The sequence below is a fragment of the Salmonella sp. SJTUF15581 genome (assembly GCF_043356775.1).
Classification (GTDB): Bacteria; Pseudomonadota; Gammaproteobacteria; order Enterobacterales; family Enterobacteriaceae; genus Salmonella; species Salmonella enterica.
Map to the genome: position 1 here is coordinate 171253 of NZ_JBEUJY010000002.1, position 57671 is coordinate 228923.

Annotated in this window: 46 protein-coding genes and 2 CRISPR repeat arrays (2 of these 48 only partly in view); of the genes, 16 read left to right on the forward strand and 30 right to left on the reverse strand. The window is 52.4% G+C overall.

All coding sequences use genetic code 11. The annotated features are described in order from the left end of the window. Positions 1–139: the 5' end (the start) of a sulfate adenylyltransferase subunit CysD gene (cysD, locus tag ABVN36_RS04360; RefSeq protein ID WP_000372384.1), read on the reverse strand. Its footprint begins 770 nt before the window's first position; the window shows 139 of its 909 coding nt (coding positions 1–139); it begins with the start codon at positions 137–139; the stop codon falls past the left edge of the window. 250 nt (positions 140–389) lie between these two features. On the opposite strand from cysD, the gene ABVN36_RS04365 reads away from it, so the two are divergent. Next, positions 390–1436, forward strand: a complete 1047-nt coding sequence (locus tag ABVN36_RS04365) for an aminopeptidase (RefSeq protein ID WP_000490481.1) — start codon at positions 390–392, stop codon at positions 1434–1436. Positions 1437–1450: 14 nt separating this feature from the next. Next, a CRISPR array of direct repeats spans positions 1451–3370; the repeat unit is 29 nt; unit sequence CGGTTTATCCCCGCTGGCGCGGGGAACAC. 96 nt (positions 3371–3466) lie between these two features. Here ABVN36_RS04365 and cas2e read toward each other — a convergent pair. From cas2e to ABVN36_RS04405, 8 genes are all read right to left on the reverse strand, one after another. Next, complete coding sequence (gene cas2e / locus ABVN36_RS04370; RefSeq protein WP_001518648.1) at positions 3467–3760, reverse strand: type I-E CRISPR-associated endoribonuclease Cas2e; 294 nt, start codon at positions 3758–3760, stop codon at positions 3467–3469. After that, entirely contained in the window at positions 3760–4680 is a 921-nt protein-coding gene (cas1e, locus tag ABVN36_RS04375; RefSeq protein ID WP_023137838.1) for a type I-E CRISPR-associated endonuclease Cas1e, read from the reverse strand. The genes cas2e and cas1e overlap by 1 nt, the downstream gene beginning before the upstream one ends. Further along, complete coding sequence (gene cas6e / locus ABVN36_RS04380) at positions 4677–5327, reverse strand: type I-E CRISPR-associated protein Cas6/Cse3/CasE (RefSeq protein ID WP_000281478.1); 651 nt, start codon at positions 5325–5327, stop codon at positions 4677–4679. Before cas6e ends, cas1e begins: the two co-directional genes overlap by 4 nt. Then, a complete protein-coding gene (gene cas5e, locus ABVN36_RS04385) occupies positions 5309–6055 on the reverse strand; it encodes a type I-E CRISPR-associated protein Cas5/CasD (RefSeq protein WP_023137837.1) in 747 nt (248 codons plus the stop codon). The genes cas6e and cas5e overlap by 19 nt, the downstream gene beginning before the upstream one ends. Before the next feature lie 10 nt (positions 6056–6065). After that, positions 6066–7124 carry a type I-E CRISPR-associated protein Cas7/Cse4/CasC gene (cas7e, locus tag ABVN36_RS04390; protein ID WP_023137836.1) on the reverse strand — a complete coding sequence of 353 codons (1059 nt, stop codon included), beginning with the start codon at positions 7122–7124 and terminating at the stop codon, positions 6066–6068. Positions 7125–7137: 13 nt separating this feature from the next. After that, entirely contained in the window at positions 7138–7698 is a 561-nt protein-coding gene (gene casB, locus ABVN36_RS04395) for a type I-E CRISPR-associated protein Cse2/CasB (protein ID WP_023137835.1), read from the reverse strand. Beyond that, positions 7695–9251: a type I-E CRISPR-associated protein Cse1/CasA gene (gene casA / locus ABVN36_RS04400; RefSeq protein ID WP_023137834.1), complete on the reverse strand. Its 1557-nt coding sequence runs from the start codon at positions 9249–9251 to the stop codon at positions 7695–7697. The genes casB and casA overlap by 4 nt, the downstream gene beginning before the upstream one ends. Positions 9252–9744: 493 nt before the next feature. After that, entirely contained in the window at positions 9745–12405 is a 2661-nt protein-coding gene (locus ABVN36_RS04405; RefSeq protein ID WP_023137833.1) for a CRISPR-associated helicase/endonuclease Cas3, read from the reverse strand. Positions 12406–12848: 443 nt separating this feature from the next. Here ABVN36_RS04405 and sopD point away from each other — a divergent pair, with 443 nt between their 5' ends. Next, the gene (gene sopD / locus ABVN36_RS04410) at positions 12849–13802 is read left to right on the forward strand and encodes an SPI-1 type III secretion system effector SopD (protein ID WP_075321918.1); all 954 of its coding nucleotides are present in this window, start codon (positions 12849–12851) and stop codon (positions 13800–13802) included. Between the two features lie 87 nt (positions 13803–13889). Here the strand turns inward: sopD and cysH are convergent, their stop codons facing one another. The 3 genes from cysH to cysJ all read right to left on the reverse strand — a co-directional run bounded on the left by cysH (position 13890) and on the right by cysJ (position 18210). Continuing rightward, on the reverse strand, positions 13890–14624 hold the full coding sequence (gene cysH, locus ABVN36_RS04415) for a phosphoadenosine phosphosulfate reductase (RefSeq protein WP_001645986.1): 735 nt from the start codon (positions 14622–14624) through the stop codon (positions 13890–13892). A gap of 74 nt (positions 14625–14698) precedes the next feature. Further along, positions 14699–16411, reverse strand: a complete 1713-nt coding sequence (gene cysI / locus ABVN36_RS04420) for an assimilatory sulfite reductase (NADPH) hemoprotein subunit (RefSeq protein ID WP_023137831.1) — start codon at positions 16409–16411, stop codon at positions 14699–14701. Further along, positions 16411–18210: an NADPH-dependent assimilatory sulfite reductase flavoprotein subunit gene (gene cysJ / locus ABVN36_RS04425; RefSeq protein WP_050901207.1), complete on the reverse strand. Its 1800-nt coding sequence runs from the start codon at positions 18208–18210 to the stop codon at positions 16411–16413. Before cysJ ends, cysI begins: the two co-directional genes overlap by 1 nt. A gap of 423 nt (positions 18211–18633) precedes the next feature. Here cysJ and queD point away from each other — a divergent pair, with 423 nt between their 5' ends. Next, the gene (gene queD, locus ABVN36_RS04430; protein WP_000108313.1) at positions 18634–18996 is read left to right on the forward strand and encodes a 6-carboxytetrahydropterin synthase QueD; all 363 of its coding nucleotides are present in this window, start codon (positions 18634–18636) and stop codon (positions 18994–18996) included. 89 nt (positions 18997–19085) lie between these two features. Here queD and ABVN36_RS04435 read toward each other — a convergent pair whose 3' ends face one another. From ABVN36_RS04435 to mazG, 5 genes are all read right to left on the reverse strand, one after another. Further along, complete coding sequence (locus ABVN36_RS04435; protein WP_001208007.1) at positions 19086–19883, reverse strand: MBL fold metallo-hydrolase; 798 nt, start codon at positions 19881–19883, stop codon at positions 19086–19088. A gap of 97 nt (positions 19884–19980) precedes the next feature. After that, a CRISPR array of direct repeats spans positions 19981–21412; the repeat unit is 29 nt; unit sequence CGGTTTATCCCCGCTGGCGCGGGGAACAC. Positions 21413–21708: 296 nt separating this feature from the next. Then, positions 21709–22380 carry a 7-carboxy-7-deazaguanine synthase QueE gene (gene queE / locus ABVN36_RS04440; RefSeq protein WP_001199961.1) on the reverse strand — a complete coding sequence of 224 codons (672 nt, stop codon included), beginning with the start codon at positions 22378–22380 and terminating at the stop codon, positions 21709–21711. 135 nt (positions 22381–22515) lie between these two features. Further along, positions 22516–23814 carry a phosphopyruvate hydratase gene (gene eno / locus ABVN36_RS04445; protein ID WP_000036734.1) on the reverse strand — a complete coding sequence of 433 codons (1299 nt, stop codon included), beginning with the start codon at positions 23812–23814 and terminating at the stop codon, positions 22516–22518. An 82-nt stretch (positions 23815–23896) separates the two neighbouring features. Further along, on the reverse strand, positions 23897–25534 hold the full coding sequence (pyrG, locus tag ABVN36_RS04450; RefSeq protein WP_000210863.1) for a glutamine hydrolyzing CTP synthase: 1638 nt from the start codon (positions 25532–25534) through the stop codon (positions 23897–23899). Positions 25535–25761: 227 nt separating this feature from the next. Beyond that, positions 25762–26562: a nucleoside triphosphate pyrophosphohydrolase gene (mazG, locus tag ABVN36_RS04455; protein WP_000210451.1), complete on the reverse strand. Its 801-nt coding sequence runs from the start codon at positions 26560–26562 to the stop codon at positions 25762–25764. A gap of 605 nt (positions 26563–27167) precedes the next feature. Here mazG and ABVN36_RS04460 point away from each other — a divergent pair. From ABVN36_RS04460 to ABVN36_RS04490, 7 genes are all read left to right on the forward strand, one after another. Further along, a complete protein-coding gene (locus ABVN36_RS04460; RefSeq protein WP_000842512.1) occupies positions 27168–27755 on the forward strand; it encodes a fimbrial protein in 588 nt (195 codons plus the stop codon). 82 nt (positions 27756–27837) lie between these two features. Further along, entirely contained in the window at positions 27838–30534 is a 2697-nt protein-coding gene (locus tag ABVN36_RS04465; protein ID WP_071591283.1) for a fimbrial biogenesis outer membrane usher protein, read from the forward strand. Between the two features lie 12 nt (positions 30535–30546). Next, entirely contained in the window at positions 30547–31320 is a 774-nt protein-coding gene (locus ABVN36_RS04470) for a fimbria/pilus periplasmic chaperone (RefSeq protein ID WP_001044459.1), read from the forward strand. Between the two features lie 19 nt (positions 31321–31339). Further along, positions 31340–31846 carry a fimbrial protein gene (locus ABVN36_RS04475; RefSeq protein ID WP_000178264.1) on the forward strand — a complete coding sequence of 169 codons (507 nt, stop codon included), beginning with the start codon at positions 31340–31342 and terminating at the stop codon, positions 31844–31846. A gap of 14 nt (positions 31847–31860) precedes the next feature. Beyond that, positions 31861–32331, forward strand: a complete 471-nt coding sequence (locus ABVN36_RS04480; protein WP_000832396.1) for a fimbrial protein — start codon at positions 31861–31863, stop codon at positions 32329–32331. Continuing rightward, positions 32328–32864 (forward strand): fimbrial protein, encoded by a 537-nt coding sequence (locus ABVN36_RS04485; RefSeq protein WP_023138788.1) that lies wholly within the window; start codon positions 32328–32330, stop codon positions 32862–32864. Before ABVN36_RS04480 ends, ABVN36_RS04485 begins: the two co-directional genes overlap by 4 nt. A 129-nt stretch (positions 32865–32993) precedes the next feature. Beyond that, on the forward strand, positions 32994–33986 hold the full coding sequence (locus tag ABVN36_RS04490) for a hypothetical protein (RefSeq protein WP_139760046.1): 993 nt from the start codon (positions 32994–32996) through the stop codon (positions 33984–33986). 446 nt (positions 33987–34432) lie between these two features. Here the strand turns inward: ABVN36_RS04490 and ABVN36_RS04495 are convergent, their stop codons facing one another. The 4 genes from ABVN36_RS04495 to rlmD all read right to left on the reverse strand — a co-directional run bounded on the left by ABVN36_RS04495 (position 34433) and on the right by rlmD (position 38716). Beyond that, positions 34433–34729 carry a type II toxin-antitoxin system RelE/ParE family toxin gene (locus ABVN36_RS04495; protein WP_015633101.1) on the reverse strand — a complete coding sequence of 99 codons (297 nt, stop codon included), beginning with the start codon at positions 34727–34729 and terminating at the stop codon, positions 34433–34435. After that, positions 34695–35051 carry a type II toxin-antitoxin system ParD family antitoxin gene (locus tag ABVN36_RS04500; RefSeq protein ID WP_000480218.1) on the reverse strand — a complete coding sequence of 119 codons (357 nt, stop codon included), beginning with the start codon at positions 35049–35051 and terminating at the stop codon, positions 34695–34697. The genes ABVN36_RS04495 and ABVN36_RS04500 overlap by 35 nt, the downstream gene beginning before the upstream one ends. Before the next feature lie 83 nt (positions 35052–35134). Then, positions 35135–37369, reverse strand: a complete 2235-nt coding sequence (gene relA, locus ABVN36_RS04505; protein ID WP_000226841.1) for a GTP diphosphokinase — start codon at positions 37367–37369, stop codon at positions 35135–35137. A gap of 51 nt (positions 37370–37420) precedes the next feature. Then, positions 37421–38716: a 23S rRNA (uracil(1939)-C(5))-methyltransferase RlmD gene (gene rlmD / locus ABVN36_RS04510; protein WP_000046849.1), complete on the reverse strand. Its 1296-nt coding sequence runs from the start codon at positions 38714–38716 to the stop codon at positions 37421–37423. A gap of 57 nt (positions 38717–38773) precedes the next feature. Here rlmD and barA point away from each other — a divergent pair, with 57 nt between their 5' ends. Then, a complete protein-coding gene (barA, locus tag ABVN36_RS04515) occupies positions 38774–41530 on the forward strand; it encodes a two-component sensor histidine kinase BarA (protein ID WP_023138787.1) in 2757 nt (918 codons plus the stop codon). Between the two features lie 43 nt (positions 41531–41573). Here barA and ABVN36_RS04520 read toward each other — a convergent pair whose 3' ends face one another. From ABVN36_RS04520 to syd, 8 genes are all read right to left on the reverse strand, one after another. Continuing rightward, positions 41574–42716, reverse strand: a complete 1143-nt coding sequence (locus ABVN36_RS04520) for a glycerate kinase (RefSeq protein ID WP_000706486.1) — start codon at positions 42714–42716, stop codon at positions 41574–41576. A gap of 77 nt (positions 42717–42793) precedes the next feature. After that, complete coding sequence (gene gudD / locus ABVN36_RS04525; RefSeq protein WP_000107113.1) at positions 42794–44134, reverse strand: glucarate dehydratase; 1341 nt, start codon at positions 44132–44134, stop codon at positions 42794–42796. 20 nt (positions 44135–44154) lie between these two features. After that, positions 44155–45495 (reverse strand): enolase C-terminal domain-like protein, encoded by a 1341-nt coding sequence (locus tag ABVN36_RS04530; protein WP_000211806.1) that lies wholly within the window; start codon positions 45493–45495, stop codon positions 44155–44157. Further along, a complete protein-coding gene (gene gudP, locus ABVN36_RS04535) occupies positions 45492–46850 on the reverse strand; it encodes a galactarate/glucarate/glycerate transporter GudP (protein WP_000097015.1) in 1359 nt (452 codons plus the stop codon). Before gudP ends, ABVN36_RS04530 begins: the two co-directional genes overlap by 4 nt. 481 nt (positions 46851–47331) lie before the next feature. Beyond that, complete coding sequence (locus tag ABVN36_RS04540) at positions 47332–47781, reverse strand: flavodoxin (protein ID WP_000807735.1); 450 nt, start codon at positions 47779–47781, stop codon at positions 47332–47334. An 18-nt stretch (positions 47782–47799) separates the two neighbouring features. Continuing rightward, entirely contained in the window at positions 47800–48582 is a 783-nt protein-coding gene (truC, locus tag ABVN36_RS04545; RefSeq protein ID WP_000890028.1) for a tRNA pseudouridine(65) synthase TruC, read from the reverse strand. Further along, complete coding sequence (locus ABVN36_RS04550) at positions 48582–48911, reverse strand: YqcC family protein (protein ID WP_001527916.1); 330 nt, start codon at positions 48909–48911, stop codon at positions 48582–48584. The genes truC and ABVN36_RS04550 overlap by 1 nt, the downstream gene beginning before the upstream one ends. 609 nt (positions 48912–49520) lie before the next feature. Beyond that, the gene (gene syd / locus ABVN36_RS04555) at positions 49521–50066 is read right to left on the reverse strand and encodes a SecY-interacting protein (RefSeq protein WP_000343990.1); all 546 of its coding nucleotides are present in this window, start codon (positions 50064–50066) and stop codon (positions 49521–49523) included. A 68-nt stretch (positions 50067–50134) separates the two neighbouring features. Between syd and queF the strand changes: the two genes are divergently transcribed. The 5 genes from queF (at position 50135) to xni (ending at position 56666) form a co-directional block, all read left to right on the forward strand. Further along, positions 50135–50983 (forward strand): NADPH-dependent 7-cyano-7-deazaguanine reductase QueF, encoded by an 849-nt coding sequence (queF, locus tag ABVN36_RS04560; RefSeq protein ID WP_000100463.1) that lies wholly within the window; start codon positions 50135–50137, stop codon positions 50981–50983. A gap of 112 nt (positions 50984–51095) precedes the next feature. Continuing rightward, a complete protein-coding gene (gene ppnN, locus ABVN36_RS04565) occupies positions 51096–52460 on the forward strand; it encodes a nucleotide 5'-monophosphate nucleosidase PpnN (protein WP_000627973.1) in 1365 nt (454 codons plus the stop codon). 564 nt (positions 52461–53024) lie between these two features. Then, the gene (gene sdaC, locus ABVN36_RS04570) at positions 53025–54314 is read left to right on the forward strand and encodes an HAAAP family serine/threonine permease SdaC (protein ID WP_000450462.1); all 1290 of its coding nucleotides are present in this window, start codon (positions 53025–53027) and stop codon (positions 54312–54314) included. Between the two features lie 58 nt (positions 54315–54372). Continuing rightward, positions 54373–55740, forward strand: a complete 1368-nt coding sequence (gene sdaB, locus ABVN36_RS04575) for an L-serine ammonia-lyase II (protein ID WP_000626384.1) — start codon at positions 54373–54375, stop codon at positions 55738–55740. Between the two features lie 170 nt (positions 55741–55910). Beyond that, on the forward strand, positions 55911–56666 hold the full coding sequence (gene xni, locus ABVN36_RS04580; RefSeq protein WP_001536725.1) for a flap endonuclease Xni: 756 nt from the start codon (positions 55911–55913) through the stop codon (positions 56664–56666). Between the two features lie 91 nt (positions 56667–56757). Here the strand turns inward: xni and fucO are convergent, their stop codons facing one another. Next, positions 56758–57671, reverse strand: the 3' portion of a protein-coding gene (fucO, locus tag ABVN36_RS04585; RefSeq protein WP_023138786.1) for a lactaldehyde reductase. The gene runs 235 nt beyond the window's last position; the window shows 914 of its 1149 coding nt (coding positions 236–1149); its start codon lies off the right edge, out of view; the stop codon is at positions 56758–56760.

Below are 57671 nucleotides of genomic sequence, written 5' to 3' on the forward strand. Positions count from 1 at the left end.
CCAGATGCAGCATGACGCTGGAGTCTTTACCAATAGAGTACAGCATGACCGGATTAGCGAATTCCGCTGCCACTTCACGGATAATGTGGATACTTTCCGCCTCCAGTTGCCGCAGGTGGGTGAGTCGTTTTTGATCCATAACCGTTCCTTTGCAATACCGTTTTTTGCTAAACATTTCGATTACACGACTATAGGGAGCGCAGGAGAGTGAATGAAATGACGAATTGGAATGAGTAGTTCCTCAAAGGAATAACGCGGCCCAAAAACCAATATCAAAAAATGCTTAACGTACCGGATTGCCAGCATTTAGGAGCAAATGAAATTGTATTAACACGATCGCGGTTTCATACTAGCCACGTAAAATTTTGTTCTGTATTTAAGGACTCATTATGTTTTCCGCAACGCGCCGCTTTGCCGTCATTCTGGCGCTCGGCGTAGGCTTTATCCTTCCTGCACAAGCAGCATCACCAGGGCCTGGTGAAATAGCGAATACTCAGGCACGACATATCGCCACCTTTTTTCCCGGGAGAATGACGGGCTCCCCCGCCGAGATGTTGTCTGCCGATTATTTACGCCAACAATTTACCCAGATGGGATACCAAAGCGATATTCGAACGTTTAATAGCCGATTTATTTATACCACGAAGGATAATCGCAAAAACTGGCATAACGTGACGGGCAGTACGGTCATCGCCGCCCATGAAGGGCGCGTGCCGCAACAGATCATCATTATGGCGCATCTGGATACGTACGCTCCGCAGAGCGACGCTGATGTCGATGCCAATCTGGGCGGTTTAACGTTACAGGGAATGGATGATAATGCCGCGGGATTAGGCGTTATGCTGGAACTGGCGGCGCGTCTGAAAGATATACCGACCCATTACGGGATTCGTTTTATCGCCACCAGCGGGGAAGAAGAGGGAAAGCTAGGCGCGGAAAATTTACTCAAACGAATGAGTGACGCTGAGAAGAAAAATACGCTGCTGGTGATTAATCTCGATAACCTGATTGTTGGCGACAAGCTCTATTTTAATAGCGGGAAAAATACGCCTGAAGCGGTGCGTACACTGACCCGCGATCGGGCATTAGCGATTGCGCGCCGTTATGGTATCGCCGCCAACACCAATCCGGGACGCAATCCATCCTACCCCAAAGGAACGGGTTGCTGTAATGATGCGGAGGTTTTCGATAAAGCGGGAATATCGGTGCTTTCTGTTGAGGCGACGAACTGGAACCTGGGTAAAAAAGACGGATACCAGCAACGTGTGAAAAATGCATCCTTCCCGAACGGCAATAGCTGGCACGACGTACGGCTTGATAATCAACAGCATATTGACAAGGCGCTGCCAGGGCGGATTGAGCGCCGTAGCCGCGATGTAGTGCGGATAATGCTGCCGTTGGTAAAAGAGCTGGCGAAGGCGGAAAAAACGTCCTGATATGCTGGTGAAACGTGTTTATCCCCGCTGACGCGGGGAACATTTTTCAGCCCTTGCCGACTGCGGAACGCCCCTCGGTTTATCCCCGCTGGCGCGGGGAACACTGGCGCCAGAAATATTCATGATCATCGGGATTCGGTTTATCCCCGCTGGCGCGGGGAACACTTCATATTCCAGAAAATGCCTGGGTGATGATCCGGTTTATCCCCGCTGGCGCGGGGAACACGGTCTGACCGATGACGATTTCAAGATAAGCGACGGTTTATCCCCGCTGGCGCGGGGAACACCCCCGCAATACGCATCAAATGTTCGATATCGACGGTTTATCCCCGCTGGCGCGGGGAACACGGATATGAAATTCAGACGTCAGGAACGCTATTCGGTTTATCCCCGCTGGCGCGGGGAACACTGGCGGCTATCTGCTACGCGGGCGTGGCCGCACGGTTTATCCCCGCTGGCGCGGGGAACACTATGACCTGAAATAGCTCCTCCGGATCTCCGCCGGTTTATCCCCGCTGGCGCGGGGAACACTCAACAGAAAATACGTTATTTGTCTGGTCTGTCGGTTTATCCCCGCTGGCGCGGGGAACACTCTATTAACCGGGACTCAGGGAACGTTGCGCCAGGTTTATCCCCGCTGGCGCGGGGAACACTTACGACCGAACCACACCGATAAAAAAAACGACGGTTTATCCCCGCTGGCGCGGGGAACACCAGCTCCAGATCGCGGGCACCGCTGGCGAACTCGGTTTATCCCCGCTGGCGCGGGGAACACCGCGACTGGTGGGCGTTCGCGGAGAAATTCGGCGGTTTATCCCCGCTGGCGCGGGGAACACGGGGCTATATGGAGCTAAACAGGATGTGGATTCGGTTTATCCCCGCTGGCGCGGGGAACACCTCGGACTGACTCATTTTGGAGAGTATTTTTTCGGTTTATCCCCGCTGGCGCGGGGAACACTTGTACGATTTCGGCCAGTCGTCATAAAATCCCGGTTTATCCCCGCTGGCGCGGGGAACACGAACCGAGCGGCCCGAATAGCTCGGTGGCGCGCGGTTTATCCCCGCTGGCGCGGGGAACACAATAGAATGCTACCTAGCAAAAGACGTTTATTCGGTTTATCCCCGCTGGCGCGGGGAACACACTCAAAGGCCCGAAAGGCGAACCTGCGCCAGCGGTTTATCCCCGCTGGCGCGGGGAACACCGACGCAGATCACCAATCAGGCGGATATCAGCCGGTTTATCCCCGCTGGCGCGGGGAACACGTTGTGACGAGTTCGTCGTCTTTTTTTTCGCTCGGTTTATCCCCGCTGGCGCGGGGAACACTAGGGAACCTGGCTAAAGTGTCTGAAGGCTACCGGTTTATCCCCGCTGGCGCGGGGAACACCTCCGCTAGAAACGCGCCGCTTTCGTGGCATACGGTTTATCCCCGCTGGCGCGGGGAACACTTTAAAACTGGCTCCCATTTTTTCCATCCCACCGGTTTATCCCCGCTGGCGCGGGGAACACAAGCACCGCGACAACACGCTGTCGATGAAGCGCGGTTTATCCCCGCTGGCGCGGGGAACACGTATATCAGCGCAATAGTGTGAGTTAATTGCGCGGTTTATCCCCGCTGGCGCGGGGAACACCTCTGGATGTGTCAACAAATCGTTGATGCGGGCGGTTTATCCCCGCTGGCGCGGGGAACACTTGTTCTTCTCTCACCCACATACAAGCATCTACGGTTTATCCCCGCTGGCGCGGGGAACACGACACACTCTCAGGAGTGGAAAGTCGTCGAATTGGTTTATCCCCGCTGGCGCGGGGAACACACCCAATCAGATCCGGTCTCAGTGTCCAGGAACGGTTTATCCCCGCTGGCGCGGGGAACACATTATTCCCAGCGTTTGGGTGTTTAAATCATCCGGTTTATCCCCGCTGGCGCGGGGAACACACTAAAACTATATATTTGTTCTAAAAGCCCTTTTTTACTACCTAACAAACTACCAACGGTAAGATAACAATTCCTTATTATTAAAGAACATTCAACTTATTGATTTTCAACAGGAAGAAAAGAAACTAATCTAAGTCCATCCAAATCTACCGGAATACGTCTGTTTTCACCCCAGGTCTGGAACTCAAAACCAGACTCAGTATTTGTTGCCCAAGCCATTACTACGTTTCCGACTCCGCCAAGCTGTGTGATCTGTTGCCAAATCATTTCCCGAATACGCTTCGAGGTATCGCCAACATAAACACCTGCACGAACCTCGAGTAACCAGACGGCAAGACGTCCCCGCAGGCGCGGCGGTACGTTTTCCGTGACTACAACCACCATACTCATCAACCATGCCCCCGATGGCCGCTATCACCCAATGATTCAGGTTCCGGTATTGCTGGCGGCAGCATATCCGGCGCAGGCTGAGGTGGTTTAATTTCACCGGCAGCGAGCACCTCTTCGATCGGCGGGATCAATTTTCCGGTCAGCTTCGAACTGCGAAAAATATCCCGGCAGGCCAGGCGCACTTCTTTATCAGGTTCCGCCGGGTGACGAGCGGCGATCTCAAATGCTTTGGGCACCACCGATTCAAATTTGATGATATCGGCAATGTCATAAACAAAAGAAAGCGGCTTACCGCTATGGATAAAACCGATAGCCGGCGCATATCCCGCCGCCAGGATAGCCGCTTCTGAAATCCCGTACAGGCACGATGTCGCCGCGCTAATACATCGGTTGACGACATCCCCCTTCTCCCAGTCTTTCGGATCATAGTTACGACCATGCCATTTCACGCCATACTGCTTCGCCAGTAATGCATAGGTCGCCCGCACACGGGATCCTTCAATACCGCGCAGTTGCTCAACGGAACGACGGGCGGGAGGCGGCTCACGAAAACGCAGCTCATACATTTTGCGGACTACTTTAAGCCGCAGGTCATCATCTAACGCCAGCTTTGCCTGATAAAGCAACTTATCGGCTCGTGCGCCTCCGGGTTGTCCGGAGGAATAGACCCGCACTCCCGCCTCGCCCACCCATACCAACAGGGTGCCGACCGTTGATGCCAAATGCACTGCCGCATGGGAAACCCGCGTTCCCGGTTCCAGCATGATACAAGCGACCGAACCGACGGGAATATGCGTGCGGACTCCCGTTTTATCGATCAGCACGAATGCCCCATCCAGCACGTCAATTTGACCGTACTGGAGGAAGATCATCGAGGTTCGATCTTTTAACGGGATCGGGTTGAGCGGTACGAACGTCACGCGTCGTCTCCGGGTTTGATCATCATCATTCCGCAGCCAAACGCCCGGCTTTTACCGTACCCCTGCGCCAGACGTTGCAGGAAAAGCACGGGATCGTTAAGCACCAGCACGCCGGTATAGTCCACGCTGCTAAACTGAATCATCTGCCGGGATTTCTCTCGACGTATCTGCTGCTGCCGATAAGCATCAACGCTCGTTTCGCGCAGGGTGAAGCCATTTTGCTCCCCCTGGCGCGCCAACCACGTCAGCGCCGCCTGCTGCTGATAAGACCAAATATCCTGGCTATCACCCTGCGTTTTACGCTGGCGTTTCGCCTCCATCAGCAAATCGTGACGCTTGCCGTTTTTGCAAACCGTCGGATTGGCGCGCAAGTTAAACCGCAGCGTCTGTCCCGCGCTCAGCATTGGCGCAAATGGGCGAGTCTGCACGTCAAAAATCGCGCTGGCGGCAGGCTGTTCCTGTGAGAGAACAAAAAAGCGAAACGCGCCCTGTAACTCTTCGCGGCGATAAAGAAACTGCCGTTCCTTGCCGCCGGGAAAGAGATCCCATAACCACTGGTGCATCACGTACTCGCCGCGCTCCACCAGATGCAAGAGCTGTGCCGGCGAAAGCTCGCTGGTGTGCAGCGTTATTCTTGAGAGATACACGCGTCCTCCTTGCGGAGCCACGGCCCCTGATTCACGCTACGTTCACCGAACAGCCATTGCTGGCGGCTCAACGGCATGTCGCGACGACGTAAAATTTTGTTCGCCGTTAAGCCATCGTGTTCACCTTCCCACCAGCATTCATTCTGTAATCCGGGGAGAGTCAGTTTCAGCGTATTGAATTTATCCTGATACCAACGATATGCTTCACGCAGGACATCCGCCGCACTCCCTTCCAGCAGTTGCGGCGCAAGCGGCAACGCCAGAGGGTGACTTTTGCGCCCCAGATACAGCGGGAACACAGGATGTTGTAACGCCGCCTGAAGCTGCGCCAACGTGTAAGGCGCGTCCGGCGTCGCGCTGACAGCGATCATCCACCAGGCGTCGGTGTAGTAGTCGCGTCGGGAAATCAGCGCGCTCAGTAACTCAGGAGCCTGCAACTCTTCACGGCGGCTGAAGTAACGTGCCTTACGTACCTCTTTCGGCATCTGCACCGTGTGATAATCCCGCGCCCAGCGCGGGTTGCCGCTGGCGCACAGCAAAAATTGGTAATGACGATTGAAGGCGTTTAGCCGTTCCTCCTCATCGCGGCGAATACCCAGCGCCGCAGCTAATAACCCCAACAGCGCAGAACGCGAAGGAAGTTCATGGCTGTGGCGCACTTCGCCTGGCGCATCCACGCCCCAAGAGGCCATCGGCCCATGAAGCTGAAAAACCAGATATTGGCTCATAAGCCGCCCCTTACGCGCAGATGAAGTCAAGCACGTCTTTCATGCTTCCCTGCTGATTCATAACGTTAAAGTCTTTGAACGCCGTCTCCTGTACATAGACCGCATTCATATTTTCACGCAGCGCGGTAATACGCTTAACCGCAACGTTCAATTGGTCTGTACCGTTGATCGGTTCATAAAACGCGGCCGCCAGTGAACGTGGTTGGTCGGTGCCTTTTTCGGCCAGCGCCCACGAGGCATAGGCACGGCTGGCAAAGCTGTTCTGTTTGCCGGTCGGCGACACTTTCAGCGCCGCTTCAGTAAAGGCGCGCAGCGTTTTGTTTGCCAGTTCTTCATTGCCGTTCAGGTTTTTCACCAGCAGATCTTTGTCGATGCAGATATAGGTGTAAAACAGCGCGGAGCCAAAGCCGGCTTCGCCGAGATGGCCTGCGCCTGCATCTTCTGCCGATGCCTGGCGTAGGTCATCCACAGCGGTAAAGAAATCGTCTTCGATGATCGTTTCGCTGACGCCGAAGGCGTGGGCGACCTGGCAGGCGGCTTCCACGTTAAAATCAGTTTTCTTCGCTAACATCCGGCCAAACATGGCAATATCGACGGCCATGCGATCGTGACGTAACAGTTCCGCTTCCTCTTCTGTTGCCGGACGTTTTTCTTCTGCCAGACGGCGCGCCAGCGCTTTCACGGCCTCAAACTCAGCAGGGCTGATATGCACCAGTTGCTCGGTTTCAGCATTCGTCAAATCTTCTTTGGGTTTCTTATCCTCTTTTACCTTGCCAAAGCAGTTGGCGATGTTCTTGACGTACTCAACCGCTTTTTTGGCGTCAATGCCGCTATCAACGAGGATTTGCGCCGCCTCACGAGCAATGCGACCAGTACGAATACCAATATGGCCAGCTAATGCCTGTTCAAATAACTCAGATGTACGCCAGGCGCGTTTCAGGCTCTGAGAGGAGATACGCAGACGTGTTGCTCCGCCAAGCACCACGGTTTTTGGCGCACCGGTATCATCACGGTTCAGGTTAGCGGCGGGGTAAGCGGTCAGTAAATGGAGCTGAATAAACGTTGTCATAAAGATATCCCTGTTAATCTTGTTCGTTATCGGTATCGCCATCGCCGGCCTGGTAGTATTCCAGCGCCCAGCGGATACGGAGAAATTCGGTTGGCCGCTGCTGACGGCGATGGTGGCTCAGCAAGTCGTCTTGTTCCTGACACCAGCGGAAAATATCGTCCGCCAGAGAAATTAGATTTACCGAACCATCAAGCAACTGCACTGCACGACGCAACTGGCGTAATAGCTCGTCGGGTGTTTTCACCGCAGACAGGCGGGAGAAGCGTAGTTTTGACATTACCGGATTGTCACCACTCTTCTTCTGTCCAAGCTGCGTAGCAAAACTCTGTCGCTCATCAATAAATTTGATATGCGCAGCCAGCACCGCAGTAATTGCCAATGCAGTAACATGCCAGGCTGCCTTGTTTTTCCACAACGAATGCGTCTGCATTAACAGCAAATGAAATCCCTCAGACAAGCAGGCCTCATTCACCGTTTTACTGCGCCGCAAGCTGGCCCGTGCACCCCGCTTCTCCTGTAAATCCTCATGCCATTTGCGCAGCGTGGCTTTGTGATCCTCTTGCACAATACTCATTCAGCAGCCTCCTGCTTCTTTGCTTTGGCGGCTTTCGCGCTTTGCTTTTCCGCCGATGAAGTAAAATATTTTTTGCGCGCCTTCATGATGCGCTCCAGATCGCTGCTCTCGTAGGGGTTGGTAAAGACGTGATCATCGAAGTAACAACGGGTAAACAGCCAAAGTTCTCTTTGCCATTTATTCAGCCTTTCGTCCGGCTTCTGACCGTTTTCCAGATCGTGGATCAGATTGAGAAAGCGCCCCTGCGTCAGGTTCCAGAAATCAATATCGATAAAACTGAAATCACCCCGCGCATCCTTCGCATTAGTGAACCACGCTTCTTTTAGCGCACCGCGTAGCAGGCTGAGGAGGCGGGTAGCAGTTTGTGTTGCTTTACGTAAATCAGGAATCAGACCTTCCGTCATCAGCAACGGAAAGTGATGCTCATACCAGCAGCGAATTTTCATATTGTCGAAATCCGCGCCAAAGCCCCAGATCCCCGCTTTGACATCCCTGAGGCGACGTGCGTTAAACACGTTAACAACCAGCGCCGGATATTCTTTATTCGCTTCCGTCTGGTTGTTCTGACTTAACCCCAGCCAGTCGCGCCAGATAAGGCCGCCAGGCTGCGGTTTAACGGAAAAGAAGGCGTTTTGATCTTTTACCGGGGCGCGATAAGGCGTCAGCGGGTGCCGCCAGCCATCGTAGTTAACGCCGTAGTTCTTGACGGTCATAAAGCCAAGAAGCTCATCACTTTCAGCGCCGCAAATATCGCAGCAACCTGACTGTAAGGTGGCAAAATCCAGGCGGATACGACGCGGCATCCCCCAGTACGCCTGGAGTTTATTGACCTGCTCCGGCGTGGTAACGGCATTCGCCTGCTCGCTGGTCCGCGTCGCGGCAAGCCACGGGAAAACGGCCGCATCACACTGGTCTGATAAAGGCAGATCCGCAACATCCTGCGGCATTACGTTGAGCCACAGCTTGCGCCAGAGCGGCGTTTGCCGTTCGCCCTGATATTCCTGCAATTCAACCAGCGTGGTCAGCGGCCCACCGCCGCGCAGCCCGGTACGATAGCCTTTGCCGCCCGCAGGCGCGTTAAGCTGCAACGAGAACAGCGCCAGCGCCGCGCAGTGTGGACAAAAACGTTCCGTTACGCCGCGTTTGATAAAATGGTCTTTATTGAACTTCGTGGTTTGCGCGCCAGGTATTTCCGGCAACAATGAGGCGATCGACACTTTTTCGCCGGTTAACGGTTCAAAATCCTGCATAAAAGACGGCGTTTCCGCGCCAAACTGAAAAGCGTGTTCTAACGGTGCTAATGCCTTATGGAGCGCATCGGCATGCAATCCATCAAACCAGATATCCTCCCAGTTTTTGTATCTTTTCGGCGCGATACTGCATTGCAGCAATCCCAACAGAAACTGCCAGGCCGCTCCCTGCAAATCTGCTCGCGTTGCGGCAATATCCACCACGTTTTCATCCGCCAGATCGACGGGGGCCAACTTACCCGTGGAGCCGTCTTTGAAACGGACGGGGAGCCAGGGCGTTGTCAGTAAATTTATCGGAAACATACTTTTCCTTACCTGATGCGCCGATCCATGGCGCAAAAGTGTTCCCTGTAATGTTAGCGAACTGACAGTTGAAAGCTAACTGACAGCTTCTTACCCAGACGAATCATCAACCGACAGCACAATTGTTTGTATCGGTTTGTTTTTTCTTCCATGGGAGATCCCTTACTATTGATAACAGCTAAGCCCAGGAAGTAGTATCAAGCTGCGAGACATGATTAGGCTTCAGGGCGTTTCTTCTTATGGAAAGGCTCTGGAGCTTTAATCCACATGAATTAAGAGTGATAGTACACCTCTCACCAAAAAAACAAAAGGTAATAAAGGCCGATATAAAAATTAGCAGTACCTGAAGACATCATAAACAGCAAAATCTGTTAAACTGCTAAGGTTCCCCTCAATGGGGTTCAACCAGTAATTAAGGCCGATATCGGTGTTATGCTATGGTGTTCCCCGCGCCAGCGGGGATAAGCCCCGGCGCCCTTCGGCGCCGGGCAATCTACTCCATTTTCCCGGTCAATCCCTCATTCGCTGAGTAACCGCATGCTGCTGAGTCCGTTACCACGATCACGATGGCAAAATCCTTATTCTGATGTTGTTCAACGCACCACTGTTGAAACGATTCGCCTTTTAACCGTTCAAACTCGTCTTTATGTTTATCCCACCAGCTCTGACGTACCCGCAGCACACTCATCTCCCAGGCGTGTTCACCGCTGGCATAAGGGGTTACGACGCCATCCACGATTTTCGCCAGCCACAGCGTGACAGACTCTTCCGCCAACCGCGTTGACATTTTCTCCGGTAAAGAATCGCTAATTTCAGCACAGTAGCCCGGCGCAAAGTTAAGCAGCATCTGGCCGGCAAATGCCCGGTCGCAATAAAATTTGCCTTCCTGCAATTGCTCGGTTTTTGCAAATCCAACCGGCATGTTGACATGCTCGCCGTAGACCGACTCAATCAACAATCGGGCAGATTGCGGCATCCGAATCGTCCCCTGCTCACGTAATATGCGCTGCGTCAGCCACATGCGCCCATGATCGGGATAGACATAGGCGCTGTTACGCATGGCGCTGGATAACCAGTTCTCTCTCGGCGCGTCATCCCACTCCGGAGCAAGAATGCGCAGCACTGGCGTCTCTCGCTCATCCTGCCCAGTCTTTTTCACCAGACCGTTACGATCGCGAATATGACGCTGTAGTCGACCGGCCCGCTGAATTAATAAATCCACCGGCGCTAAATCAGAGATCATCTCATCGCAGTCAATATCCAGACTTTGTTCGATGACCTGCGTGGCGATAATGACCTTACCGGCACGTTGCGCACCGCTCTGTTTGCCAAAGAGATTCAGCGTCTGCGACTCAATCCGCTGACGATCGTGAAAAGCAAAGCGACTATGGAAGAGTAAAAGGTTTTCCGTGGCGACGACCTTACTCAGTTGAAGCTGGCGATAGATACGAATCGCATCATCAACGGAGTTACGTATCCAGGCGATACAGTTTCCTTTTTCCACTGCTTCACCTATACGTTCAAGACACGACTCTTCACTATGTAGCCAGCCAATATCTACGCTACGCTCAACCTCTTTGCGTGTATCAACCCGCTGAGAAATCAGCTCTGTTTGTGTGACCTGAGTCAGCCAGGGATAATCGTCATGGCCTAGCAACGGCGCCTGCACACTACGCCTCACGCCACGGGAAAATGCCGCCACCAGCTTATCTCGCTGCTGCTGCGATAGCGTCGCAGATAACAGAATAGTGGCGTTGCCATTACTGGCCTGCCGTTCGATCAAACCTTCAAGTATTCGGGACATCCATGCATCACAGGCATGGATCTCATCAGCCAGTAAAATCTTGTTGCTAAGACCCAGTAACCGCAGGTTGTTATGTTTAAATGGCATTACCGCCATCATCGCCTGATCCAACGTGCCTACGCCAACCTCCGCCAACAACGCTTTTTTATTGCTGTCGGCAAACCAGGCGGCGCATCCCTGACTATAAGGCTGCGCTTCATCGGGTTCTTCCGTACCAGAAAGAGTGACCGACCATATTGACTGATTGAAACGATCCATTAAACGACGCGCGCTATGCGCCAGAATAAGGCTGGGACGGGAGTCCGGCTGATACAGCGCCAGCCAGGTGTTCGCCATACGTTCAAACATCGCGTTGGCTGTCGCCATTGTCGGTAGTCCAAAATAGAGTCCCTGCGCTTTACCTGCCGCCATCAGTCGATGAGCTAATATGAGCGCCGCCTCTGTTTTTCCGGCCCCGGTGACATCTTCAAGAATAAAGAGTTGGGCGCCATCCACGTTGATATCCAGCTCAAGCGCCTTTTGTTGTAACGGTGTGGGATGCTGAATAAAAGGGAAAAGCGTTTCTATGCCCGTAAAGGCAGACACATTCGCCGCTGAGGGAAATAGCGTGATGGCAGTTTGTGCTTTAGCGAGAGCTTGCTGCCAGTAGGTATCAACAGGCATTTTTTCCGCAGTACGCGGAAAATAACGGCTGGCGGAACCAGTCCAGTCAGCCAGTACAACCGCAGCGGAAATAAACCAGGAAAGTTGCTGAAATTGGTCGATACCCTCATCTTCATCCCAGGCTTCAGGCAAGGTAATTAAAGGAAAGAGCGCTTTTATTCTCAGAAGAAAATCTCTTGCCGCATCTTTATCCTGCTGGCGAAAATGGTCCAGCTCCTGGATTGCCTCTGGAGGGCGTCCATGATGACCTGTAGTGACTGGCATCCAAAGCGCCATAACGCGCTTACTTTTACGAACTGAAAGCGAAGAAGGAGGAAACAATTCAGGGCATTCACTTAGCCAGGAGTTCCACAACACGTATCCCAGCGTGGTATGCGCGATTTTTTCATAATGCCGTGTAGGCTCATTAAAGATGTTTAAAGCCTCATGACGGTATAGTTGCTGGAAGGAATGAGCAAATTTTCCAATATCATGCCAACATAAAATCCAGGCAAAAAATTGCGCCGCCTGCTCCTTATCCTGGATGCCTAATTTTTTTAGATAGTGGTCAATAAAATAAATATTATTTATCACCATCCAGTAACCCACAGCCGCAACATCTAAAGAATGCCAGCAAAGCAAATGGTAATCATCACCGCCGTCAGTTTCTCCTCGTCGAGACTTTCCCCAATAGTGATATATCGACACGTAAACTCCAGCATGTGGATAATAAAAGCACTCTACGCCTTTTTAATGGTCTTTTTTGTTGATATATCTCACAAAAATTGCACCTCCTGAGATTACATTTAAATATGCTCACTCAACTTTATATATTCTTCAGAAATATTTACCCCACGAATAATTATTATAAATTTTTCCGCTCTTTTCTTCTGGAAGAAGCGATCAAAGAGGCTTCTTCCAACGCCCCCTGCATAAACCAAAATTTAAAAAAACGACCATTTGCGGCGAATCATCTACCTTTTGTCTGAATTATCGTCACCACAAAGGATTACCAACCATAAATGTGCCGTATTAATAATGTCGTTCAAATTCTCTCCTGTAGTAAACTTTATCTGTTTAATAAAAAAGAGAGAATTGAACGATATATTTTACTCCGAATATTGAATAATATAAATTTGAAGGAAAATATTATGCCAGTCACTTTAAGCTTCGGTAATCATCAAAATTATACGCTTAATGAAAGTCGGCTTGCTCATCTGTTAAGCGCAGATAAAGAAAAAGCAATCCATATGGGGGGCTGGGATAAAGTCCAGGATCATTTTAGAGCGGAAAAAAAGGACCATGCGCTGGAAGTGTTACACTCCATCATTCACGGACAGGGCCGTGGTGAACCTGGAGAGATGGAAGTTAACGTAGAGGATATAAATAAAATTTACGCCTTTAAACGGCTACAACATCTGGCCTGCCCGGCTCATCAGGATCTGTTTACTATCAAGATGGACGCTTCTCAGACACAATTTTTACTTATGGTCGGCGACACGGTGATTAGCCAAAGCAGTATTAAGGACATCCTTAATATCTCAGATGATACAGTGATAGAATCTATGAGTAGAGAGGAGAGACAATTATTTTTACAAATATGTGAGGTGATTGGTTCGAAGATGACCTGGCACCCGGAATTACTTCAAGAGTCGATTTCAACTCTACGAAAAGAAGTGACGGGCAATGCACAAATCAAAGCGGCGGTTTATGAGATGATGCGTCCCGCAGAGGCTCCAGACCACCCGCTTGTCGAATGGCAGGACTCACTTACTGCAGATGAAAAATCGATGCTGGCCTGTATTAATGCCGGTAACTTTGAGCCTACAACTCAGTTTTGCAAAATAGGTTATCAGGAGGTACAAGGTGAAGTCGCTTTTAGCATGATGCATCCATGCATCTCCTATTTACTACATAGCTATTCACCGTTTGCAGAGTTTAAACCAACAAATTCCGGTTTTTTAAAAAAACTTAATCAGGATTATAACGACTATCATGCAAAAAAAATTTTTATTGATGTAATTCTTGAAAAGCTATATCTAACCCATGAACGTTCTTTGCACATTGGTAAAGATGGGTGCAGTCGTAACATATTACTGACATAAAGATAGTCAGTAATATAACCAATTTAAAATCCGGCTGCCTGCCGGATTTTTCATAACAGCAAGTATAATCATACCGCGTAAGGACAATCACCCTTCATGCAGCCCGCACTCGCGCTTCAGTCCGAAGAAGCGTGTCTCTTCTTCCGCCATACCCGGCTCCCATTTGCGGGTGGTGTGCGTATCGCCTACCGACAGATAGCCCTGATCCCACAGCGGATGGTATTTCAGACCGTGCTTTTGCAGATACTGGTAAACCGTGCGGTTATCCCAGTCGATAATCGGCAGCACTTTAAACACGCCGCGCTGGATAGCGAGAACGGGTAAATGCGCGCGGCTACCGGACTGCTCGCGACGCAGACCCGCAAACCACGTCTGCGCTTTCAGCTCTTTTAGCGCCCGGTTCATCGGCTCGACTTTGTTGATGTCATTGTATTTCTCAATACCTTCTACGCCCTGCTCCCACAGTTTGCCGTAGCGTGCCTCCTGCCAGGCCGGACTTTCGCCCGCGCGGTAAACTTTCAGGTTGAGTTTGAGTTTGTCCGTTAGCTCATCAATAAACTGATAGGTTTCCGGGAACAAATAGCCGGTATCGGTGAGGATCACCGGGATATCCGGGCGAATCTGGTTCACCAGGTGCAGGCTCACCGCCGCCTGGATACCAAAGCTTGAGGAGAGCACATATTCGCCGGGCAGATTTTCCAGCGCCCATGCCACGCGTTCTTCGGCAGTCAGCGTTTCCAGTTGAGCGTTGGTTTCCGCCAACGCCAGTACGCGATCGACTTTTGGCAGTTCATTCAATGCGTTGAGATCGAGTTGGGACATAAGTTCCTCACTGTTTGCCTTGCCTGATGGCGTGTGCTTATCAGGCCTACACAGACGCCATCCGGCAATTCAGGTTATTCCCAGAAATCACGCGCGGGATCGAGCACCGGGCGAATGATGCCCGCACGCACCGTAAAGTCGCCGAAGCCTTCACCCGCTTCACGCTCTTTCGCCCAGCGCCCAATCAGTTCATCCAGCGAAGCCAGAATATCCGGCTCGGTGATATTTTCTTGATACATCCGTGGGATACGTGTCCCAATACGGTTGCCGCCAAGATGCAGGTTATAACGACCAGGCGCTTTCCCTACTAAGCCAATTTCCGCCAGCATCGCGCGACCACAGCCGTTCGGGCAGCCGGTCACGCGCATCACGATATGCTCATCAGGAATGCCGTGTTTTTCCAGAATCGCTTCCACTTTGTCCGTGAACGACGGCAGGAAACGCTCGGCTTCCGCCATTGCCAGCGGGCAGGTCGGGAACGACACGCAGGCCATTGAGTTTTCACGCTGCGCGCTCACGGCATTCATCAGCCCATGATCGCGCGCCAGTTTCTCGATCTTCGCCTTCTGGCTTTCCGGCACGCTGGCAATAATCAGGTTCTGGTTAGCGGTGATACGGAACTCGCCCTGATGAATCTTCGCGATCTCCAGCAGGCCGGTTTTCAGCGGACGCCCCGGATAATCCAGAATGCGGCCACTTTCGATAAACAGCGTCAGGTGCCATTTATCATCAATGCCTTTCACCCAGCCAATCCTGTCGCCACGCCCGGTAAATTCATACGGACGAATGGGTTCAAATGTGATCCCCGCGCGACGCTCGACTTCCGCTTTAAACGTCTCCAGTCCCACGCGCTCAAGGGTGTATTTGGTTTTGGCGTTTTTACGGTCGGTACGGTTACCCCAGTCGCGCTGCGTCGTCACTACCGCTTCGGCCACCGCCAGGGTGTGCTCCAGCGGCAGATAGCCAAACTCGCTCGCGGTACGAGCGTAGGTTTTCTTATTACCGTGCTCAATAGACAGACCGCCGCCGACCAGCAGGTTAAAGCCCACCAGCTTGCCGTTTTCGGCAATCGCCACAAAGTTCATGTCGTTGGCGTGCAGATCGATATCGTTCTGCGGCGGGATCACCACCGTGGTTTTGAATTTACGCGGTAAATAAGTCGCGCCGAGGATCGGTTCTTCGTCAGTGGTCGCGACCTTCTCCTGATCGAGCCAGATCTCCGCATACGCACGGGTGCGCGGCAGCAGATGTTCGGAGATCTTCTTCGCCCACTCGTAGGCTTCCGCGTGCAACTGCGATTCGTACGGGTTGGAGGTGCACAGCACGTTACGGTTCATGTCGTTAGCGGTTGCCAGCGCATCCAGCCCCACCGAGTGCAGCATCTGGTGCACCGGCTTAACGTTCTTCTTCAGAATGCCGTGGAACTGGAAGGTCTGACGGTTGGTCAGACGGATACTGCCATAAATCGTGTTATCCGCCGCGAATTTATCGATCGCCTGCCATTGCGTCGTAGTAATCACCCCGCCCGGCAGACGGCAGCGCAGCAGCATGGCGTGGCGCGGCTCCAGCTTCTGCGCCGCACGCTCGGCGCGAATATCGCGGTCATCCTGCTGATACATGCCATGAAAGCGTATTAGCAGGAAGTTGTCGCCTTTAAAACCGCCGGTGAGACCGTCGTTCAGATCTTCCACAATGGTACCGCGCAGATAGTTGCTTTCCAGCTTCATGCGCTCGGCATCGGACAGTTTACCTTCGACCACCAGTGGGCCTGGATGTTTTTCGCTCATTAGTAGACATCTCGCTGATAACGGCGCTCTACGCGCAGCTCACTTAAATATTCATCTGCCGATTCGAGGTCCATACCGCCGAATTCAGCGATCACTTCCAGCAATGCTTTTTCGACATCTGCGGCCATACGCCTGGCGTCGCCGCAGACATAAATATGCGCGCCATCATTGATCCAGCGCCACAGCTCGGCGCCCTGTTCACGCAGCTTGTCTTGTACGTAAATTTTTTCTTTTTGATCGCGTGACCAGGCGAGATCGATACGGCTTAACAGTCCCTCTTTCACGTAGCGCTGCCACTCCACCTGATAGAGGAAATCTTCGGTAAAGTGCGGGTTGCCGAAGAACAGCCAGTTCTTGCCTTCCGCCCCTTCCGCCGCACGCTGTTGCATAAAGGCGCGGAACGGCGCGATGCCGGTGCCGGGGCCAATCATAATGACCGGCGCTTCCGGGTTAGCTGGCAGGCGGAAGTTGTCGTTGTGCTCAATAAAGACGCGAACTTCGCCCTCTTCTTCCACGCGGTCGGCAAGGAAGCTGGAAGCACCACCCGCGCGAGCGCGGCCTTCAATATCGTAGCGCACGACGCCGACGGTTACGTGTACTTCGCTTTCGACTTCCGCCTGCGCGGAGGCGATGGAGTACAAACGCGGCGTCAGCGGACGCAGCAGGTCGATTAGCGCCTGAGCATCCAGTTGCGCCGGAGAGAAACGCACCATATCGACGATTGGCGTGGTCGCGGCGTAGTGCTGGAGCTGCGCTTTGTCGCCCACTAATGGCAACAGCGACTCACTGCGCGTCAGGGTCGCGTAGCTCTCAACAATGTTGGCGGTATTCACTGTCAGCTCGAAGTGCCACTCCAGCGCTTCGGCGAGCGGCAGGGTTTTACCGTCAACCGTCACCGGCTCATCGCCCTTCAGCCACAGCAACTCAACCAGCTCCTTCACCAGAGCCGGATCGTTCTGATACCAGACGCCCAGCGCATCGCCCGGCTGGTAACGCAGACCGGAGTCGCCTAAATCAATCTCAATATGACGAACGTCTTTTTCCGAGTTGCGACCGGTGATTTTCTGATTCACGGAGAGGGTCGCGGTCAGCGGCGCGTCTTTGGTATAGGGGCTGGTGTGGATGTCGTTTACCGCGCCAGTAGCGACGGATTGCGAAGGTGCCGCGACAGGTGCGCGAGACTTCAGAACATCAACCACGCGGGCGCGCCATTCGCTGGCAGCTGCCTGATATTCAACGTCAGCATCGACACGGTCGAGCAGACGTTCACCGCCCAGTTCCGCCAGTTTGCTGTCGAAATCTTTTCCGGACTGGCAGAAAAATTCATAAGAGGTGTCGCCGAGGCTAAACACGGCAAAAGCGGTGTTTTCCAGTTTCGGCGCTTTTTTCGAGAACAGGAATTTATGCAGAGCGACGGCCTCTTCCGGCGGCTCGCCTTCTCCCTGGGTGGACGTCACTATCACCAACAGTTTTTCACTGGCAATCTGTTTGAATTTGTAGTCGCCGGCGTTCACCAGTGTCACATTAAGGTTGGCCGCCAGCAGATCATCACGCAGCGCTTCCGCCACACGACGCGCATTGCCGGTTTGCGAAGCGGAGATAAGCGTAACCCCCGGCATCTTCCCCTCAGGAGCAGGCGTGACGGCAACAGCGCCTGAGCGCGGGTTCAGTACGCCCCAAAAATAGCCGGAGACCCAGGCAAGCTGTTCGGGAGTAAGGTCGGTTGTCGCGGCCTGAAGGCGCGCCAGTTGCTCCGGATTAAGCGGAAGCAACCCAGTCAGTGGAGCCGGTGTCGTCATGCGTCGTTATGTTCCAGTAAGCAAAGCGGATCTATACACAAAATCATTCAAGTTCGCCGTAAGCTGAGCGCGCCCCAGGAGCGTACATAAATACGTGACTGGGGTGAGTAAGCGCAGTCAACACAGATGCGGCTTGAAAGATGAAATGTATAAGCGATAAATCCCAAACTGAGGATAAGGTTAACGGTGAGAGGAATAACAATTAAAGAAGGGTTGGAAATAACAAATAACCAAATGAACTAACCTGTTTTAGTTATCGTGATTAACGCCAAAATCGATTTTATAATTGATTGATAATTATTAAATTTTCTGGAAATTCTTAAATTAATTGCCCGTCACAAGGCGGAGAATGGTTTTAGTTAATGATAAAAAATGCGCTTTCCGGTACCCTACGGCGGTTTTTTTATTGCCTGAGAGTTCATCATGTCCACCACGTTGTATAAAGATTTCACCTTTGAAGCCGCTCACCGCCTGCCTCACGTGCCTGAAGGGCATAAGTGCGGCCGCCTGCACGGACACTCGTTTATGGTGCGTCTCGAAATTACCGGTGAAGTCGATCCGCATACCGGTTGGATTATGGATTTCGCGGATCTCAAAGCGGCGTTTAAACCGACTTACGATCGTCTTGATCACTACTATCTGAATGATATTCCAGGGCTGTCCAATCCCACCAGCGAAGTGCTGGCAAAATGGATTTGGGATCAGGTTAAGCCCGTCGTGCCGCTACTGAGCGCCGTGATGGTGAAAGAGACCTGTACAGCCGGCTGCGTCTATCGCGGCGAATAAGGTTTATTAACGCGTGAGCTGGATGTCAAATTGATTCCAGCCTATCCACACGACGTTTTATCAGTGAAAACATTGTCCAGCGTGCGGTGTTAAAAGCGCAGCACATCACCGGTTGCAGGTGCGGTTATTTCCGGTAGCCACAACCGCCCCCAGGCCCCTGTACAGTGACAACCGCATAGTTTTTCAGGTTTTTGTTCTTGCAGAAAGCGCCTGACTCGCCACAGCGTGAACGGTGATGCGCAGCGGAGATGAAATCCGCCGACAAGCGCGTAAATCCGCTTTATACCGGTAATGTTCTGACAGTGCCGGACAATATTTGCGATTCCCCGATGCCCGCATCCCGTAATGATGACTAATCCTTTTGTCGATTGGTAAATCAGTACGCCCTCATCCAAAATAGAGTCCGGCTCCGCATCGTGGCCGCCAAAAATACCGTAGGCTTCAGGCGCGACCACCGGTATTTCCCCTGACCAGATAAAGTTTTCGCCAATCGGCAGGGGGTCACGCGTGTACATCATTCGGTAGCGTGAATAGTCCACCTCACGCGACAATTTTTTTATTTTGCGGGTAATACCGAGAAAAGTCATTGCCGCATAACGTTCGCGCGCAATATCGGGATGGCAGATGATTCGACTGTTATCAGGAAGCCATGGCACGCCGCCGCAATGATCGTAATGACCATGCGAAAGCACCACAGCAGACACATCGGACAGGTCGATCCCCATCGCCAACGCGTTTTGCATAAAACTGCCATCAGGGCCGGTATCGAACAAGATAGACGTAGACTCATCCTCGACCAACAGGCTTAACCCTGGCCGGGCCTTCAACGATTTATCCGCTCCAGCTCCCTTATGATTTTCGAGCAATACCCTGATCCTTAACGCCATGGCCTTCTCCTGTATAAAAGCCTCCCCGGGAAAACGCGGCCTTTTTACTTTACAGGTTTGTAGCAGCCATTACTGGTACACAGATTATGATTATGCAACGGCTATCCCCGCTGGCGCGGGGAACACTACATCATCGGCTCAATGCGTAATTCTAAAATCGGTTTATCCCCGCTGGCGCGGGGAACACCCAGGCAGATGAAATGGGACTTGACGCAAAAACGGTTTATCCCCGCTGGCGCGGGGAACACCGCGCACGGCGTTTGCCCTCGTCGGTTATAGGCGGTTTATCCCCGCTGGCGCGGGGAACACACGCGCTGCCCCTGCCTGAATTTCTGAATTAACGGTTTATCCCCGCTGGCGCGGGGAACACGCGTACCCCTATGACCCGGCAGGAAGTAGATTCGGTTTATCCCCGCTGGCGCGGGGAACACGATGCCGGCCGCGCTAATTGCCTCAATTACTGCGGTTTATCCCCGCTGGCGCGGGGAACACTCAGTGGCAATCTGGAGCAATGTTTGATCCGGCGGTTTATCCCCGCTGGCGCGGGGAACACGGAACGTCACCCAGACGCACTGACGCGATGCGCGGTTTATCCCCGCTGGCGCGGGGAACACTATCGCTATACCCCACATAACGAGCTGACAAACGGTTTATCCCCGCTGGCGCGGGGAACACTACTCCCGTTTGACTATCTCGCTACTAAACAGCGGTTTATCCCCGCTGGCGCGGGGAACACGTAACCGGCACAACATGGGAGAGGTCGATCTCCGGTTTATCCCCGCTGGCGCGGGGAACACGATCGCGATCAGCAGCTTTTTAAATACTGGAGCGGTTTATCCCCGCTGGCGCGGGGAACACGGCGCTGTTGGAATAGGTCGTGCCGGTGGACACGGTTTATCCCCGCTGGCGCGGGGAACACTCGCTCAATAGCGCGATTAGCGTTTCACGGCTCGGTTTATCCCCGCTGGCGCGGGGAACACACGCCCTCTGTGTTGACACCCTCTGCCGCAATCGGTTTATCCCCGCTGGCGCGGGGAACACGCAGCTGACAGCGCTATCCGGATGGCGTCGGCCGGTTTATCCCCGCTGGCGCGGGGAACACGAACTGGATAACGTAGACGAGAATATCCTTGTCGGTTTATCCCCGCTGGCGCGGGGAACACATATTGATCCCACTGTATGCCGCACCGGTGGCCGGTTTATCCCCGCTGGCGCGGGGAACACAATACTGCCGCCACTGGATTTCCCGTTACTGCCGGTTTATCCCCGCTGGCGCGGGGAACACATCCCAACAGTGGTTTTCAAAAGAGAAGATCGCGGTTTATCCCCGCTGGCGCGGGGAACACGTGATCACGGCATGAACTGGGAGTTAATGAGTCGGTTTATCCCCGCTGGCGCGGGGAACACTTTGGCATGGGCACTCTTCAGGAAAGCAGCGCCGGTTTATCCCCGCTGGCGCGGGGAACACTAAATATATTCGCCGTAGACCTCCGCGTGCCCCGGTTTATCCCCGCTGGCGCGGGGAACACACTAAACGGATATCATTGTTTATAAACTACTTTTTATCAGCACCACATTCTACCAACATAATCGCAACAATTTAAATTATTAAAGAACAGCTAATTTGCTGATTTTGATGCAAAAAAGTTCATAGAATGATTTTTTCTTTAAATTTACCAAAATAGCGTAATCCGTGCATCGCTATGGAAAAATTTATCAGCGCTTTTATACACTCATCGAAATTCACATAGAGAAAATAAACAATGCAAGGTAATGGATGAGTCACAGACGGCATCGGCAGGCCGTCTGTAAGATTAGTAATGCATCAGGCGATATTTAAATATTTATGCGTTTGCATAGACAGCCGCCAGTTACGTGCAATACACGTTTCAATACACAGACGCGTCGCGTCTTCTTTCTGGCTAATGGGCTGCAAAGCAATCACGCGCGGTTTATCATCGCTCAACGTGGCTAACAGTTCATCCAGTGCCTCAATATCACGAACTCGCCCAACGGGATGCTTGATTTCATTGGCGCGCTCCAGCGCCTGGGAAAGCACGTCATATCCCCCGCGCATATTCACTTTTGGTGAAACCGTGACCCAGGTGTTAGGCGTACAGCGCACTTCGTGCGTCCCGCTGGTTTCAATCTGACAACTAAAACCACTCTTTTCAAGCAGATCGGTGAGCGGCATGAGGTCGTGAATACAGGGTTCGCCACCGGTGATGACAACGTGACGCGCGGTATAGCCCTGACGATTAATTACTGCCAGCAAGTCTTCACTGCTCGCAGCACCCCATTTGTCGCTCTCTTTGGTTTTTGCCAGAATGCTGAACAGAGACACTTCCCGATCGCTCAGTTTATCCCAGGTATGCTTAGTATCACACCAGGCACAGCCGACCGGACATCCCTGTAAACGAATAAAAATAGCGGGGACGCCGGTAAAATAACCCTCGCCTTGTAGGGTCTGGAACATCTCGTTAATCGGGTACTGCATAGCGTTCTCTGTTAAGGGGATAATCGTTAATTATTGCAGATTTCGTCTGCCCGGTCATGCGCAGCGGCTGCGCTATTGAACCGATACAAAAAAACCCGCCGAAGCGGGTTTATACGTTAAGAGGTAAAAGCAGGATTACGCCTGGCCTTTGATCTCTTTACGACCGTTGTACGGTGCTTTTTCGCCCAGAGCTTCTTCGATACGAATCAGCTGGTTGTATTTAGCAACACGGTCAGAACGGCTCATAGAACCGGTTTTGATCTGGCCTGCAGCGGTACCAACAGCCAGGTCAGCGATGGTAGCGTCTTCAGTTTCACCAGAACGGTGAGAGATGACAGCAGTATAGCCAGCGTCTTTCGCCATTTTGATTGCAGCCAGAGTTTCGGTCAGAGAACCGATCTGGTTGAATTTGATCAGGATGGAGTTAGCGATGCCTTTCTCGATGCCTTCTTTCAGGATTTTGGTGTTGGTTACGAACAGGTCGTCACCAACCAGCTGGATTTTGTCGCCCAGTACTTTGGTCTGGTATGCAAAACCGTCCCAGTCAGACTCGTCCAGACCATCTTCGATGGAAACGATCGGGTACTGTTTGGTCAGTTCTTCCAGGAAGTGGGTGAATTCTTCGGAGGTGAACGCTTTGTTGCCTTCGCCAGCCAGAACGTATTTACCGTCTTTGTAGAATTCAGATGCTGCGCAGTCCATCGCCAGGGTGATGTCTTTACCCAGCTCGTAACCAGCCGCTTTAACCGCTTCAGCGATAACAGCCAGCGCTTCCGCGTTGGAGCCCAGGTTCGGCGCATAGCCGCCTTCGTCACCCACAGCGGTGTTCATGCCTTTGCCTTTCAGCACTTTTGCCAGGTGATGGAAAACTTCAGAACCCATACGGATGGCTTCTTTAACCGTTTTCGCGCCAACCGGCTGGATCATGAATTCCTGGATGTCGACGTTGTTGTCAGCGTGCTCGCCGCCGTTGATGATGTTCATCATCGGAACCGGCATGGAGTATTTGCCCGGAGTGCCGTTCAGTTCAGCAATGTGCTCGTACAGCGGCATACCTTTAGCGGCAGCAGCAGCTTTGGCGTTAGCCAGAGAGACAGCCAGAATGGCGTTTGCACCGAAGTTAGATTTGTTTTCAGTACCGTCCAGGTCGATCATGATTTTGTCGATGCCAGCCTGGTCTTTAGCGTCTTTGCCAAGAATAGCCTGAGCGATCGGGCCGTTAACCGCGCCAACAGCTTTGGTTACGCCTTTACCCAGGAAACGGGATTTGTCGCCATCGCGCAGTTCCAGCGCTTCGCGGGAACCAGTAGAAGCACCTGACGGAGCCGCCGCCATACCTACGAAACCACCTTCCAGGTGTACTTCAGCTTCAACAGTCGGGTTACCACGGGAGTCGATGATTTCACGACCGATGACTTTAACGATTTTGGACATTAGGTTTTCCTCAAGTCACTAGTTAAACTAAAACTTCAGACAAACGGTGCACCGCTGAGGGTGCACCGCCGTTCTAACTTTTTTACTTCGCCTGACGTTTCTGATGCTCGTTGGCGGCTTTAACAAAGCCGGCGAACAACGGATGTCCATCACGCGGCGTGGAAGTAAATTCCGGATGGAACTGACAGGCCACGAACCACGGATGATTCGGTACCTCAATGATCTCGACTAACTGATCATCACCGGAACGGCCTGCGACACGCAGACCCGCTGCTTCAATTTGTTTCAACAACATATTGTTGACTTCGTAACGATGGCGATGACGTTCAACAATCGTCGACGCGCCGTACAACTGACGTACCAGACTGTCATCGCTAAGCTGGCACTGCTGCGCGCCCAGGCGCATGGTGCCGCCCAGATCGCTTTTCTCGCTACGGACTTCAACGTTACCGTCTTCATCGCGCCACTCGGTAATTAACGCCACAACCGGGTACTTACAGTCTGGCACAAATTCCGTTGAGTTGGCGTTGTCCATGCCGGCCACGTTACGAGCGAACTCAATCAACGCAACCTGCATCCCCAGGCAAATGCCCAGATAAGGAATATTGTTTTCACGCGCATAGCGCGCAGTGGCGATTTTACCTTCAACGCCACGATAGCCGAAGCCGCCGGGGATCAGGATAGCGTCCAAATCTTTCAGAATTTCGACGCCGCGCGTTTCAACATCTTGCGAATCGATCAATTTGATGTTGACGGTAACGCGGTTTTTCAGACCACCGTGTTTCAGCGCTTCGATCACCGACTTATAGGCATCCGGCAGTTCAATATATTTGCCGACCATGCCGATAGTCACTTCGCCTGCCGGGTTCGCTTCTTCGTAAATGACCTGTTCCCATTCAGACAGGTTAGCTTCCGGACAGTTCAAGCTGAATCGTTTACAAATATAATCATCAAGCCCCTGAGATTTCAACAGGCCCGGAATTTTATAAATGGAATCGACATCTTTCATTGAAATAACGGCTTTTTCCGGCACATTACAGAACAATGCAATTTTTGCACGCTCGTTGGCAGGAACCGCGCGATCGGAACGACAAATCAGAATATCGGGCTGAATACCGATAGACAGCAGCTCTTTCACGGAGTGCTGAGTCGGTTTAGTTTTCACTTCGCCCGCAGCCGCCAGGTAAGGTACCAGCGTCAGGTGCATAAACAGCGCGTGTTCACGACCGATATCTACCGCCAATTGACGAATCGCCTCAAGAAACGGCAGCGATTCGATATCACCGACGGTACCGCCGATTTCCACCAGTACCACATCGTGGCCTTCGCCACCTTCCAGCACGCGCTCTTTAATCGCGTTAGTGATGTGAGGGATTACCTGTACGGTTGCGCCCAGATAGTCGCCACGGCGTTCTTTACGCAGAACGTCGGAGTAGATGCGGCCAGTCGTGAAGTTGTTGCGGCGAGACATCTTGGTGCGGATGAAACGCTCGTAGTGCCCCAGGTCCAGGTCGGTTTCAGCGCCGTCTTCAGTAACGAACACTTCCCCGTGTTGGATTGGGCTCATAGTACCCGGATCGACGTTGATGTACGGATCCAGTTTCATGATGGTCACGTTGAGACCACGGGCTTCCAGAATGGCTGCGAGGGAGGCTGCGGCAATGCCTTTACCCAGAGAGGATACGACCCCGCCGGTCACAAAAATATAGTTCGTTGTCATGCGGAACCTGAGAAGTTAGGTTTAAAAGACGATGGAATAACCAGGACGGGAAAGCAGTATACCCGAACATGACCTACGCCACAAACTTTCATTATTCCTCCTCTTCGTCAGGCTGACATTCACACAGGGAGGGAGAAAATAGCCCCTTTGAGGTAAATGTTTTTGACGTAAATCAAGCGCTTGTTATTTAAAAAATCACACAAATCGCTCTTGACCGCCTAAAACCTTTAGAGATCAATTTCCTGGCGTTTTACTTCCTGCCAAACTTCTTCCATTGTTTCCAGGTCCACCCCGGTCATTTCCAGGCCTCTGGCTGCGACAATACGTTCAACTTCGCGAAAACGACGTTCAAATTTATCGTTCGCTTTTTGCAAAGCGAGCTCTGCTTTCGTACCTAAATGACGCGCCATGTTGACCGTGGCAAAGAGCAAATCGCCCATTTCCTCTTCCAGTTTAGCCTGATCAACAACCGCCTGCCGCGCCTCGAACATCACCTCATCGATCTCTTCATAGACCTTATCGACGACCGGTCCCAGCGTCGTCCAGTCAAAGCCCACGTTTGAGCAACGTTTCTGGATTTTTTGCGCGCGCATCAAGGCCGGTAAGCTGCGCGGAATATCGTCCAGCGCGGAATGCTGCGCTTTTTGCGCGCGCTCTTCCGTTTTGATTTGCTCCCAGCGAACTAATGCTTCTTCGCTATTATCCGCGGAAAGCTCGCCAAAAACATGCGGATGGCGGCGCTCCAGCTTGTCGCTGATGGCAGCGCAGATATCATTAAAATCGAAGCGGCCTTCTTCCTGCGCCATCTGCGCGTAAAACACCACCTGGAACAACAGGTCGCCCAGTTCGCCGCGCAAATCGTCAAAATCCTCACGCGCAATCGCATCCAGTACTTCATAGGTTTCTTCCAGCGTATAAGGCGCGATGCTGGCGAAGGTCTGCTCTTTATCCCACGGGCAGCCGTTTTCCGGGTCACGCAGGCGCTGCATGAGGGTGAGAAGACGGTCAATTTGATGGTTAGTTGTCATGGTTTTTAATCGGTTGTAAATACCAGCGACAATTGTAACGTATTATTCTTAACCATTCACGCACAGAGACACTACGGTAACGCCTATATAATAAAATATATTGTTAACAGGTGTTGAATGCCACCTTCCCCGTATAACTTTAAAATTATTAATCGATACACAACAATATAATAATCATATAACTAATTTATTAAAAAAACAGATATTTGCACCAGGCATTATAAATAACATCAATTAAGTAAAAAAAATTATGCAAACACTATAAGTACCCCACCCAAAGAGCCTTCCCTTTCAAAAAAATAAATTATTTCACTTTTACGGAAAAACGAGTAGCATGCACGCCAGTTTAATATTCAAAAAAGACCGCTTTTTTGTTTTTTCTGGAACATACATGAAATAAATATATTGAAAGTATTACATATAATATTCTATGAGCAGGTACGATCATTCAGCTCATAAGAATATACTCATAAAAATGTAGAAATATAATATTTTTATTATGACCTATTTTTTACCCAAAGCCCGCAGCATGGCTCTATGCCGCATATCCCTTGGTATACGCGTACAAAATGTTGCCATAAAACACGTTAATTAAGGATAACACGATGAAGTCATCTCATTTTTGTAAACTGGCAGTAACTGCATCTTTAGTTATGGGAATTGTCTCCGGCGCTCAAGCCGCGGGTAGCAACACAGCGAAGGTCACTTTCCTTGGTAATATTGTTGATTCCCCCTGCTCTGTCACATTGGATACGGAAGATCAAACAGTCAATATGGGTTCAAGTATCGGTAATGGCACGCTGAGTAATGGTAAAACGACCATCAACAATGCCCGTACCTTTCATATCGATCTTGAGGGTTGTACCTGGGCTACCGAGAAAAATATGAATGTGGTATTCACTACAGGTAGTGGAACCACAGCGGCTACAGGCGCCACGGATAATCTCGCGCTGATGAAGACTGACGGCACTGGCGCTATTAGCAATGTAAGCCTGGCAATCGGCGATGCTGGCAAAAACAATATCAAACTGGGCGATACCTATACACAGGCCATTGCGGACCTGGACGGAGATACCATTCTTGATGAGAAGCAAAGCCTGAATTTCACCGCCTGGCTGGTTGGCGCAGCAACCGGCACCGTAGGCACAGGTGAATTCAGCAGCGCCGCCAACGTCACTATCTCTTACCTGTAATTCAGTTAACAGAGTCACGACGATAATACCCTGCCGCTTTAGGTAGGGTATTCCTGTTGAGTTTTATTGCGGAATATATTTGATGAATAACACATGGAAAAGTGTTCTTTGCCCAATAGCGTGCGGAGTGGGAATGCTTCTAAGCGCCTCCCCTTATAGCGCGTCAGGCAAAGACATCGAATTTAATACCGATTTCCTCGATGTAAAAAATCGCGATAACGTCAACATTGCACAGTTTTCTCGTAAGGGTTTTATTCTGCCAGGCGTCTACCTCTTACAAATTAAAATTAACGGACAGACTCTGCCGCAGGAATTTCCTGTTAACTGGGTTATTCCAGAACATGACCCACAAGGAAGTGAGGTTTGCGCAGAACCAGAATTAGTTACGCAATTGGGTATAAAGCCGGAACTCGCGGAAAAACTCGTCTGGATAACGCACGGTGAACGACAATGTCTGGCGCCAGATTCACTGAAAGGCATGGATTTTCAGGCTGACCTGGGACACTCCACGCTGCTGGTGAATTTACCCCAGGCGTATATGGAATACAGCGATGTCGACTGGGACCCACCCGCCCGCTGGGATAATGGTATTCCCGGCATCATTCTGGATTACAACATTAATAATCAGCTCCGCCACGATCAAGAAAGCGGCAGCGAAGAGCAAAGCATCAGCGGCAACGGGACGTTAGGCGCGAACCTGGGCGCATGGCGACTGCGGGCCGACTGGCAGGCCAGCTACGACCATCGTGACGATGACGAGAACACTTCCACCCTCCACGATCAGAGCTGGAGCCGCTACTACGCCTATCGCGCACTACCAACGCTCGGGGCCAAACTTACGCTGGGCGAAAGCTATCTCCAGTCCGATGTTTTCGACAGCTTTAACTATATCGGTGCCAGCGTCGTTTCTGACGATCAGATGCTGCCGCCGAAACTGCGCGGCTATGCGCCGGAGATCGTGGGCATTGCGCGCTCTAACGCAAAAGTCAAAGTCTCCTGGCAGGGGCGCGTACTGTATGAAACGCAGGTGCCCGCAGGACCGTTCCGTATTCAGGATCTCAACCAGTCCGTTTCCGGTACGTTGCACGTCACCGTGGAAGAGCAGAACGGTCAGACGCAGGAGTTTGACGTTAACACCGCATCGGTTCCCTTCCTGACGCGCCCCGGCATGGTGCGCTACAAGATGGCGCTGGGCCGCCCGCAGGACTGGGATCATCACCCCATTACCGGCACATTCGCCTCGGCGGAAGCTTCGTGGGGGGTCACCAACGGCTGGTCGCTATATGGCGGCGCAATTGGAGAAAGCAACTATCAGGCCGTGGCGCTGGGAAGCGGTAAGGATCTTGGCGTGGTGGGCGCGGTGGCGGTCGACATTACGCACTCCATCGCCCACATGCCGCAAGACGACGGGTTTGACGGCGAAACTCTGCAGGGTAACTCATATCGCATCAGCTACTCCCGTGACTTTGATGAAATCGACAGCCGACTGACCTTTGCCGGATACCGCTTCTCAGAAAAGAACTTTATGAGCATGAGCGACTATCTGGATGCGAAAACCTACCATCATCTCAATGCCGGTCACGAAAAAGAACGCTATACGGTCACCTATAACCAGAACTTCCGTGAACAGGGCATGAGCGCCTATTTCAGCTACTCACGCAGTACCTTCTGGGACAGCCCGGATCAGAGTAACTATAACCTGTCTCTTTCCTGGTACTTCGACTTAGGGTCGATAAAAAATCTCAGTGCGTCGCTGAACGGCTATCGCAGCGAATATAACGGTGATAAAGATGATGGCGTCTATATCTCGCTGTCTGTTCCCTGGGGCAATGATTCCATCAGCTACAACGGTACGTTTAACGGTAGTCAACACCGTAATCAGCTCGGCTATTCCGGCCACAGCCAGAACGGCGATAACTGGCAGCTTCACGTCGGGCAGGATGAACAAGGCGCGCAGGCAGACGGTTATTACAGCCATCAGGGCGCGCTGACGGACATCGATCTGAGCGCGGATTATGAAGAAGGATCGTACCGTTCACTGGGCATGTCGCTGCGCGGCGGCATGACGCTGACCACCCAGGGCGGCGCGCTACACCGGGGAAGTTTAGCGGGCAGCACACGTTTGCTGGTTGATACCGACGGCATTGCGGACGTCCCCGTTAGCGGTAACGGCTCGCCAACCTCAACCAACATTTTCGGCAAGGCCGTGATTGCGGATGTCGGAAGCTATTCGCGCAGCCTGGCGCGTATCGATCTGAACAAATTGCCGGAGAAGGCGGAAGCTACTAAGTCGGTTGTGCAGATCACGCTCACCGAAGGCGCCATCGGCTACCGTCACTTTGACGTGGTCAGCGGCGAGAAAATGATGGCGGTTTTCCGGCTGGCAGACGGCGACTTCCCACCGTTCGGCGCCGAAGTGAAAAACGAGCGCCAGCAGCAGTTGGGCCTGGTGGCCGATGACGGCAACGCCTGGCTGGCGGGCGTAAAAGCCGGGGAAACATTGAAAGTCTTCTGGGATGGCGCGGCGCAGTGTGAAGCATCACTCCCGCCCACGTTTACACCGGAGCTATTGGCCAACGCGCTATTGCTGCCGTGCAAAATGCTGGAAGGTCAGCCCCCCACCGCACCGCAGAAAAGTTCTCCGCTGCCTGCGCAACCGCTAATCCAGGAACATACGCAAACCGATGGCCAACCGGCCGCGCCGGTGGCGACAACCACTCAAACCCCGCCCATACCGCTGGCTGACAACCATGCGGTGAATCGCAAGGATAGGGAATAAAGGGAACCCGTAATGAACAAGACCAACCATTTTAAGCGCCAGGCGCTTATCGCTTCAGTATTACTGGCTGCGCCGCTGGTATCACACAGCGCGATTGTGCCGGATCGTACCCGCGTTATTTTTAACGGCAATGAAAATTCAATCACCGTCACGCTGAAAAACGGCAACGCCACTCTGCCCTACCTCGCACAGGCGTGGCTGGAAGACGATAAGTTCGCCAAAGATACCCGCTATTTTACCGCCCTGCCGCCACTGCAGCGTATTGAGCCAAAATCCGACGGGCAGGTTAAAGTCCAGCCGTTACCAGCCGCGGCTAGCCTACCGCAGGACCGGGAAAGTCTGTTTTATTTCAACGTGCGGGAAATTCCGCCGAAAAGCGATAAGCCTAATACGCTCCAGCTGGCGCTGCAAACGCGTATTAAGTTTTTCTACCGCCCGGTAGCCGTCGCCCGGCAGGTGGATAAGACGCACCCGTGGCAGACGAAGCTCACGCTGACCTACCAGGGCGATGGTGTGATCTTCGACAACCCCACACCGTTTTACCTCGTCATCAGCAATGCCGGTAGCAAAGAGAACGAAACCGCCTCCGGCTTTAAAAACCTGCTGATTGCCCCGCGTGAAAAAGTGACCTCTCCCATCAAAGGTGCCTCGCTCGGCAGTTCGCCGGTGGTGGGCTACGTCGATGATTACGGCGGCCATCGCCTGCTGGTTTTCACCTGCTCAGGGAATACCTGCAAGGTCAATGAGGAGAAAACCCGTGACGCTGAGAAGAAAGCGAATAAGTAATCCTGTGCGAAAGAGATCTATGACGATGTTGACTCGCTGGAAAATGCTGGTGCTGCTGTGCGGTGGATTCGTTGCCGGCACCGAGGCTGCCGGCACAAAAACCGTGCAACTGGAGCTGCATCTGGTCGTCACTCAACCACCGCCCTGTACGATAGGCGGCGCTTCCGTAGAGTTTGGCGATGTCCTGACCACCAAAGTTGGCGATGCTTCTCAAACGAAACCTGTGGGCTACAGCCTGAACTGCGATGGCAGAGCGAGCGACTATCTGAAGCTACAAATTCAGGGGACCACTACCACCATCAGCGGGGAGCAGGTTCTGCAAACTTCGGTTCAGGGGTTAGGCATCCGTATTCAGCAGGCGGGCAATAAGCAACTGGTTCCGGTTGGCATAACGGATTGGCTGAACTTCACCCTGAGCGGCAGCAATGGGCCGGAGCTGGAAGCCGTACCGGTTAAAGAGCCCACCACGCAGTTAGCGGGTGGCGATTTTAACGCCAGTGCGACGTTAGTCGTGGATTACCAGTGATGGAGAGATTCATAGTGAAAAGGGTGCTTATCCTGACGCTTTTAATCACCCAGTTTGCCTGCGCCGACAATTTGACCTTTCACGGCAAACTGATAAACCCGCCCGCCTGTACTATCAATAACGGTGAAACGCTGGAGGTCAGTTTTGGTAGCGTCATTATTGATAATATTGACGGCGTCAATTACCTGACCGAGATCCCGTGGACCCTTACCTGCGACAGCAGCTTTCGCGATGACGCATTAACTTTTACGTTGAGCTATCTGGGCACGGCGACGCCTTACTCCGCAAATGCCTTAACCACTAATGTCCCTGAACTGGGCATTGAACTTCAGCAGAACGGCACGGTGTTTCCTCCCGGCACGTCGCTAACCATCGATGAGTCATCGCTTCCCACACTAAAAGCCGTGCCGGTAAAACAGCCAGGTAAAGAGCCTGCCGAAGGCGATTTTGAGGCTTTTGCCACGTTACAGGTGGATTACCAATGAACCGTATTTTTCAAACTGCCGGGCATTTGATCGGAGGCGTAATGTTATGGGCGGTTTGCAATACGCTACCTGCCGCCACGCCTAATGTGCACTACAGCGGTAAGTTGGTTGCCGGCGCCTGTAACCTGGTAGTGGATAATGACACGATGGCGACGGTGGATTTTCATACTATTGGCAGTGACAATTTCGACGCCAGCGGACAAACGACTCCTGTTCCATTCACACTTAGCCTCCAGGATTGCAAAACAGCGCTAGCCAACGGCGTGCTGGTGACCTTTCAGGGCGTTGAAGACAGTACCCTGCCCGGACTGCTGGCGCTGGAGCCATCGTCGGAAGCCAGTGGTTTTGCGATTGGCGTGGAAACGGCTGCACAGCAACCAGTGAGTATCAATGCAACAGAGGGTACAGCTTTTGTGCTGAAGGAAGGGATTACCACCATCAACTTGCAGGCCAGGCTGCAAAAATACGCTGGTGAAGATGTTATGCCGGGGGAATTTAAGGGTACTGCTACCGTGAGCTTTGAATACCAGTAGGTATATGAACAAAAATCTAAAGCTCAAAAAAGATAAACCACATGATAATTTATAATCATTAACACTGCCATCACACTCCAGGATCCCTTCCTGTGGAAAGGATAAAACTAACTACGGATAAAAAGAAAAATGAAAAAGATATTTTGCGGTGTTGTTTTATACATTTTTTGCAACTTTAGTTATGCGGCCTTGATTGAGGTAAACCTCGGGGGAACATTAGTATTTAACAATCGTCTCTATGGTTCACTGTTTCCTTGTTCCACCGTTTGCAGCCTGGCACCTATAGAGTCAAATTATACCAATACTGGTACCGGAGACTACTATACTATTACGTCAACCCTTAGTATCCCTGCAGGATTAGAAATTGCCAAAATAGGGGATTATAGTGTTTCAGTTAGCCAAAACATTAATGTCACAAGCGTAAGTACTTGTGATAGCAAGCCCAGAATACCGACCGTATTCCCTACCCCGTGTCAAAGTAACAATCCAATCGATGTAGCTATTCCCTTAACTATTGATAAAGGCGCAGTAATCACACATAACACTATTAGAATAAGAGATACAAGACAAAGTTGGTTGAATGCGAGTAGCAGTGTAGGTTCCATACAATTAACTGGTGATATCACTGCAAGTAATATTACTTATGCAAGCGCAAACTCAATACGCGCTTCACTAAGCACCACCATAGGCAATGATATTAACTCTTCCATATCGATTAATGGTCCCACTGCAACAAGTCTTTATGGAACAGCCACCTATTTCACTGGCACTGAAACTGCATCAACAATGGACAGTAAATTAATACCCACTGCACTTGATGCTTCCTTTGATGGAGATATTATTACTCACAACATAGAAAAAAAGTATATTGGAAGCGCTGATAAACTAAATATCACATCTATTTATACTTTTAGCGATGGGAATCTATGCAGTGGCTATGATTGCATGTACACTAATGAAAATGCCAAAGTAAATGTTCAATGCCCTGATGAAAAAGCAACTTTAGAGTTTAAACCAGCATCGTATGTAAGTGGTGGTAATATAGGTAACCTAGTTGGTTCATGGGGAAATGTAAATATTGATACAACTTGTGCAATCACCGTTTTGATACCCTACGAATAAACACAGGAAAAATGATGACCATAAGCAAAAGAATCATAATTTCATTTATTCTATTTATGTGCTTCACCAACAATACATTTGGATCTGGATACGTTAAGATCAATGCCGAATTGAATGATATGGCAGGTAGATGGGCAGGCACAGTGATTTAACGTCGAAGGGAAAATCTTTCGTTTTGGTTGCACAGGGAACGCTTCGGCATACCAGAAAGGAGGTCAGCCCCTCACGGGATAGATCAGAAAATAGATCCAGAATTGCAGGGCGAAAAGAGTTAATGATGAGAAAAGATAAAGAATGAGGAAGCTTAGATCCAGACTCATAGCTAATTATTCATACAATAAATATTATAGTAATGAATGGAATTCAAAATAGGTGTTACGTATTTCAAAGACATAAAATCTTAAGCGATATCACATAGGGTATAACTTGTTTTTTAAATAAAAAGGCTATAACCAATTTACATGCTTACCAGCATCCTGATGCTGGCTCAGAATACGTATCACGATAACTTCCGTAACTGATTGTATAAAATAGATAATATGCCTTTCAAACGGTAAGGCATAAATGTATTCACCCAGTTCAGGTCGAGGCGTGCCAATGTTATTGGCACTCATAATGCTGAATATTTCTGATAGATGATTAATATATCGATCGGCCTTTATTTCGCCAAAATGCTGCCAGCCGTAATGCCAGATATTTTCCAGATCTTCACTGGCCTTTGGCGTTAATTTTACCATTCTCATCGGGTTTGATCATCCCTGTTTTGACCTTCCGTAAAAAGGCATCCTTTTCCCAGGCCTGCGGCTCTCCGCTGTTCAGACCTTCAGCCAGAAGTTCACGTAACGCCTGAAGTCGTGACTCGGCCTGTTTTTCCCTCAGCAGACGAAGAGACTCTCTGATCACTTCACTTTGTGTTCTGTAATCACCTGATTCTATGAGCGATTCAATAAACTCGCGCAGTTCATCGCCAAGATCAACGGTCATTGTTCTGGCCATAACAGCCTCCACTGTAAGTATAAATCTTACATAAGAGTACACTGGAAATGAAATGTACGTCAAAAACATACCCCATATCTCATGCTTATGGGGTTGCTAATGCGGCTTTGCTGAACGAGTAGCAAAGCCGCTACATGATTACTGTCTGGGGTTTACCCCCCGTGCAGTCGCCGTGCATCAATCACATCCGGCACCTGGTTCAGCTTACCGAGCACGCGGCCCAGCACCTGCAGGTTGTAGATCTCGATGGTCATATCAATGGTGGCGATCTGCTGTTTAATGTCGCTGCGGCTGGCGACGCCCAGCACGTTGACTTTTTCGTTAGCCAGAATGGTGGTGATATCACGTAGCAAGCCGCTGCGATCGTTGGCCTGGACGCGCACCACCAGCGAATATCCCGCCGAGTAGCTTTCGCCCCATACCGCCTCTACGATCCGCTCCGGCGCATGGGAGCGCAGTTCCGCCAGCTGTTCGCAGTCGGCCCGGTGCACGGAAATCCCCCGCCCCTGAGTAATGAAGCCGACAATTTCATCCCCCGGAATCGGCTGGCAGCAGCGGGCGATGTGGTGCATCAAATTACCCACACCTTCTACCACCACGCGCCCGTCGTCTTTACGACGATTTTGCGGCGCGTATGTTTTTTGCTGAAGCTGTTTCAGCGCCGCTGCATCCTGCTCCTCTGCACTCGGCTTATTGAACTGCGATTGCAGGAAATTCACCATCTGATTAAGACGGATATCGCCGCCGCCTATCGCCGCCAGCAACTCTTCCAGCTCATTAAAGTTGTAGCGCGGCAGCAGATGTTTCTCGGCCTCTTTCAGGCTAATCCCCAAATGCGCCAGCTCATCGTCGAGGATCTGCCGTCCAGCCAGGATATTTTTGTCACGGTCCTGTTTACGGAACCAGGCGTGAATTTTCGAGCGTCCGCGGCTGGTCGTCACATAGCCCAGGTTTGGATTCAGCCAGTCGCGGCTGGGATTCGGCTGCTTCTGAGTGATAATTTCAACCTGATCGCCCATCTGCAACTGATAGGTGAATGGCACAATACGGCCGCCAATCTTCGCGCCGATGCAGCGGTGCCCGACATCGCTGTGGATGTGGTAAGCAAAATCGAGCGGCGTAGATCCGGCAGGCAAGTCAACCACGTCGCCTTTTGGCGTAAAAACGTAGACCCGATCGTCAAACACCTGGCTGCGCACTTCATCCAGCATTTCGCCGGAATCGGCCATCTCTTCCTGCCAGGCGATCAGCTTACGCAGCCACGCAATTCTGTCTTCATGACCGGAACGCACGCCGCCGGACGCGGCGCCTTCTTTATACTTCCAGTGCGCCGCCACGCCCAGTTCGGCGTCTTCATGCATCTGTTTGGTACGGATCTGGATCTCAACGGTTTTACCGCCCGGCCCCAGGACCACGGTGTGGATAGACTGGTAACCGTTCGGTTTGGGGTTAGCGACATAATCATCGAATTCATCCGGCAGGTGACGATAGTGCGTATGCACTATCCCCAACGCGGCGTAGCAGTCCTGCAGACGTTCAGCGACAATACGCACGGCGCGCACGTCAAAGAGTTCATCAAACGCCAGATGCTTTTTCTGCATTTTGCGCCAGATGCTATAAATATGTTTTGGTCGTCCGTAGACTTCCGCCTGCACGCCTTCGTTTTTCATTTCGGCGCGCAGATGTCCAACAAACTCTTCGATGTAATGTTCGCGATCGAGACGGCGCTCATGCAGCAGTTTGGCGATGCGTTTGTATTCCGCCGGATGCAGGTAGCGGAAACAGTAGTCTTCCAGTTCCCACTTCAGTTGCCCGATGCCCAGACGATTAGCGAGCGGCGCATAGATGTTGGTACATTCTTTCGCCGCCAGCACGCGCTCATCTTCCGGCGCCTCTTTCACTTCGCGCAAATGAGCGATTCGCTCGGCCAGTTTGATCACCACGCAGCGGAAATCATCCACCATCGCCAATAACATTCGACGGACGTTATCAACCTGCTCCGAAGAAACAGAGTCGTTATGAGTGGCGTTTAGCTGACGGATCGCCGCCATATCGCGCACGCCATGAATCAGGGTAACGATAGATTTGCCAACGCTTTCGCGCAGTACATCTTCGCTGACTACGTTGGCGTCGGCCAGAGGGAACAGTAGCGCCGCCCGCAGCGTGTCGATATCCATACTCAGCGTGGAAAGAATTTCTACCATCTCCACGCCACGCCACAGCAACAGATCCGCATCCGGATGTCCTTGTGTCTGTTGCAGGCAATACGCCCAGGTTTCGGCTAAGCGCTCACACGACTGCTGGCTGGAAATTCCCAGGCTTGCGATCCACTTCTTCGGATCAAATTCACCAGCTTTATTAATATGTGCACTTCTTACCGCGACCATCGTCCTCTCCTTAAGGGACCAGGCCTACCGAAGTCGGTAAGCCGGTAATCATTACATGCGCTCGAACAGAACCATTGATTCCAGATGTCCTGTGTGCGGGAACATGTCGAGCATCGCTAAACGCGTAACCTCATATCCCGCATTGACCAGCGCTTCACTATCGCGCGCCAGCGTCGCCGGGTTACAGGATACATAAACAATGCGAATAGGTTTTAATTTTATAATATGTCGCATCACTCCTGTAGCCCCCGCACGCGCAGGATCGAGTAAGACTTTGTCAAAGCCGTTTTTCGCCCACGGCTGCTTCGTGACATCTTCCTCCAGGTTCTCATGGAAGAATGTCACATTATGTAAACCATTGCGGATGGCGTTTTCACGGCCTTTTTCTACCAGCGCCGGAACGCCCTCAACCCCAATCACGCTTGCCGCGCGCGTTGCCAGCGGCAGCGTAAAATTCCCCATTCCGCAGAACAGATCCAGGACACGATCCTCGGCGCGCACATCAAGCCACTCCAGCGCGCGGGCGACCATTTGCTGGTTTACCGCCTCATTAACCTGAATAAAGTCTCGCGGACTGAAGGCTAAACGTAAGCCGTGCGAATCATACCAGGGCGCTTCGCCAGATACCGTTTCCAGTATCTCGCTAAACGGCGCCAGAAACAGAGACAATCCCTCAGAATGCGAAAAGCGTTCCAGTTTTTCTTTATCCGCCGCACTTAATGGCGCGGTATGGCGCAGAATCATCAGCGTACCGCTTCCCGCCTGTACCAGCTCAACATGCCCAAGATGTCGGGTGCCGTGTAAACTCGCCAGACACGCCCTGATTCTGGGCAGCAATGCTGCAAGCTGGGGCGCCAAAACAGGGCACTGTTCGACATTGACGATATCGCTGGAACCCGCTTTGCGAAATCCCATTTGCAGCGGTTTATCCGGCGGGCAATTCAGACTTAACCGCGCACGACGCCGATAACCCCAGGGCGCGCCGGCGATGATGTCATTCACCTCGTGTTTCATCAAACGCGCCAGCGCCGCGCTTTTGCTGCGTTGTTGCAGGGCGATGCTGACATGCTGTTGCTGACAACCGCCGCAGACGCCAAAATGCGGGCAGCGCGGCGTTTCTCGTTCCGGGCTATCATTCAAACGGCGCGAAACGCGTGCGCGGGCAAATTGCTTTTTATCTTCTGTAATAATGACTTCTGCGCTTTCCTCAGGCAATAAACCGGGGATAAACAGCGCCTTTCCGTTATGACGGGCTACGCCCTGACCAAATGAATCGAGGTCATTGACTTTAACGGTTATGATCTGACGCGTCGTCACGCGCCGTTTTGCAGAGTAGAATTGCGCCATCGACCAGGTTTTTCTCAATTTAACAGTGTGACCCTAATTGTCCCATAACGGAACTCCATGACCAACTACAGCCTGCGCGCACGCATGATGATTCTGATCCTGGCCCCGACCGTCCTGATAGGTTTGCTGCTCAGTATCTTTTTTGTAGTGCACCGCTATAACGACCTGCAGCGTCAACTGGAAGATGCCGGCGCCAGTATTATTGAACCGCTCGCCGTCTCCAGCGAATATGGTATGAACTTACAAAACCGGGAGTCTATCGGCCAACTTATCAGCGTCCTGCACCGCAGACACTCTGATATTGTGCGGGCGATTTCCGTTTATGACGATCATAACCGCCTGTTTGTAACGTCTAATTTCCATCTGGACCCCTCACAGATGCAGCTTCCCGCCGGAGCGCCGTTTCCACGTCGTCTGAGCGTCGATCGCCACGGCGATATTATGATTCTGCGCACCCCGATTATCTCGGAGAGCTATTCGCCGGACGAGTCAGCGATTGCCGACGCAAAAAATACCAAAAATATGCTGGGGTATGTGGCGCTTGAACTGGATCTCAAATCGGTCAGGCTACAGCAATACAAAGAGATTTTTATCTCCAGCGTGATGATGCTTTTTTGTATTGGCATTGCGCTGATCTTTGGCTGGCGGCTTATGCGCGATGTCACCGGGCCTATCCGTAATATGGTGAATACCGTTGACCGCATTCGCCGCGGACAACTGGATAGCCGTGTGGAAGGATTTATGCTGGGCGAGCTGGACATGCTGAAAAACGGCATTAATTCCATGGCGATGTCGCTTGCCGCCTATCACGAAGAGATGCAGCATAATATCGATCAGGCCACTTCAGACCTGCGTGAAACCCTTGAGCAGATGGAAATCCAAAATGTTGAGCTCGATCTGGCGAAAAAGCGCGCCCAGGAAGCGGCGCGTATTAAGTCGGAATTCCTGGCGAACATGTCGCACGAACTGCGAACGCCGCTGAACGGCGTCATTGGCTTTACCCGCCTGACATTAAAAACGGAGCTGAATCCCACCCAGCGCGACCATCTGAACACCATTGAGCGTTCTGCGAATAATCTGCTGGCGATCATTAATGACGTGCTCGACTTCTCCAAGCTGGAAGCCGGTAAGCTCATTCTGGAAAGTATCCCTTTTCCACTGCGTAATACGCTGGATGAAGTGGTTACGCTGCTGGCCCACTCGTCGCATGATAAAGGGCTGGAGTTGACGTTAAATATTAAAAACGACGTCCCGGATAATGTGATTGGCGACCCGCTGCGCCTGCAACAGGTCATTACTAATCTGGTGGGTAATGCCATTAAGTTCACCGAGAGTGGCAATATCGACATTCTGGTAGAAAAGCGGGCGCTTAGTAACACCAAAGTACAGATTGAAGTGCAGATCCGCGATACGGGGATCGGCATTCCGGAACGCGACCAGTCGCGACTGTTTCAGGCGTTTCGCCAGGCCGATGCCAGTATTTCTCGCCGTCACGGCGGCACCGGGCTTGGGCTGGTGATTACGCAAAAGCTGGTCAACGAAATGGGCGGGGATATCTCTTTCCACAGCCAGCCTAATCGCGGCTCGACCTTCTGGTTTCATATTAATCTTGATCTTAACCCAAATGTCATTATTGACGGGCCGTCGACCGCGTGCCTGGCCGGGAAACGGCTGGCTTATGTCGAACCGAATGCTACCGCCGCGCAATGTACCCTGGATCTACTGAGCGACACGCCGGTGGAGGTGGTTTACAGCCCGACCTTCTCCGCGCTGCCGTTAGCGCACTACGATATTATGATTTTGAGCGTTCCGGTGACCTTCCGCGAGCCGCTCACCATGCAGCATGAACGTCTGGCGAAAGCGGCGTCAATGACGGACTTTCTACTGCTGGCGCTACCTTGCCATGCGCAAATTAACGCCGAAAAGCTGAAACAAGGAGGCGCGGCGGCCTGTCTGTTAAAACCATTGACGTCAACGCGCCTGTTGCCAGCGCTGACGGAATATTGCCAGTTGAATCACCATCCTGAACCGCTGCTAATGGATACCAGTAAAATCACCATGACGGTTATGGCGGTTGATGATAATCCCGCCAATCTGAAACTTATCGGCGCGTTACTGGAAGATAAAGTCCAGCACGTAGAGCTTTGTGATAGCGGACATCAGGCGGTGGATCGGGCGAAACAAATGCAGTTTGATCTGATTTTGATGGATATTCAGATGCCGGATATGGACGGCATACGCGCCTGCGAATTGATTCACCAGCTTCCTCATCAGCAGCAAACACCGGTTATTGCCGTTACGGCACATGCGATGGCCGGGCAAAAAGAGAAGTTGCTCAGCGCGGGCATGAACGACTATCTGGCTAAACCGATAGAAGAAGAGAAGTTGCATAATCTGTTGCTGCGCTATAAACCCGGCGCCAACGTAGCAGCGCGTCTGATGACGCCGGAACCGGCTGAATTTATCTTCAATCCGAATGCGACGCTCGACTGGCAGCTTGCGCTCCGCCAGGCTGCCGGTAAGCCCGATCTGGCGCGGGATATGCTGCAAATGCTGATTGATTTTCTGCCGGAAGTGCGCAACAAAATTGAAGAACAACTGGTGGGAGAAAATCCCAACGGTCTGGTCGATCTGGTCCATAAGCTACACGGGAGCTGCGGCTATAGCGGCGTACCGCGGATGAAGAACCTTTGCCAGCTTATTGAGCAACAGCTTCGCAGCGGCGTCCACGAAGAGGAGCTGGAGCCTGAGTTTCTGGAGCTGCTGGATGAGATGGATAATGTCGCGCGTGAAGCGAAGAAGATATTAGGATGATATTCGCCGGATGGCGGCGTGACCGCCTTATCCGGCCTATAACTCAGCGTAACTGTTGCCCCGCTTTCAGCGTTGCAGCCACGTTGCGCGCGGTCATTCGTACGTTTTCACTCGCATTCTTCAGCGCGTCCTCCAGCGTGCAGATGGTATAAATCACGCTGAAAACGGCATCAAGCCCATGTTCATGAACCACGCCAACGTCCGCCGTCAGGCTACCCGCAATACCAATTACCGGCTTGTTATACCGTTTGGCGATGTTTGCCACGCCAATAGGGACTTTACCGTGAATGGTCTGGCTGTCGATGCGTCCCTCGCCGGTGATGACTAAATCAGCATCCGCAAGACACGCTTCCAGATGAAGCGCATCGGTGACAATCTCAATGCCACGCCGTAGCTGCGCGCCGCAAAACGCGTATAACGCCGCCCCCATGCCGCCTGCCGCTCCGCCGCCTGCCAGATCCAACACATCGACATGCAGATCGCGGGCAATCAAATGCGCATAGCGAGTCAATGCCGTATCCAGGCGTTCAATCATTTCCGGCGTCGCCCCTTTTTGCGGACCAAAAACCGCAGACGCGCCCTCTTTGCCGGTAAGGGGATTCGTGACATCGCAGGCGACCTCTATATGACACGCCGACAAACGCTTATCCAGACCGCTGATATCAATGCTGGCGAGTGTTTCCAGCCCAATGCCGCCTTGCACAATATCATTGCCCTGCGCATCCCGTAGCCTGGCCCCCAGTGCCTGCACCATCCCCGCGCCGCCATCGTTGGTGGCGCTACCGCCGATACCAATAATGATATGCTCAACGCCCGCATCCAGCGCATGACGGATCAGCTCGCCGGTTCCCCATGACGTGGTCTTCAACGGATCGCGTTGCGCGGGCGGCACCTGTTCCAGCCCGCTGGCGGCCGCCATTTCAATGAATGCGGAACGCGCATCGCCGGAAAGCCCATAAAACGCATTGACGCGATGCCCCAACGGCCCGGTGACCTCAACATGCACAATTCGACCCGCCGTCGCTTCAACCATCGCTTCGACAGTACCTTCTCCGCCATCAGCCAGCGGTAATTTCAGGTAATCGGCGTCAGGCCAGATCTCGCGAAATCCTTGTTCAATGGCGGTCGCTACCTCAAGAGCACTCAAACTTTCCTTATACGAGTCTGGTGCGATCACTATTTTCATAAGTCGTCCTTACGCATGTTGATCCTGTTAAGCATACACCCAGAGAAGGACCGGTTCCTTACGGAACCGGCTCTGACTTAACGCACCATGCAAGGACGCTTATTATCAAACGTCCAGCCAGGAATTAAGTACTGCATTCCCATCGCGTCGTCACGCGCGCCTAAGCCATGCTTTTGATAGAGCTCATGCGCTTTCATCACCTGATCCATATCGAGCTCAACGCCCAGCCCCGGTTTGGTCGGTACTTGCACCATGCCGCCTTTAATTTCAAACGGTTCTTTAGTCAGACGTTGGTTGCCTTCCTGCCAGATCCAGTGGGTATCGATCGCGGTGATCTTGCCCGGCGCCGCCGCGGCAACATGGGTAAACATCGCCAACGAAATATCAAAGTGGTTGTTAGAGTGCGAGCCCCAGGTCAGACCGAACTCATGACACATTTGCGCCACGCGTACAGAGCCTTGCATAGTCCAGAAGTGCGGGTCCGCCAGCGGGATATCGACGGATTGCAGCGACAGCGTATGCCCCATTTGACGCCAGTCGGTCGCTATCATATTGGTGGCCGTCGGTAATCCGGTCGCGCGACGGAATTCCGCCATCACTTCACGCCCGGAAAAACCCTGTTCCGCGCCGCACGGATCTTCTGCATAGGCCAGAGAACCTTTCAGGTATTTACCAATGCTGATCGCTTCGTTCAGCGACCAGGCACCGTTTGGATCGAGCGTAACGCGCGCTTGTGGGAAACGTTTCGCCAGCGCCACGATTGACTCGGCCTCTTCTTCGCCCGCCAGCACGCCGCCTTTCAGTTTGAAGTCGTTGAAGCCGTATTTTTCATAGGCAGCTTCCGCCAGACGCACTACCGTTTCCGGCGTCATCGCCTCTTCATGGCGCAGACGATACCAGTCGCATTGCTCATCCGGCTGGCTCTGATACGGCAGCGGCGTAGCCTTGCGATTACCGACAAAGAACAGATAACCCAGCATTTCGACTTCGCTGCGCTGCTGACCGTCGCCTAACAGCGAAGCGACGTTGACGCCCAGGTGTTGGCCCAAAAGGTCAAGCATTGCCGCTTCAATACCAGTCACCACATGGATAGTGGTACGGAGATCGAATGTTTGTAAACCGCGTCCGCCCGCATCGCGATCGGCAAACTGGTTGCGAACGGCGGTCAGGACATTTTTATATTCACCCAGCGTTTTTCCCACCACCAGTGGGATCGCATCTTCCAGCGTTTTGCGAATTTTTTCGCCGCCCGGAATCTCGCCGACCCCGGTATGGCCGGAGTTATCTTTAATAATGACGATGTTGCGCGTGAAGAACGGGGCGTGCGCGCCGCTCAGGTTCATCAGCATACTGTCATGACCCGCAACCGGGATAACCTGCATTTCAGTGACTACAGGCGTCGTAAATTGAGTACTCATAACTGTGTCCTTATTCAGAATTAGTGACGACCAAAAACAGGGCGTTTGCGGTCAAAAGTCCAGCCGGGGATCAGGTATTGCATCGGGCCTGCATCATTACGCGCGCCGCCTGGCAGCTTTTTATACGCGTCATGCGCTTTTCGCACCTGTTCCCAGTCAAGCTCCACGCCCAGTCCTGGCGCATCCGGAACGGCAATTTTGCCGTTTTTAATTTCCAGCGGATTTTTAGTCAGGCGGCAATCGCCCTCCTGCCAGATCCAGTGCGTATCAATAGCGGTGGGTTTGCCTGGCGCCGCCGCGCCGACATGGGTAAACATCGCCAGTGAAATATCAAAATGGTTATTCGAATGGCAGCCCCAGGTTAGCCCCCAGTCATCGCACAGTTGCGCCACGCGAACGGCGCCGGTGAGAGTCCAGAAATGCGGATCGGCAAGAGGAATATCTACCGCGTTGAGCATCACCGCGTGTCCCATTTCACGCCAGTTGGTGGCAATCATATTGGTCGCCACCGGCAGTCCTGTCGCGCGGCGGAACTCCGCCATGACTTCACGACCAGAGAATCCTTGCTCCGCGCCGCACGGATCTTCCGCGTAGGTCAGTACATCATTCAGCCCTTTGCACAACGCAATGGCTTCATCCAGTAGCCAGGCGCCGTTCGGATCCACGGTAATACGCGCGTCCGGGAAGCGTTTTTTTAGCGCGCGAACGGTATCAATCTCTTGTTCGCCCGGCAGCACGCCGCCCTTGAGTTTAAAATCTTTAAAGCCGTAGCGATCCTGAGACGCTTCCGCCAGCCGCACGACCGCGTCGCTGTTCAGCGCTTCCTGATGACGCAGGCGATACCATTCGTGACTGCCCGGCGTGCTTTCCAGATACGGCAGATCGGTTTTAGTACGATCGCCAATATAGAAGAGATAGCCTAACACGGTGACGGCATCGCGCTGTTTACCGGGTCCTAATAGTTCACAGACCGGCACATTAAGCGCCTGCCCCAGTAGATCAAGCAGCGCCGCTTCCAAAGCTGCCACCGCGTTAACCCGCAGTTCAAACGTCCATGCGCCTTTACCAAAGGTGTCAAAATCAGCAGCCTGGTTGCCTTTATGCACCTGCTGCACCACTTTGTTCAGGCGGGCGACTTCCTGGCCTAATACCATCGGAATAGCATCGACCAGCGTCTGATAAATCACTTCTCCGCCCGGCGCCTCGCCGACGCCAGTATGCCCGGCGTTATCGGTGAGGACGACGATGTTACGGGTGAAGTACGCGTTATGCGCGCCGCCGATGTTGAGTAGCATACTGTCATGTCCGGCAACCGGAATGACCTTCATGTCCGTAATAACGGGACTGGATTGCGTTGTCATGATAATTGTCCTGCGACAGGTTTCAGTTCAATACGCTTAATATCACCTACCAGCACCAGATAGCTGATGATGGCCACCAGGGCATGTACGCCGACATAGATCAACGCGCCGTTGAAGGAACCGGTGGTGCCAACGATGTAACCAATCGCGATTGGCGTCACAATACCGGAGATATTGCCGAACATATTAAACAAGCCGCCGGAAAGACCGCTGATCTCTTTCGGCGCGGTATCCGCCATTACTGCCCAGCCCAACGCGCCGATACCTTTACCGAAGAAGGCCAACGCCATAAAGCCGATGATCATCCATTCCACGTTCACATAGTTACAGAACACCATAACCATTGACAGCAACATCCCCAGCACAATCGGCGTCTTGCGCGCGATATTCAGGGAGCCAGTACGACGCATCAGCCAGTCGGAAATGATGCCGCCCAACACGCCGCCGATAAAGCCGCAGACCGCAGGAACCGAGGCGACAAAGCCCGCTTTGAGAATCGACATGCCGCGCGCCTGGACCAAATAGACCGGGAACCAGGTAATAAAGAAATAGGTCAATGCGTTAATACAGTACTGACCGATGTAAACGCCAATCATCATACGAGAGCCCAGCAGCTGTTTGATCTGGCCCCATTTGACGCTAAACGGTACTTTCGCTTTGGTGTCTTTCTGATCCATATTGATCAGCGCGCCGCCTTCTGCGATGTACTCCAACTCTTTCTTATTTACGCCCGGATGGTTATTTGGTTCATGGATAACTTTCAACCAGATAAAGCTGATGATGATCCCTAACCCGCCCATAAAGAAGAAGACATGCGACCAGCCCACTTCGTGCGTCAGCCAGCCCATAATCGGCGCGAAAATAACCGTGGCAAAGTATTGCGCGGAGTTAAAGATGGCCACCGCCGTTCCCCTCTCCTGCGCCGGGAACCAGGCTGCAACAATGCGACTGTTGCCCGGGAAAGAAGGCGATTCCGCCAGACCAACCAGGAAACGAAGCGTAAAGAGGGCGACAATAATGCCGAAACCACTAAAGATATCGACAAAACCCTGCAACAGGGTGAAGACTGACCAAATGAAAATAGACCAGAAATAGACGCGTTTGGAACCAAAGCGGTCCAGCAGCCAGCCGCCCGGGATCTGCCCGATAACATAGGCCCATGAAAAAGCAGAAAAAACATAGCCCATGCCTACCGGATCAAGGCCGATATCTTTGGCCATTTCTGAGCCGGCAATGGACAATGTGGCGCGGTCGCCGTAGTTGAAGGATGTGACGATAAACAGCATCACCACTATCCAGTAGCGGGCGTTCGTGCGTTTCTCCGCACTGCTCGCCGCGTGACTTAATGAACTCATTGTTGCACTCCTGAAATTTCGCGTTAGCTACGCTCACTCTGAACTGCACAACCGGTAGGGAATCAGAGATAACGTTTCCTTGTTGCAGCTTTTATTAGGTCGTTTGCTTTGCACGCTGCATGCTTTTATTCACTGGCAGGAGAAGTATAAAAAGCGCGCCACACACACTCACCGTGCAACAACACAGTATTTTGGCGATGAATTACGCCTGTTTATGGCAAAAGCCCAGGACAGTGGAAGCCACTTCACGGAAATGAAATCAGAAGGCGTCAGGCGTCGACGCAGGAGGAGTAAAAAGAGAAGAATGTGAAACAGGTCGCTTGATTACATGAAAACGCCCGTAAAAAACTGCCGCTTTTGCGGGCATATGCCCAAAGCTAACACGATTCAGTTACTTTACACTGTGTACAGGTCGTTATTTTGCTTACTGGCAACGCAAGCAAACGAAAAGGTACCCTCCCGTAGGGGGGAGGGATTTACCTCAGGAAAGTAAAGTTCCCCAGTTTTCAACCCAGGGATTGGACTGGCTCTCCGGCTCCGGATGTTCGCTGGCGTCAATGAATAATATCTCCCCCACCCGCTGCGCGCTTTGCTCTTGCAACAGGGCATCAAACTGTTTGCCGCCATTACAGAAATTGGGGTAGCTGCTATCACCTAGCGCAATCACCCCGTAACGCAGGTTTGGCTGAAAACCCAACGTATCTTTAATGCCGTGAAAGAGCGGCGCAATGCTATCCGGTAGATCGCCCTGCCCGGTCGTCGAGGTAACGACCAGCGCAACCTTATCCTGATATTGCTGCCAGTCGGACAGTTCAGGATCTTCAAACACGGTCGCGCTGTGGCCCTGTCTGGCGAGGATCGCTTCCGCTTCTTCCGCCACCAGCAGTGAGTTGCCATACATGGTCCCGACAAAAATACCAATTTCTGCCATTATGCGTATCTCCCTGAATTATGCCTGATGAGTCTCATCCTGCCGGGACGCCGCCGTAAACTCAACCCTTTCATTGTCAGGGAGAAGTCCACGCCAGCCAAACTGTGTCAGCGCCTGCATCCAGGTTTCATCCAACCCGGCCTGAATTATCAACGGCTGTCCGGTGAAGGGGTGCGTCAGTTCAAGCCGACTGGCATGAAGCATCAGGCGACGACAGGCAAAATGCTCTGCGGCGCTGCGGTTTTGTCGCAAATCGCCATGCTTGCTGTCGCCGATGATAGGATGACGCAGATGCGCCAGATGACGACGAAGCTGGTGCTTGCGTCCCGTTTTTGGTTCCAGCTCAACCAGACCATAACGCGTGGTGGGATAACGTCCGGTCGGCACCGCCATTTCGACCGTCGCCAGTCCGCGATACTGCGTTACAGCCGGCTGGGGCGCTTTATCTTCGCGGGCGAATTTATCGGCAATTTTATCGCGCTCTTCCACCAGCGGATAATCCAGTACCGCGTCATCCATCAGCCAGCCGCGCACAATGGCATGGTAGCGTTTACGGATGTGGTGCTGCTCGAACTGCTGCGCCAGACGGCGTCCCGCTTCGCTGGACAGCCCCATTAACAGTACGCCCGACGTGGGTCTGTCGAGACGGTGGGCGGTAAAAACATGCTGGCCGATTTGGTCGCGCACCGTTTGCATGACCACGACTTTTTCGTCGCGATCCAGCCAGCTCCGGTGAACAAGCCAGCCTGCGGGTTTATTCACGGCAACCAGCCACGGGTCTTGATAGAGGATCTCCAGCATCAGGATTTATCGCGGGCGAATAGCGCATCCAGATCCTGCAAAACCGCCAGGATCGCCTCCCGCTGCGGATGATCCGCCGCCAGCGCCATTTCATAATAAGGGGCGACGGCAAATGCCTCGGGCAGCGGCTGCGCATTATCAAGTAGGGTATGCATACGTGGGATCAGTACCCATTGCAGCCATTCCAGCGGTTCCATGGTATCCATAAAAAATGGTTGGGTGCTGGTAAACAGGTGCGCCTGCGGCGCATCCAGCCGCCAGTGGCGATGCTCGCGCAACAGCGTTTCAAGCGCATGTAACTGCTGACGCACACGGTCATGAGTCGTCATGTTAAAACCTCAATGATGAAAATCTGGCGCGCAGAATAACAAAAAAAGGGAGCACTGTATAAACAGTGCTCCCGGTTCGTTTCGCAGCATTCCAGCTACTTTTCGTGCTCCCTGCTCATCCGTGACAACTTTTCCTGTGACCTTACGGCCTGTTCATCCTGAACGTTTGCATCCTGCGCACATCGCCCGATGTGATAGCTTCTTCCTGAAGCGTCCCTGGTCATCCAGACCCGCCGAACATCCTGATCGGCTCTCGTTCTCCGTCCTGGAGGTGTCCTTTAACGCATCCTGCGCTTTCCACTTTGCTTCATCCTGAAGCCTTTCCTTGTAACACCATCCTGGCGTGTCCTGCTGAAGCGTCATCATCCTGACGTTCGCTTCGTTGTACGACTCCCTGTCGACGAAGATAGAATCGCCTGTTTCACCTTGTCTTACAAGACGCTTACAGACAATACCTTAAGTAAATTTTCATATGAAAGTGCGCAAAAACATTTTAATTAGTTGTTTTATATAGACTTACATAAGAAAACGGGACTCAGTATCCGCTGATATCCTGGCGATCTCCTACAGACTTTGTAAGAGATCTCTCACACCCGTTAGGGCAAACGATTACAGAAGAGGATTAAGTTGCGTAAGGAATTCCGCAAGCGTTGCGGCAAGAACGGTACGATTACGGGTGCCCAGCGTTTCTTTAATCACCTCGCCGGACAGATTACAGACCGAAATGACCTCAAGCTCATTTTCCTGCGTCGCAATAAAAAGCGTGGGAGGAAGCTTGAGCCGCTTTTGCGTGACCAGGTGGCCTATCAGATTTTCCTGCACGCGCCGAAAGTCATCCTGACTCCAGGTTTGCAGTAGCGTAAGCTTTTCATCCGCAAACTGCGCGGGCATGTCGCCAGCAAACTGCGTGGTGTAAAACGCGTGGAGCGCAGGTTGTACCATAATATCAAAGGCGCGTTCAACCGCGTTTACATTTTCTTCGCCTTCAAAAGGTTGCGGCTGCCAGTAAACGGCATCGCGGGTTGAAGAAATAATGCACGGAGAAGGTACGCCATACAGTTCTTCGCTCAACGGCCAGCTACCGTGTTTTTCTTGCCACGCGTCGCAGTAACGCGTCGTAAAGGCTTTCAATGCCTGCGCTGTCAGTTCGTCCACCAGTTTCTCTCTTCATAAAAGCCAGGATACACTTGACGCATAGTGTATCTGGTTTATGACGGTGAAACATGTCTTCTTATGAAAACCATCAGGCTCTCGATGGCCTGACTCTCGGAAAATCAACGGATTACCGGGACAATTATGACGCCAGCCTGCTGCAGGGCGTACCGCGCAGTTTGAATCGCGACCCGCTCGGATTAACAGCCGATAATTTGCCGTTCCACGGCGCGGATATCTGGACGTTGTATGAACTTTCCTGGCTTAACAGCCAGGGTCTTCCGCAGGTCGCCGTCGGGCATGTCGAACTGGATTACACCAGCGTTAATTTAATCGAATCCAAAAGCTTTAAACTGTATCTGAACAGCTTTAACCAGACGCGCTTTGACACCTGGGAGACGGTGCGCCAGACGCTGGAGCGCGATCTGCGCGCCTGCGCGCAGGGCAACGTTAGCGTGAGGCTTCATCGTCTTGATGAGCTGGAAGGACAGCCTGTCGCCCATTTCCACGGCACCTGTATTGACGATCAGGATATCAGTATCGACAACTACCAGTTTACTACCGACTATCTGCAACATGCGGTCAGCGGCGAGAAGCAAGTAGAAGAAACGCTGGTCAGCCATCTGTTGAAATCCAACTGCCTGATCACCCACCAACCGGACTGGGGCTCGATACAAATTCAGTATCGCGGGCGCAAAATCGACAGGGAAAAACTGCTGCGTTATCTGGTCTCCTTCCGTCACCATAATGAATTTCACGAGCAGTGCGTAGAGCGTATTTTTAATGACATTCTGCGCTTCTGCCAGCCGGAAACGTTAAGCGTTTATGCGCGTTATACCCGTCGCGGCGGGCTGGACATTAATCCCTGGCGCAGCAATACCGATTTCGTGCCCGCCACGGGCAGGCTGGCGCGACAGTAATTTTTTTGTCAATTTTGCGTGCCGGATTGCGCATGTAAGGTTGTGAAAGGTCATCAGCCAGGGCTATTGTAATCAATAGGGAATGGCGTGTTGCGTCCCATAAGGAGTTTACTTGATTACACATATTAGCCCGCTTGGCTCAATGGATATGTTGTCGCAACTGGAAGTGGACATGCTGAAACGCACGGCCAGTAGCGACCTGTATCAACTGTTTCGTAACTGTTCACTTGCCGTTCTTAACTCCGGCAGCCTGACCGACAACAGCAAAGAGCTGCTGTCCCGCTTTGAAAATTTCGATATTAACGTACTGCGCCGCGAGCGCGGCGTGAAGCTGGAATTGATTAACCCGCCTGAAGACGCTTTTGTTGACGGGCGGATTATTCGTGCGCTACAGGCTAACCTGTTCGCGGTGCTGCGCGACATTCTCTTTGTGAATGGGCAGATCCATAATGCCGGTCGTTTCCAGCATCTGGATCTTGAAAGCTCAACACATATCACCAATCTGGTGTTCTCTATTTTGCGCAACGCCCGGGCGCTGCACGTCGGCGAAGCGCCAAACATGGTGGTATGCTGGGGCGGCCACTCAATTAACGAAAACGAGTACCTGTATGCCCGTCGCGTCGGCACGCAGTTGGGATTACGCGAGCTGAACATCTGCACCGGCTGCGGCCCTGGGGCGATGGAAGCCCCCATGAAGGGCGCGGCGGTCGGTCACGCGCAGCAGCGCTATAAAGACAGCCGCTTTATCGGCATGACTGAGCCTTCCATTATTGCGGCTGAACCGCCTAACCCGCTGGTGAATGAACTGATCATCATGCCGGATATCGAAAAACGCCTGGAAGCGTTCGTCCGTATCGCACACGGTATCATCATCTTCCCGGGCGGCGTGGGTACGGCGGAAGAGCTGCTTTATTTGCTGGGGATTCTGATGAATCCAGCCAATAAAAATCAGGTGCTGCCGCTGATCCTGACCGGACCAAAAGAGAGCGCCGATTACTTCCGCGTGCTGGATGAGTTTATTACCCATACGCTGGGCGAAGCGGCCCGCCGTCATTACCGCATCATCATTGACGATGCGGCGGAGGTAGCGCGACTGATGAAGAAAGCGATGCCGCAAGTGAAAGAGAATCGCCGCGATACCGGCGACGCCTATAGTTTTAACTGGTCGATGCGTATTGCACCGGATCTTCAAGTGCCGTTTGAGCCGTCGCATGAAAATATGGCCAACCTGAAACTGTACCCGGATCAGCCGGTTGAGATTCTGGCGGCGGATCTGCGACGCGCCTTCTCCGGTATTGTCGCGGGGAACGTGAAGGAGGTCGGGATACGCGCCATTGAAGCTAATGGTCCGTATAAAATCCACGGCGATCGAGAGATGATGCGTCGCATGGACGATCTGCTGCAGGGATTCGTCGCGCAGCATCGTATGAAATTGCCAGGTTCCGCCTACATCCCCTGTTACGAGATCTGCGCTTAGCGCTTATGCCCGGTTGCCGCCAGCAGCCGGGCGCTTCTCCCATTCCTTTCATTGCGGTATGGCAATTAACGTATGCCTTCATTTTTTATGATGATCATCAGAGGCATAGCCCGCATTGTTTTATAAACACCATTTATAATTCATCATAAATAGATTGCCAGGCAAACGTTTACTTCACTCCTCTTACCGTGATTTATCGGTTCAAACTCTTATTCTTCGCCAGAATCCACTAAAAACCTTGATTTTTATAGTCAAACCTCCGTATCTTGCGCCCCAATCTTTCCGGCCTTATATCGTTAATGGTAGCCTTCGCGCCCGGAAATTCGTTATGACGTTTTTTTAATAGATTAATGGTCCAAATTTATCCATGTAAGAAGCGGATTATTGCATTTGAGATCGGGATCACTGATAGATTCATCACTTAAATGTATCTTTCCGCCCGAAAATTATTACGGCGAAAAATTATATAAAAAGCGTCCCTAAGCAGATTTCATTTTACGATCAGGTCTTTTTTCATTGGATTAGACCAGCAACCTGATTTTTAGCATCCTCCAGGAGAAATAGATGGAAACCACTCAGACCAGCACTATTGCTTCGATTGACTCTCGAAGCGCATGGCGCAAAACGGATACCATGTGGATGCTGGGCCTTTACGGCACGGCTATCGGCGCGGGCGTTCTGTTCCTGCCGATCAACGCAGGCGTCGGCGGCATGATTCCGCTCATCATCATGGCGATTCTCGCTTTCCCGATGACCTTTTTCGCACACCGTGGTTTAACCCGCTTCGTGCTGTCCGGTAAAAACCCGGGTGAAGACATCACTGAAGTCGTTGAGGAACACTTCGGTATCGGCGCAGGTAAACTGATTACCCTGCTCTACTTCTTCGCGATTTACCCCATCCTGCTGGTTTACAGCGTGGCGATTACTAATACCGTGGAAAGCTTCCTGACCCACCAGTTAGCGATTAATCCGCCGCCGCGGGCGATTCTTTCCCTCATCCTGATTGTTGGCATGATGACCATCGTGCGCTTCGGCGAGCAAATGATCGTTAAGGCGATGAGTATCCTGGTATTCCCGTTCGTCGCTGCGCTGATGCTGCTGGCCTTGTACCTGATCCCGCAGTGGAACGGCGCGGCGCTGGAAACGCTGTCCTTTGATTCCGCCGCGTCTACCGGTAACGGTCTGTGGATGACGCTGTGGCTGGCGATTCCGGTGATGGTTTTCTCTTTCAACCACTCCCCGATCATCTCCTCCTTCGCGGTTGCGAAGCGTGAAGAGTACGGTGAAGGCGCAGAGAAGAAATGTTCTAAAATTCTGGCCTTCGCCCACATCATGATGGTGCTGACCGTAATGTTCTTCGTCTTCAGCTGCGTGCTGAGCCTGACGCCGGCAGATCTGGCGGCGGCAAAAGAGCAGAACATCTCTATTCTGTCTTACCTGGCGAACCACTTTAACGCGCCGATCATCGCCTGGATGGCGCCGATCATTGCGATGATTGCTATCACCAAATCCTTCCTCGGCCACTACCTGGGCGCGCGTGAAGGCTTTAACGGGATGGTGATTAAATCGCTGCGTGGTAAAGGTAAATCCATCGAAATCAACAAACTGAATAAAATTACCGCGCTGTTCATGCTGGTCACCACCTGGATTGTGGCGACGCTGAACCCCAGCATCCTGGGCATGATTGAAACCCTGGGCGGCCCGATCATCGCGATGATTCTGTTCCTGATGCCGATGTATGCCATCCAGAAAGTACCGGCAATGCGTAAGTACAGCGGTCATATCAGCAACGTATTCGTTGTGATTATGGGCCTGATTGCCATCTCCGCTATTTTCTACTCACTGTTCAGCTAAGTCCTTTAGCGCCGCTTACCGCGGCGCTTCTCTATGATACAACCGCAATGGATGCCCTATGATTAGCGTATTCGATATTTTTAAAATCGGCATTGGCCCTTCCAGTTCTCACACCGTCGGACCAATGAAAGCAGGCAAGCAGTTCACGGACGATCTGATTGCCCGCCATATCCTTACAGATGTCACCCGCGTCGTGGTGGATGTCTACGGCTCTCTGTCATTGACGGGCAAAGGCCACCACACTGATATCGCCATTATTATGGGCCTGGCGGGGAATCTGCCGGACACCGTCGATATCGACGCCATTCCGTCCTTTATCCAGGATGTGAACACCCATGGGCGTTTACTACTGGCCAATGGGCAGCATGAAGTCGAATTTCCGGTCGATAAATGCATGAATTTCCACGCCGACAACCTGTCTCTGCATGAAAACGGGATGCGTATTACCGCGCTGGCGGGCGATAAGGTGCTCTACAGCCAAACCTACTACTCCATTGGCGGCGGCTTTATCGTCGATGAAGAGCACTTTGGTTTGACGAATAGCGAACCTGTTAACGTACCGTACCCTTACAAAACCGCCGCGGATTTACAGCGCCATTGCCAGGAGACGGGTCTGTCGCTCTCCGGTCTGATGATGCAAAACGAACTGGCCCTGCACAGTAAAGAAGCGCTGGAGCAGCACTTCGCCAGGGTCTGGGAGGTAATGCGCAGCGGTATCGAGCGCGGTATCACCACCGAGGGCGTATTGCCGGGCAAACTGCGCGTTCCGCGTCGCGCGGCGGCGCTGCGTCGGGTGCTGGTCAGTCAGGATAAGACCACCACCGATCCGATGGCGGTCGTCGACTGGATCAATATGTTCGCGCTGGCGGTGAACGAAGAGAATGCCGCAGGCGGACGAGTAGTCACTGCGCCGACTAACGGCGCATGTGGTATTGTTCCGGCGGTGCTGGCGTACTATGACAAGTTTATCCGCGAAGTAAATGCTAACTCACTTGCTCGCTATATGCTGGTCGCCAGCGCGATTGGCTCGCTGTATAAGATGAACGCCTCTATTTCCGGCGCCGAAGTGGGTTGTCAGGGAGAGGTCGGCGTGGCCTGTTCCATGGCGGCAGCGGGTCTGGCCGAGCTGCTGGGCGGTAGTCCGGCGCAGGTGTGTATCGCCGCAGAAATCGCCATGGAGCACAATCTGGGGTTAACTTGCGATCCGGTTGCCGGCCAGGTCCAGGTTCCCTGCATTGAGCGTAACGCGATTGCTTCAGTCAAAGCGGTCAACGCCGCGCGTATGGCGCTGCGCCGTACCAGCGAACCGCGCGTATGCCTCGATAAAGTGATTGAGACCATGTACGAAACCGGTAAAGACATGAACGCTAAGTACCGCGAAACTTCGCGCGGCGGCCTGGCGATGAAGATCGTTACCTGCGATTAATTCTCAGCACATTTTAGGATCTGTAGGCCGGATAAGGCGCTCGCCGCCATCCGGCTTTTGTTGCCTGATGGCGCCTCGCTTATCAGGCCTACGGATAGCGCTATTTCGCAATGCTCGCCTCCCCCCGCCGTGAATGTTACCCTACGCGCAGGTTTGTAAGGGAGAACACCGTGGCTGCTCATCTGCTTATCGTCGACGCGCTCAATTTGATTCGCCGTATTCACGCCGTTCAGGGATCGCCCTGTGTGGAAACCTGCCAACACGCGCTCGATCAATTGATTATCCACAGCCAGCCAACCCATGCCGTAGCGGTATTTGATGACGACGCGCGCAGCAGCGGCTGGCGTCATCAGCGTTTGCCGGACTACAAAGCAGGACGTCCGCCGATGCCTGACGATTTACATAATGAAATGCCCGCCCTACGCGCCGCGTTTGAACAGCGCGGCGTACGCTGTTGGGCATCAGACGGTAACGAAGCGGACGATCTGGCGGCGACGCTGGCGCTAAAAGTTACCGAAGCCGGACACCAGGCAACCATTGTGTCAACCGATAAAGGCTATTGCCAGTTGCTCTCTCCGGGATTGCGCATTCGCGACTACTTCCAGAAACGCTGGCTGGACGCGCCGTTTATTGAAAAAGAGTTTGGCGTACTTCCCCGGCAGTTGCCGGATTACTGGGGTCTGGCAGGAATCAGCAGTTCGAAAGTCCCCGGCGTTGCCGGTATCGGCCCCAAAAGCGCGACCCAGCTATTGATTCAGTTTCAAAATCTGGAGGGAATTTACGCCCATCTGGACGAGGTGCCGGAAAAGTGGCGCAAAAAGCTTGAGACGCATAGAGAAATGGCATTTCTCTGCCGCGATATTGCACGTCTGCAAACCGATTTACATATCGACGGAAACTTACAGCAGCTACGGCTGGCGCGGTAGTTTTGTTGCCGGATGGCGGCGTGAACGCCTTATCCGGCCTACAGAACTGCACGAAATGTAGAGCGGATAAGCGCAGCGCCATCCGGCAAAATTACCAGGCGATATGATACAGTTCGACAATATCCGCCAGACTCGCTTCACGCGGATTGCCGCCCGTACAGACATCATCGAACGCCGCCTGCGCCAGCGCCGGGATATCCTCTTTTCGAACGCCGACATCACGCAAATGCAGCGGAATTCCCACATCGCGATTTAGCGTAAATACGGCTTCCACTGCGGCATTACGCGCCTCTTCAAGACTCAATCCTTCTACCTTCACCCCCATCGCCCGGGCGATATCACGGAATTTCTCGTTGGTAGACCCGGCATTGAAACGCATCACATGCGGAAGCAAAATAGCATTCGCGACGCCGTGTGGCGTGTTGTAAAACGCGCCCAACGGATGCGCCATCCCATGCACCAGTCCCAGCCCCACATTGGAAAACCCCATCCCGGCAACGTATTGCCCCAGCGCCATCGCCTCACCAGCCTCTTTTTCTCCGGCTACGGCGCCGCGTAGCGCGCCAGCAATAATCTCAATGGCTTTGATATGTAATGCATCCGTCAGCGCCCATGCGGCCCGGGTAATATAGCCTTCAATAGCATGGGTTAGCGCATCCACGCCCGTTGCCGCTTTCAGCGCGGGCGGCATACCGTCCATCATATCGGCATCGATAAATGCCGCCTGCGGAATATCATGTGGATCGACACAAACGAATTTGCGCCGTTTCTCTTCATCGGTAATCACATAATTGATAGTGACTTCCGCCGCGGTTCCCGCCGTTGTCGGGATCGCCATAATCGGCACGCTGGGTTTACGGGTCGACGATAGCCCTTCCAGACTGCGCACATCGGCAAATTCCGGATTGTTACTGATAATACCGATCGCTTTGCAGGTATCCTGCGGAGAACCGCCGCCAATGGCGATGAGATAGTCCGCGCCGCTTTGGGTAAAGACCTTAAGCC

Excerpts from the sequence above, each read along its gene's own strand:
- ABVN36_RS04365 (WP_000490481.1), top strand. The coding sequence starts at position 390 with ATGTTTTCCGCAACGCGCCGCTTTGCCGTCATTCTGGCGCTCGGCGTA.
- cas2e (WP_001518648.1), bottom strand. The coding sequence starts at position 3,760 with ATGAGTATGGTGGTTGTAGTCACGGAAAACGTACCGCCGCGCCTGCGG.
- cas5e (WP_023137837.1), bottom strand. The coding sequence starts at position 6,055 with ATGAGCCAATATCTGGTTTTTCAGCTTCATGGGCCGATGGCCTCTTGG.
- cas7e (WP_023137836.1), bottom strand. The coding sequence starts at position 7,124 with ATGACAACGTTTATTCAGCTCCATTTACTGACCGCTTACCCCGCCGCT.
- casB (WP_023137835.1), bottom strand. The coding sequence starts at position 7,698 with ATGAGTATTGTGCAAGAGGATCACAAAGCCACGCTGCGCAAATGGCAT.
- casA (WP_023137834.1), bottom strand. The coding sequence starts at position 9,251 with ATGTTTCCGATAAATTTACTGACAACGCCCTGGCTCCCCGTCCGTTTC.
- sopD (WP_075321918.1), top strand. The coding sequence starts at position 12,849 with ATGCCAGTCACTTTAAGCTTCGGTAATCATCAAAATTATACGCTTAAT.
- cysH (WP_001645986.1), bottom strand. The coding sequence starts at position 14,624 with ATGTCCCAACTCGATCTCAACGCATTGAATGAACTGCCAAAAGTCGAT.
- cysI (WP_023137831.1), bottom strand. The coding sequence starts at position 16,411 with ATGAGCGAAAAACATCCAGGCCCACTGGTGGTCGAAGGTAAACTGTCC.
- cysJ (WP_050901207.1), bottom strand. The coding sequence starts at position 18,210 with ATGACGACACCGGCTCCACTGACTGGGTTGCTTCCGCTTAATCCGGAG.
- queD (WP_000108313.1), top strand. The coding sequence starts at position 18,634 with ATGTCCACCACGTTGTATAAAGATTTCACCTTTGAAGCCGCTCACCGC.
- ABVN36_RS04435 (WP_001208007.1), bottom strand. The coding sequence starts at position 19,883 with ATGGCGTTAAGGATCAGGGTATTGCTCGAAAATCATAAGGGAGCTGGA.
- queE (WP_001199961.1), bottom strand. The coding sequence starts at position 22,380 with ATGCAGTACCCGATTAACGAGATGTTCCAGACCCTACAAGGCGAGGGT.
- eno (WP_000036734.1), bottom strand. The coding sequence starts at position 23,814 with ATGTCCAAAATCGTTAAAGTCATCGGTCGTGAAATCATCGACTCCCGT.
- pyrG (WP_000210863.1), bottom strand. The coding sequence starts at position 25,534 with ATGACAACGAACTATATTTTTGTGACCGGCGGGGTCGTATCCTCTCTG.
- mazG (WP_000210451.1), bottom strand. The coding sequence starts at position 26,562 with ATGACAACTAACCATCAAATTGACCGTCTTCTCACCCTCATGCAGCGC.
- ABVN36_RS04460 (WP_000842512.1), top strand. The coding sequence starts at position 27,168 with ATGAAGTCATCTCATTTTTGTAAACTGGCAGTAACTGCATCTTTAGTT.
- ABVN36_RS04465 (WP_071591283.1), top strand. The coding sequence starts at position 27,838 with ATGAATAACACATGGAAAAGTGTTCTTTGCCCAATAGCGTGCGGAGTG.
- ABVN36_RS04470 (WP_001044459.1), top strand. The coding sequence starts at position 30,547 with ATGAACAAGACCAACCATTTTAAGCGCCAGGCGCTTATCGCTTCAGTA.
- ABVN36_RS04475 (WP_000178264.1), top strand. The coding sequence starts at position 31,340 with ATGACGATGTTGACTCGCTGGAAAATGCTGGTGCTGCTGTGCGGTGGA.
- ABVN36_RS04485 (WP_023138788.1), top strand. The coding sequence starts at position 32,328 with ATGAACCGTATTTTTCAAACTGCCGGGCATTTGATCGGAGGCGTAATG.
- ABVN36_RS04490 (WP_139760046.1), top strand. The coding sequence starts at position 32,994 with ATGAAAAAGATATTTTGCGGTGTTGTTTTATACATTTTTTGCAACTTT.
- ABVN36_RS04495 (WP_015633101.1), bottom strand. The coding sequence starts at position 34,729 with ATGAGAATGGTAAAATTAACGCCAAAGGCCAGTGAAGATCTGGAAAAT.
- ABVN36_RS04500 (WP_000480218.1), bottom strand. The coding sequence starts at position 35,051 with ATGTTTTTGACGTACATTTCATTTCCAGTGTACTCTTATGTAAGATTT.
- relA (WP_000226841.1), bottom strand. The coding sequence starts at position 37,369 with ATGGTCGCGGTAAGAAGTGCACATATTAATAAAGCTGGTGAATTTGAT.
- rlmD (WP_000046849.1), bottom strand. The coding sequence starts at position 38,716 with ATGGCGCAATTCTACTCTGCAAAACGGCGCGTGACGACGCGTCAGATC.
- barA (WP_023138787.1), top strand. The coding sequence starts at position 38,774 with ATGACCAACTACAGCCTGCGCGCACGCATGATGATTCTGATCCTGGCC.
- ABVN36_RS04520 (WP_000706486.1), bottom strand. The coding sequence starts at position 42,716 with ATGAAAATAGTGATCGCACCAGACTCGTATAAGGAAAGTTTGAGTGCT.
- gudD (WP_000107113.1), bottom strand. The coding sequence starts at position 44,134 with ATGAGTACTCAATTTACGACGCCTGTAGTCACTGAAATGCAGGTTATC.
- ABVN36_RS04530 (WP_000211806.1), bottom strand. The coding sequence starts at position 45,495 with ATGACAACGCAATCCAGTCCCGTTATTACGGACATGAAGGTCATTCCG.
- gudP (WP_000097015.1), bottom strand. The coding sequence starts at position 46,850 with ATGAGTTCATTAAGTCACGCGGCGAGCAGTGCGGAGAAACGCACGAAC.
- ABVN36_RS04540 (WP_000807735.1), bottom strand. The coding sequence starts at position 47,781 with ATGGCAGAAATTGGTATTTTTGTCGGGACCATGTATGGCAACTCACTG.
- truC (WP_000890028.1), bottom strand. The coding sequence starts at position 48,582 with ATGCTGGAGATCCTCTATCAAGACCCGTGGCTGGTTGCCGTGAATAAA.
- ABVN36_RS04550 (WP_001527916.1), bottom strand. The coding sequence starts at position 48,911 with ATGACGACTCATGACCGTGTGCGTCAGCAGTTACATGCGCTTGAAACG.
- queF (WP_000100463.1), top strand. The coding sequence starts at position 50,135 with ATGTCTTCTTATGAAAACCATCAGGCTCTCGATGGCCTGACTCTCGGA.
- sdaC (WP_000450462.1), top strand. The coding sequence starts at position 53,025 with ATGGAAACCACTCAGACCAGCACTATTGCTTCGATTGACTCTCGAAGC.
- sdaB (WP_000626384.1), top strand. The coding sequence starts at position 54,373 with ATGATTAGCGTATTCGATATTTTTAAAATCGGCATTGGCCCTTCCAGT.